Below are 57,671 nucleotides of genomic sequence, written 5' to 3'. Positions count from 1 at the left end.
GGCGTCGGCTCGACCACCGCCGACCGGATCGAGTCGTTCATCGCCGAGGCGCTGACCCGCCTCGACGACGGCGACGCCGCCTACTTCGACCGCGCCTTCCCCAGCGGGGAACGCTGGCGGCTCTACGAGAACTTCCGCGAAGAGACCTGTTTCTTCGACATCGAGACGACCGGGCTCGACGAGCACCGCGACCGGGTGACGACCGTGAGCTTCCATCGAGCCGGCGAGACGACGACGCTCGTCGCCGGCGAGGACCTCACCGCGGAGCGCCTCCGCGAGGAGTTCGCCGGCGCCAGCCTGCTCGCGACGTTCAACGGCGCCCGGTTCGACGTGCCGTTCCTCGAGACCTCCTTCGATATCGACGTCAACACGCCTCACCTCGATCTCATGTATCCCTGCAAGCGAATCGGGCTCTCCGGGGGGCTGAAGCCGATCGAGAAGGAGATCGGGATCGAGCGCGACCGCCCGGACATCTCGGGACGGGACGCGGTCCGGCTCTGGCGCGAGTACGAACGCGGCGACGACGACGCGCTCGACACGCTCGTCTCGTACAACCGCGAGGACACAGAGAACCTCCGGACCCTCGCGGACACCGTCACGGAGGCGCTTCACGAGGACGTGTTCGTCGGCGAAACCGACGAGCGGTAGTCGCGGTCGGACCGCTTGAGAGCGCTTCTCGGCTACTTCGCTTCCGCGTCGGCGTCCGGTTTTTCGGTGTCGGACTCGTCGGTGTCGGACTCGTCGGTGTCGGACTCGTCGGTGTCGGACTCGTCGGTGTCTGGCCCCCCGTCGTCGACCTCCGCCTCGCTATCGACTGCGTCTTCCTCGTTCGATTCGATCGCCGCGTCCGACTCTCGCGCCTCGCCGGCAACCGCCTCGGAGTCCGACTCTCCGTCACTCGTGGGGGCGTCGTCTCCGGAATCGTCGTCCTCGGACCCGTTCGCGTCGGAGTCGTCGCCTCCGGACGCCCCGCCGTCGGCGGACGGCTCGTCGATGTTCGTCTCGTCGGACTCACCGGGCCCGTCGGACTCACCGGACTCGTTCCGCTCCTCGTCCTTCTCACCGCCGCCGGCATCGGTCTCGGTCTCCTCTTCGTTCTCATCGCTGCGGGTCTCCTGAACGAGTTTCATCTCGCCGCGGGCGCGGAGGGTCCCGTCGATCTCGGCGCCGTCGTGGACGACGAGATCGCCGGCGGAGACGTCGCCGAGCACGCGCGCGCCGGCCTCCACGGTGACGGTTCCGCCCCGAGTGGTGACGTCGCCGTGGATCGTCGTGTCCGCGCCGACCGTGATGTCCTCGCGGGCGCGTAGAGAGCCGAACACCTCGTTGCGCTCGCCGACGCGGATCGATTCCGCGCGGAGGTTACCGTGGAGCCGGCAGTCGTCGCCGACGGTCGCGGGCGTCGAGACGCGCCACGCGTCGTCGGAGATCTCGGCGCCGCGCGGGACCAGCAGGGGGTCGCGCACCTCTTCGCCGTCGGCGAGCGCCTCCGCCAGGTCGTCGGCCGCGTCGGTCTCGCCGAGCCGTAAGAGCTGGGAGAGGACGATGAAGTAGAAGACGAGGGTGGGGACGGGATTCCGGATGACGATCCAGCCGTTCGCCTCGAACCCCTCCTCGATCGTCACGTCGTCGCCGATATCGAGATCGCCGGAGACCATCAGGCGACCGGTGACGGTCACCCGTTCGCCGAGGTACGCGTCCTCGCCGACGAGGACGTTGCCGTCGACTGAACACCACGTGTCCAGCCGGCAGTCGCCCTCGGCCTCGATGTCGTTCTCGACGTTCACGCGCTCTCCGAGCGCGACGTTGCGCCCGCGGAGCCCGAACTCCACGGTCGACTGGCCGCCGACGAGCACGTCGCCGTCGATGACGAGGTCGTGCTCCTCGACGGTCGTCCCGGCCGGGACGGCGAGCTCCTCTATCGGACCGCCTCCCCTCAGCGACACACCGGGAGAACTCCCTCCGCCCGTATAAACCGTGTGGGGTCGTCCGACGGGCGTCGGACGCAGACGGGCGGTCACCCCGGAACCATGTGTGGGCCGTTGTCGAACCGCGGCGGTGTCACTACTCTTTTCCCGCCAGCCCGGGAGCATCTGATATGGGATTCGGATCGTACGACGAGAGCGAGCAGAAAGACCAGGACGTGGACACCGACGACGACAGTGCCGTAAACGTCCACGAAAACGACCACGACGGCGAGGTCTCCATCGAGGGCGGCGCGTCGACCGACGACCTCGTCGGGCGGCTCTCGGAGATGAAAGACGACGAGAACGACGAGTAGGTACCCCCGTCGACTGCGGCAGCTCCGGCTCGTGAGCCGACCGCCGGCGTGTCACGCTCCTTTTATCGGGTCGCGGCCTACCCACACCTATGAGCACCGACCTGACGTTCACCGACGACGGCGTCGACGTCGTCTACGAGGGCACCGAGTTCGAACTCGAAAAGGACTTGATCGAGGATGCGACGGGGAAGGGGTACCGCGATGTCACCGACCACGAGGTGTTGCAGATCGTCGCCGAGGACCCCGATCTCGACGGCGAACCGGTGCGGATCGGAGACGTGTTATAGGATCCGAACGACCGGGCCGGGCGCGCGCCGGTGAGACCTGTAACCAAGCCGAACAGTGTGCGACTCGATGCCAATGCGGTACGATTTTACGATCCCGCGAGGGTGAGCGAGTATGAACCCGAGCGACGTCCTCTCCGCGCTCGTCAGCTCGAAACTCAGGATCGCGCTCGTCGGGGTGCTCGTCGTCGTCGGAGCCGTCGGCGGGGCCTTCGTATTGGGGATTCTCGGCGTACCGAGCGTGGCCGCCGTCGACAACACCTTCGGCGACGTGACCAACGAGACCACGGAGATCGAGACCGACCTGGTCGTTTCGAACCCGAACCCCGTCGGGATCGGCCTCGACGGCGTCTCGGTGAACTACACCGTCTCGATGAACGGCATCGAGATGGCGCAGGGCGGTCGAGAGGGCGTGAGCGTCGGCACCGGGAACTCCACGCTGGAGTTGGAAACGCGGCTTCGGAACGACGGGATCCCACCGTGGTGGGTGAGCCACGTCCGCAACGGCGAGCGGACGACCCTCGACATCGACGCGACCGCGACCTCGGACCGACTCGGCCGGGGCGTCGACTTCTCGCGGAGCCGCGAGATCCAGACGGATCTCCTCGGCGCGTTCAACTCCGACGAGACGCGCCCGGTGAACGCCGACAGCCCCTTCGTGAGCGACCCCGTCCTCTACGTCAACGAGACGCGGGGCGAGTGGGGAACCGTCAGCGAGTCGGAGACGCCGATCGAGATGGCGTTTACCGTGTACAACCCGAACTTCGAGCCGTACGCGGTCACGGAGATCGGCTACGACATCACCATGAACGGGGTGGCGATGGGGTCGGGACAGACCGATGAAGGGTACGTGATCCCCTCCGAGAGCACCGAAACGGTCGAGTTCACCACGGCGCTCCAGAACCGCCACCTCGACGACTGGTGGGTCACCCATCTCGACGAGGACGTCCGGGGGCATCAGGTGACGGACCTCCGGATCGAGTTCTACGCCGTGATCGAGTTCCCGACCGGCGAGGAGACGACTATCCCGCTCGACGCGCTCACCTACGAGGAGAGGATCGAGACGGACATCTTCGGCGAGGGCGACGACGTGCGGAACGGGACCGATTCGTCGGGGAACGGCTCTGACTCCGACGCCGGAAACGAGACCGATGGGGACTCGTCCGACGGTGACGCGACCGATGACGGGAACCAGGCCGACGACAGCGACGGCGGCACCACTGACGGGACCGATGATGGGTCCGACGACGGAACTGAGAACGGAACCGACGACGGGTCCGGCGACGATGACGACGGCGTGCTGCCGGTGTGACGGGTTCGTTGTAGACGCTCGCACCGCTTGGCGTGTGGAGACTGAGATAGTGGGGCCGGAGGGACGAACCAAATTCAAAAAATTCCCTATGTCGGTCCCCTGAGACATCCGCGTTCGGTGTCGTCGATCGGGAGCCCGCGATCGCAGTGCCACGTGAGCGAGCCCGTCCGGATGTGGTGAGGCGCCCGCGACGAGGGCACTTCGAGGCGTGCGAGCGCTCCGTGAACTTACAGTTCCGGCGCCGGTCCTGGACCAGTTGGAGGAGGAGCGCGTTCTGGAGTTCGAGGGCGTCCGCGACGCGGGCGAGGTTGTCATCCGGGTTGCGACCGCCGTCGGTAATCAGCCGAGAATTTCCAGCAAACTTTTCTTCATCTAACCCTTCCAATATCTTGGTGTGGCCGGCACACCACGTCAGAGGCACGCACCTGCGTGCTCCGCCTTTCCTACCACTCGAACCACGTCCGGTTTCATCGTCACCGTTTGCACGCTGATCGACACCGCCATCGGTTACGAGCTTGCGCTCGCCGGCGTGGTAGCGGAGGTCCTCGACGAGCGAGATCGCGCGGTCGGCCTCGAGGTCGCGCCGGAACCGGTCCCGGAGGTCGAGTTCGTCGACGACCCGGGAGTCTTCGCGAACGGCGAGGCGCGCGACGGTCTCGCCGTCGGCACCGTGACGCCGGTCGACGAGGTCGTAGAGCGACTGGAGCACGGCGCGGTGACCTCACAACCTCTTCCGGATCGAAGCTAATCACGAGCCACTCTTTCGCGTCTTTCGACGATCTCTGCTTCCCATTATTGATGAACCGCTTCTCGTAGCGATCGAGCACGTACACGTCCTCGAAGCCCGCCGACAGGTCTCGTAGGAGCAGATCCAGTCGTCCTCCAACCCCGCGAGCCCGTCGACGAGCGCCTCGTGGTCGATCGTGTTCACGAGGTAGTAGTCTTCCTACCCTATGGCGACTCTTCCCGCCGGGAAAGGGGAAGACGGCGTCTGCCATCATCGATCCCCGTCTAGGCGCTCACCCACGACACCAGCCACACGCTCGACCCAGGCCGGCACGTCGGCGTCGTGGACGGTGTCCCCCTCGCAGAAGGTGCGGACGATCTCGATCGACCCGGCGACGATTCGCACGTCGAGCTGCCAGTCGTACTGGTTCGCCGCCTCGATCTCGACGCGGAGCGTCCCGTTCGCGTCGACGCTGACGACGGCGCGGGCGTGATTCGGGCTGCGACCGCGGATCCGCTCACCGACGAGGTCGATGTCGAACTCCGTCGTCTGTGCGCTACTGCCGTGGACCGGTTGCGTCGAGGCCATACCGAGGGCTGGTCGTCGACTGCGGTTTAGCCTGACTCGGAGGGTTCCGGACGGTTCCGGACGGTCGGGATTCCGGTACCGTCTCCGAGTTAGGCGCGTTCCGAACGGTGTTCCGAATGGTCGAACCGTCGGAACACTCGTGCAGGGAGTGAAGGGGGTTCGCGGAACGCGGGCCGCGTCCCGGTCACTCCGGTTGATACGGGTCGGTGGCGACGTCGAGGCGATACACGTCATCGGCGGCGTCGAAGTCGTCGTCGAACGCGTAGAGATAGCCGAGTCCCTCCATCTGCATGTACGCGACGATACAGGCGTCGACGAACGAGAACCGCTCGTGCTGCCGGAAGAGGCCCTTCGCCGTCGCGAACGCGTCCGTCGTCAACGATTCGACGTGGAATCGCGTGTTCTCCTCCACCCGGTCGAGAAAGTCGACGGCGGCGTCGTGACCCGCGTGCGTCGTCAAGCCGTTGAGCGTTTCCGCGAGCACGTAATCGACGATCACCGCTTCCGGGAGGTCCGCGGTGTCGATCCCCCTGAGGATCGGGAGCGCGTCATCGTGCGCGCTGTCGCGGCGGTACGCCGCCGCGAAGAGAACCGTCGTGTCGACGAGCGCCCGGGGCATCTACTCGGGATCGACGCCCCACGCGTCGTGTTCGCTCTCGACGTCGGTCTCCCGGTCGCCGTCGTACCCGTCGAAATCGCTGAACGTCCCGCTGCGCTGTTGAACGACCTGCACGCGGATCGTCCCGTCGTCCTCGATCTGCCAGCGGAGTTTGTCGCCGTCGTCGATCTCCAGTTCTCGGCGGATGTGGGCGGGGATGTTCGCCTGGTTCCCCGAGACCTTGCTCTCGGAATCGACGCTCTCGCCGCTCATACGCTAGCGTATGAGGACGCCGCCAATAAATATAGTGTGTCATCACACTACTGCATGGACTCTTCGAATCAGAGCTGTTCGGGAGTCGACTCGGAATGGTCGACCCCGACGAGACTGTACCGCTTCGACCCGCGGTGTGGCTCGACCTCGACGAGGTTGTAGTGCTCCAACTTCGGCAAGTGGTTCTCGCGGAGGTACCGCAGCGTCACCGGATCGTCGTGGGTCTCCCGGTAGTGCGCGTAGAGTTCCTTCTGGATGAGTTCGCCCTCCTCCTCAAGGACCTCGTAGAGCACACGCTTGGTGGGCGTTCAGCTTCGAGATGGTCTTCTGTCTGACCTCCCGTTCCGCGTCGGCGACCGCGTCCTCGACGAGCCGCCCCGGAATCGCTGACAGTCCCTCACGGGAGGCCATGCGTGCGGCGACCCACAGCGCCGCGATCGCCTGTCGCGCGTCTCCTTCGGAGAGCCGCGCGATACGCGCGAGCACGTCTTCGCCGACGGCGTTCGGACCGAGCCCCTCGCGAGCCCGCCGGGAGAGGATCTCCGTGATCGCGTCCTCGCCGTAGGTGTCGAAGTTCACGCGGTAGGCGACGCTAATGCGTGAGGTAACTCGCTCGTCGAGGTCCGCGAGGAGGTCGACCTCGCGGTTCGCGATGCCGATCCACGAGAGTCCGCGAATCTCGTGGAGGTCGTAGAGCACCTCGGTCCCGCGCAGCTGGTCCACCTCGTCGAGGATGACGACGCCCGGACCGTGGAGGTTGCTCGTGATCAGGTCGATCAGCCGGTCGGTGGAGGACGATCGCGGGAGCGCCGCACCCACCAGCTCCCGGGCGAGCTGTTCGAGCACCGCGTTCCGGGTGTAATCCTGCCAGCAGTTCACGTAGGCGTGCGGGACGTCGAGGACCTCCTGCCGAAGCTCGCGAACGGCGGCCTTCGCGACGGTCGTCTTTCCGACCCCGGAGGGACCGAACAGGAAGCAGTTCTCGGCACGAAAGCCGTCCTGAATGGGTGCGAGCGCGTCCGTTACCTCGTTCATGTGGCGGTTCCGTCCGACAATTGAGGAGGGGAGGTGGTCGTCGTCGAACACCGTTCCGTCGCGTATCACGTTTTGGTCGGTCACGACGTGGGGATATAAGCCGACCCCCGAGTGTTCCGGACGGTTCCGGATGTTTTCGATAATCCAGATTTGCTACTCAGTCACCAGAAATTTGCCTGAGCTAGGCTCCTCCGTTCTTATCCTCGTTATTAAAGAGACGTTCGACGAGGAGCAGGACCAATCCGACAAGTATCCCTTGGTCCAATTCCAGAAACATTTGAACTCCTTGCCAGAACGTTATGTGGCCCGCGTACACTCCAAACGATACACCAATAGTGAAAATCGAGAATAGGACGACCAAAAATATGTATAATATTTGGTAAGAAGAAAGCGCAAGCCCTGGGCAACTATCTGGTAATATGCCTCGGTTGCCCATACCAAATACAGGCAACCGAGCTAACCGCCGACAAGCGGGCCAATTTGATGTCGGCAGTTTGCTCCATCTGTACCAGATATATTGATCCACTATCACTTATGTTTTACTCGGTGGCTGTCGACTTCTCATACTTGTCGAGTCGTGTTCGACAGAACGCTTATTCGAGCGGTCCGCGAAAGAGGGGATATGGCAAGTGCGACACGCGACCCGTCCAACGGAGAGGGGGTCGAGTTCATTCACGGGGATGACGGCTCGATCACCGCCAAGGACATCGAGACCGGTGTCGCGTCCTTCGGCGAAACGAAGGCGGAAGCCCTCCGGATGCTCGCGGAGGCGATCGAGCTTCACGAAGGCGGCGGCGAGCCCGTGACGGAAGAGGACCTCGAAGAGTGGGGCCTCGAAGACACGGAACCCGGCGACAAGGAGCTTCCCGACTTCATGCAGTGAATGGTCCGGACGAACTTCTCCGGACGTGAGATCGCGTCTGTCCTCCACGACTTCGGCTACAAGCGCGTCGGTCGCGTCGGAAGCCACCTGAAGATGCGGTACGAGTCACCGGACACGGACGAGGTTCGGATCGTGACTGTTCCGATGGCATCGGAAGACGAGATCCCGACCGGAACGCTACAGTCGATCGCCGATCAGTGCGGTGCAGACGACTTCCACGCGTGGTGCGAGTGGATCGACGAGCATCGCTGATTCCCGACTTCACGACTTGTTATACATCTGGCCTTGGTGATCCCCTAATGTGGGACAAAAGTTGACGGCTTAATTTATAACTTGTTAGCTTGATGAATAACTCAATGAGATTACCGGCTGGAAATCCTCCGTCTGAATCGACTTTAGAGATGGATATTACCCACGACATGGTTAATGAATATCGCCAGATCTATCCAGACACTATAGCGCTATCTCCATCAAGAAAGATGGAGGGAGGTGACGATGGGTTGGGATACGACGTTGCTCAGGCGCACCCGTGGGGCCGTGCTGTCGTATTTCAGTACAAAAGTCCGAATTACAGCGACTACTATCTCGCCGCGGAGGTCGGGAGATTTAGGCACCTTGTCGATCAGAGTCATCCTGATGACGGTCAATTCATAAAATTCCAAGTAAATCTTGAACAGCTTGACATTCTCCAGCAGAACTTTGATCCAGATGAGGCTTTCTACGCCATACCCGCAATCATAAGACGGCTATCCCTACCTCATGCGATCGAATTCACATTATTCGTTGACGTCCACGATTTCCCTAATCCGAACCAGTGGAATTCGAATAATAAAATCAGGATGGGAATACCTGCGCTCTTTTCTCCTAGTTGGGGGGCGGAAAGACAGCGACGTGGAGAGGATCCCCGTCAAAACTCCGGGAGAAATATTCACTTCATCCCACCAGATCACATGACAAATCAAACGGTTTCGATTTCTACCAATGACATCTACCTGTGGAGAAACCTTCGAGCGGGAATTTTTGACGAGAATTTTGGCTCTATGCCGACGGATATCCGTACTCGAAAAACGGTTTCAGACGGCGGACAAATTGAGAGTTCGAAGGTCCATTCAACTACATATTTCCTAGTTCTTGGCGAAGAAGAACCGGAAGCTAAAAATATGAAACCGGAAGACTTCGCTAAATCATATGAGTATCCGGAACCATCGAAATACGAATTCGATCCCAACGACTATTCTGAGTAGACCCGCGACTTCTTACACAAGTCGTCAACGAACCCCCCGAATCCACCCTGATCGGGCCGAGGACCTCGTCGGTTCTGCCGTACTAAGTGCTATCTTCTTTTGGAAGTTCACATGCGCTTAGAGGCAACCGGAAAGCCGGACCAGTACAAGTGCTGGCTCACCGACGGCGAGATCGAGGAGCTCCGCCGCGCCGCCGGGAGTCACCGCGACGACCTCGTGATACAGCTCGGCGCGAGCGTCGGGCTCCGCACCTTCGAGATCCCGCAGGTCGCGCCGAAACACGTCAAACGCACCCCGGACGGCGACCACTTCCGCCTCCGCGTCCCCGAGGGGAAGGACACGACCGGGAGCGGCGGGAAGCCTCGCGACGCCTACCTCCCGCGAGAGGTCGAGGGCGACATCCACCGGTTCGTTCGATCGGAAGACGTCGGCCGGCATGAGCCGATCGTCAACCTCTCCGAGAGCGGTGTCCGGGCGGTCGTCAAACGCACGGCCGAGCGCGCGGCCGAGGTGACGGGCGACGAGGACTATCTCCACGTCTCAAGCCACGATCTCCGGCGCCGATTCGCGCAGCGCCTCCTCGTCGATAAGCAGGTGAACCCCCGCGTCGTCATGCAGGTCGGCGGCTGGGACTCCTTCCAGGCGATCGAACCGTACCTGAACGCGCCGACGCCCGAGGTCGTGAACGAGGCCTTCGAGGAGGCGGGGTTCGCGTAAGACCCGTACGAAATCTGGTGGATATCGAAACACCTCAGAGCCTGCCAGCGCCAACCGACCACCATACTGAGTAGAGATGTACTGACACGCTTCGGACTTGACTGGGTGCTAGCTAACCGTAGGGATTGAAATACCTTCCAGCCGACATGATGGTATGGACGGAGATGCGGCGACAGATATCTGTGAGAACGTTATCGAGACAATTTCAGATGTGGTCGTCGTCGATCGGGAGATTCTCGAGACAGTACTCACTGGCGTGCTTTCTCGCGGACACGTGCTCGTGGAGGATGTCCCTGGAACCGGAAAGACGCTGATGGCACGGAGTTTTGCGTCAGCGCTTGGGTTGTCGTTCAACCGGATCCAGTTTACGCCTGACCTCCTCCCGAGTGACATCACGGGATCACACGTATACCGCGAACAGCAGGGAGAGTTTGACTTCGCAGAAGGGCCAATCTTTGCAAACGTCGTCTTGGCGGACGAGATCAACCGTGCACCACCAAAAACACAGGCCGCGCTGTTGGAGGCGATGTCGGAGGGGCAGGTCTCCGCCGATGGCACAACCTACCAGCTACCAGACCCATTCTTCGTTATCGCCACGCAGAATCCGGTCGAACAAGAGGGAACGTTCGCGCTCCCGGAGGCACAGCGTGACCGATTCATTCTGAAGACGACGCTCGGCTATCCCGACACAGACGGGATGCAGACCATTCTTGACCGGCGGGCCGATCGGACCGCTCGGACACCCAATCCACAACGCGTCGTCGACGGTGAGGTCGTGTCTGAACTGCAGACCGTCCCTGAACAGGTTACCGTGGAGGACGGCATCCGCGATTACATCATCGCTCTCGGAGAGGCAACCCGCGCGGACGATCGGGTCGAGGTCGGTGTCTCACCACGCGGGATCCAGCGGCTGTTTGAGGCGAGCCGGTCCCATGCGCTCATCCAAGGACGTGAGTACGTCGCCCCAGATGACATCAAGGCAATCGTCGCGGAGACGTTCGTCCACCGATTGGTGTTGACCGCGGATGCGACGGTGCGGGATGTGTCGCCCCACACCGTTGTCGACGATGTCGTCGAGCGGGTCGAGGTCCCCGCTGTCGCGGTTAAGTGACTCACTCGTAGGCGCTCAGAGCACCGCTATCGCGTCGCAAGGAACAACAGGATGGTGCCGACTGCCGCCGCGACGACGGCGACCGCAGTTGGGGGTGCAGGGAGCTGTGGCAGGCTGCTGATCACTGCAAGCGTCCCAACGCCGAGCCCAACAGTCCCGAGGGCGATCACTGCGCCGCCGGCACCGTGGACGATTTCCGCCCGCCGAGAGGTGCCTGCTCGTCCGATCTCTTGGCCGAGCGTCATGCTGAATTCGCCGAGATCCAACACGTAGAGGCTCGCTGCGATGCCTACAAGGACAATTGGGATCGATACGTCGGAGATTCCCGCAGCGATGGCGGCGAGAAAGACCCCACTGCCGGCGAGCTGGGTGCCAGAATGCCGGTTCAGCAGTCCGATACCGTGGACAAAGCTCACGACAAGTGCCGCAACCGCCGCGGTTGCAAGGCTACTGAGGATGATCCCCGAGAGCAACGCGAACGACCCGACCGTCTCGAAGAGGTCCCGGAGCACTCGTTGGGCTGTGTCGCTTGTGCTCTGCTCGAGCGCAACTGTCGCGGCAGGGTCATGAGCGATCACGACCACAGCGGTGAGGAGGCTGCCGACAGCGAGTGGAGCGACAGGGAGGTATGTGGGGCGAAACTGCCGGGAAGCCAGCATCCGCGCTGCCCGTATCGCGAGGAGGCTGCTCACCCCGACCGCGATCCCGGCGACCAGGAGGCGTCGAGGCAGCGACGCGTAGGAGACTGTAATGAGTCCGTCGACCACGGCTGGCGGCAGCTCTTCGGCTCTGATCACCGACGAACTAATCATGACGAGCGCACAGAACTCGGTGACCAGCGCGACACCCATTCCCAGCCGTAACCAGCCCAGAACGGTGTCTCGCGCGTTTGTGACGGATTGGCGGTTGGATTCGTGTGTGAGCTCGACCACGGGAAGCCGGCTCACCGCCATGTAGAGGACGATCATCGTGACGAACCACAGCGCGACGACCCCGACAAACTGCGGCAGCACTGCGCCAGCGTCTGACGCGGGTTGCGTTGGGCGAAGCAGCTGATCGAAGCGGGCCGCGACCAGCTTGGTCCCGGCGGAGTTCAGTGGCTGCCACCAATCGACAGCGACGGCCACAACCGGAACAAACCCGACGGTCAGCAGCCGGAGCGCGGTGTACCCCGCATCACGTGCCGGTGAGAGATTCCGAAATACGGTGACTACCCCGAAGCCGGTGGACAGCCCAGCGCCCACGATCAGAAACGGGGCCGCGGCGAGCGTGTCGTACGGCGGTGTTGGCGGCCACGCGACCTGGACAATGAGGGCCGCTGCAACGGAACCGAGCAACCCAACTCCGGTCAGCGTGGCGAGCAGCCCACCTGCTACGACAGTGAGTCGATGATCTCCAGTTCCGACGGCGGCGACCGTCACTGCCAGTGTGATCCCGGTGATGACTCCAAGCAGCGCCACGAGTGCGTCGCCTGTGAGCGTTGCCAGCCCGAGCGTGCTGCCAACTGCAACGATGGCTGCCGTCGTCGTGGTTGGACGCGTCGGTTGCCAGTTTGTCGGGGGAAGCTCACCGCCACCCGGCGAGGCGGTCATGTGGCGACCTCCATCGCGCTTGCCAGCGGGAACCGCGTGTCCCAGTCACACACCGTGGCGCCCGCGCTCCGGAGCCGCGCGAGGGTGAGGCGACGCTCAACCCGCGCGACGGTCTTTCCGACCGTCTCACGGTCGGTGACATCGGGCGTTACCACGGCGACATGGCGATCAGCGGCACACAGCGTTTCGACCAGTTCACCCGTCGATTCATCAAGCGCCGGTGTCACTAACACGACATCAGCGTTCGAAGGGAGTCGCTCGTGGAGCCCACGTGAGTGGGTCGTACTGTTTCCGTCGCCATCGTGTGTGGCCTCACCGAGACTGTCAAACGTCGCCTCGATCTGGCGCCGCGTTGCCTCGTCTGCACCGGGTGCGATCCACGGGTGGCCATCCGCATTCGTTGGCACTGGAACTCCGATCTCGGCAGCCGTGATACTGCCCGTTCGGAGCCCAACCTCATTGCCCTCGGCGAATAGGCGTGTCACGACACGGTCTGCAGCGTAGACTGTCAGCTCACTCGCCGTTGGGTAGCCCGCTCCACGGGCGATCTGACCGGCATCGAGTCCATCGACGAGAACAACCGTCTCTGTTGCGCTCGTCTCGGTGAATTGGATGGTGGCCAGGGTGCCGGTCTTCGCAAATCCGCGCCAGTCAACGCGCCGGACGTCATCGCCCGGGCGATACTCTCTGGTCGAATGGAACTCGATCCCCTCGCCGCCGCGATCGACCGGTTGGGTGCCGACACGCCGAAGCGAGCCCTGTAGTTGGGGTACGTCGCCGACGTCACGCCGGCAGATCAGCGTTGTCGTTCCGGTAACGCTGGGGCGAGTCGTGGTGACGGCGGCCGAGGAAAGCGGCCGGGCCCGCACAACCGGCGACCGAAAGTCGTACGCGCCCTGGCTCGCGACGACATCGTACGTCACCGACGCCGTTTCACCTGGCCGGATCGACAGACATGCACGCGGAGAGCCCGCCTCAACAGGGAGGTCCGGGGGAACGCCATCGACAACCCGAATGTCGGTGAGGGCTGCGTCGCCGACGTTTGTGAGACGCAGCGTGACTGTCGCTCGTTCGCCGGGTGCCGCCGGCGCCGGATCGATGTCCCGTTCAACACTCACATCGATGGCAGGCGGGGTGGCGATCCACCCGACGAGCAGGTAGCCGAGCGGCACCGTCGCCCCCACAAACAGCGCCGGTTCTCCGAACACGGTGCCGGTAGTCACGAGAATAACCGCAACGAGGGTCGCGCCGTCGAACCGACCCGTGAGCGCGGTTTCTGTCACGACGGCTCACCCGTGGCGAGTTGATCGCTGCCGGTGTCGAACCGGGCCGCAATGGCGTTCGTTGTCCGCTCGATCCGGCGGCGTTTGGTTCGCGATGGCCGAAGCCACGCGACCAGACGCTGCCGGCGTGAAAGCGTCGCCTCACGGTCAGCGAGATAGGCGGCGGCGACGGTATCGTCTGTCCAAGTGCCCTCATCAAGACGGGTTTGCGCCTCTTGCTGGGAGAGCCCGTCAACCGTCACGAGCGCGTCGGCCGTGAGTGACCGTAACTGCGTCCGGATGGAATCCGTCTGGTCGCTCCCAGTGGCCGCCACCAGGGTTTCAACATTGTTATCGAAGGAGGCACCGACGACGGGCGTGGTGTCTGCTACCTCTGGTGGGTTCGACCGTAACGCCTCGAACCGTGGGAGCTCCTCGTCATCTGGCGAGGACGGCGCCGACTGGCGATCGGCCCACGCGGGCCTCGTCAGGAGAACCCACAACGCACACCCCACACCAAGTGCGGCGAACAGGCCTCCACGCACCATCTCGTCTGCGATCGCTGGACTCTGAGCGATCGCGGTGATCGACACGACCGACTCGACTTCTTGTGGCGCAAACAGCAGCACCGCCGCGAACCCGATGAGAGCCGTCCCGGCGAGGCTCGCGACCACGCGAACCACCCATGAAAATACACCGCTCCCATCTGAGCGGGGCGGGTCGGTGGAGTCACTCGGAGAGTCGCTGTCCGTGGACGGAGCGTCTGCGGTTGCAAGCCCGTGTCGGTCGTCGGTGCTGTTTGCGGTCGCCGACTCGATACCCTGCCCCGTCACGAATTTGCCTCCGTCTCATCCTCATCGGTGCGGATCTGTTCAAGCGCGTCCCGGGCGGCCGGCGCACACTCATCCGGCGCTGTATTCCCGTACTCAACGTCCCGAAATGCGTCGGTTAGGGTCCGAACGGACTCGGGAGGGAGTCCATCTCGCCGGATCGCCCAGCGGGCGATTTCTCCCGGAGTCGAGGTCCGCCACGACCGAATTGAGACGTGGCCACGGAACTCCGCCCACGCCTCTCGGATCGAGAGCAGCTCATCATCGACTTCCTCTGTCCCTGTTCCGCCCGACTGGCGGCCGTGAGTCGCGGTGTCAGATGCTCCGCCGCCTCCGATGCTGGTCCGAAGTGACCGGACGAACTGGCGAAGGGCAGCGAGGAGTGTCAGGGGGTGGAGTCGGTGGGGAAGCGTCCGGATGATGGCTATCCCGCGACGAGCGAATTGACCGGCGTGCCTGCTGAGCGCGCGCAGGAGCTGGATCGCTCCACTAATCCCCTCCCGGAGTAGCGTAGCAGCTCTCATCACGCCCCGACGACCCGCCGACACCATCTGGTCGAAGGTGGCCGCGATCCCGACGAGTCCCGCGATCGCAGAACGACCCAGCCCGACGGCAATCTGCACTACTGAGCGGGAGGCCGACCGCACGGATATCCCGCTCCGGTAGACGCGTCGACCCACCATACCAACGCCAACGGCGCCGATTCCAAGCACAAGCGCAAGGTTCCGGTAGAGGTTGGCGACGGCCGTTGTCGCCGTCGCGCTGGTGCCGTCCACGTCTGCGGTGGTCTCAATCATGGCCGTGTCAGTCAGTGGCAGTGTCACCGCTGCCGTTCCCGCTGGTCCGGTCGTTGCGGCTGATTCACCAGCAACTGCGACCGTCGCGTTCTCGACTGGCTCGCCGTCGATCCGAGCGGTGACCTCAGTTGCTGTCAGCGGCAACGGAATGATCGTTGATGCGGTGGTCGTCATGTCGAACGTGGCCACCGATATGGTTCGGTTCCCGAACGCCTCGCCGCGTGAGACGGTCACCTCAGTGGCGTTGATCGCGGGCAGTTCAACGCGTGCCTCGCCGTGTGGCCCGGTTTGTGAAACTGTGGTTCCATTGACCCGGACGGTTCCATTGCGCACCGGTGTACCGTCGATCGTTGCGTGAAGTGTGACTGATTCGCCAGCGATCGGCTTGGTTTGCGGCTCAATATCGATGTCAACTGGGACAGCCACTGTGACGTTGCTATCAGTCTGTGCGATCGTGTCGTCGCTGGTGGCAGGAGTTCTGAGACCGCTCGTGACGATGCCCACTGGGGCTGTCGACACGCGCTGGCTACTCGCTTTGAAGCCTGGCGGTGCTCCGGCCAGCCCACCTCTCACTCGTGGCTGCGTGTGGCCCGCGAGTGATTCTGACTGGCCCTCCGAGTTGTCGTCTCGGGCAACAATCTCGAGTGACGCGACATATGGTACCTCGCCGGTCACGTTCCCGTCGCCGTCCGTCTCACCGATCGACTCGCCGTTGAACAACACCTCGATGTCGGAGACCGGATCGCCGCTCCGTGTCACCGTCACCGTCAGATCATTCCCCGGGACAGGATCGTCAGCAGGGTCTATCTCGAGAGGTTCCAGCTCGTCTTCTTCGTCTGTTTCGTTTTGGCTATCTTCCTGATCTGTCTCCGTGTCGCTGTCTTCCTCTTCGTTTCCGTTGTTGTCTTCCTCCTCTTCTTCTTCGTCTTCCTCGTCGGCATCTTCTTCTGATTCGGTCTGGGAGTCGTCCTCTGATTCGGTTTCGGTGTCCTCCTGTTCTGAGTCGGTTTGTGTGTCGCCTTCGTTCGAGTCATCAGCTTGGTCACTCGAGCCGTCTTGCTCCGACTCGCTTGTCCTCTCGTTGTCACCCGAGTCCGACTGTCCCCTATCACTCGAGCCGGAACCGGGCCCGGATTGCAAGGATTCAGGAGTGGGACCTGCGTACCCCGAGTTCGCACTGTCACGGCCCGCGTCCGAACGCCCGCTAGGCGGCGTCGGATCAAAGGGTACCCAACCGACATCGTCGATGTACACTTCAACCCACGCATGCGCATTCTGACCGCGAACAACGTACTCGCCGTCAGCGACTTCCTCACCGGCCGTGTAGCCGGTCACATAGCGTGCGGGGACATCTTGTGTCCGGAGCATCGCGACCATTGATGTCGCGAAGTACTGACAGTACCCGGCCTCCATGTCGAAGACGAATGCGGTCGCGACATCCGTGTCGCGATCATGCGTCGCATCCAGCGAATACGCCTTATTCTCCATCAGCCACAGTTGGACCGCTGCGGCCGTCTCATAGTGCGTCTCCGCGTCAGCCGTGATGTCTGCGGTCCGGTCGCCAAGTCGTGCTGGCGTCTCTTCCGGAAGTTGGGTGTATCGGGTGGCGATATCGGGAGGAATCGGTCCACTCCCACTGGCCGACGCAGCCGTCCCGTGTGACGGTGGGCCGTATGTGGTTGTGGTGTACGTCTCGCCAGCTTCGATGGAGTCTGAGACAGTCAGCCCACGCTCTTCAGTAACGAAAACTTGCGTATTCGGCGCCTCAGCCGAAAATGGCCGCCATGCCGTCGCCAACGTGTCAAAGGACCGATTTGCGGTCACACGGATCGTATGCGACGGCGCTGGGTTCCCCTCGGTCACCGGGAGCGGGCCATCGAGTGGTTGCTGTTCTCCTGATTGCCGATCCCAGCCGGAACCGGTGTACGTTGTATACGCACCGAGCCGCCAACGTGACGGCTCTGGACTCTCAACCCGTAGCTCTACATGGTCCGAGAGTGACAGCGGTCCGCCCACCGTGTTTTGCTCCGGATATCCGCCTCCAGAGACGCCGCCGTAGCTTTCGGCACCCGACTCCGCCGGCGAGCCATCCTCGGTGAGTTTGGTGGTGTCTCCGGACGATCCGCGCTCTTGATCGGTCGTGTCACCGGGGGCTCCACTCCCTTGCCCACTTCCCGTTTCTTCGCCAGATTCACTACGTTCGCCGCTAGTGTCACCGCCGCTCGCCTCGCCGCTTTCACCGGTGCTGTCACCTCCGGCTCCTGGCTCCCCACTGGGTTCACCGCCGCTCGCCTCGCCGCCCTCACCAGTGCCGTCAGCTCCGCCTCCCGGATTGTCACTTCCGGATGCGCTACTCGCGTCTGAGCTACTGCCTGAATCGCTATCGACGAGCAGTTCTTCGGTGGCCGGCCCGTCACTTTCTTCCACACCGAGATCCGAGATTGGCGTCTCGATCCCGATTGCCGGAGCGAGCGACCCGCCAAGAACGATCCCGAATAAACAGATTAACGCGACTCCAAGGCGGAAGATCGTTCCCTTCACACCGACACCTGTTGATTTCGGTACATATTAACTTATCCCTAATACACGATTTCTAGGTCGCCCCGTCGTTGATCAAGCGCAACCCCGAGAGCATTCACGTTCTGCTCGGTGACAAAGGCTACGAGGACCAGAAGATCAGACGACTTACCCATCAACACGAGATTCGTCCACTGATCAAGCATCGTGACGTGGGGCTCGGATAGCAACCTCGGCGTCGGCGAGACGCCACAGGGATCGCTCGTCTACCACGCTGATAACGAGAGCTACTCCGCTGAGAGCGACTATGTCGAGATATACGGCACCGGCGACCAGCGCCTCTACGCGCCGAACGCATCGTCGGGATCAGAGGTGACGTTGAACACGCTCTCCGCCCGCGTGTCGCCCGAGCAGAACAGCATGCGCGTCCGGGTGCCGGAGAGCGCCAACCAGACGAACACGGAGTTCGTCGTCGAGCCGGCGAGCGTCGTCGGGGACTCGTGGACCGTGGAGTACGTCGCCGGCACGGACGGCCAGTGGTACGCGGTCGTCGACTCGACGGGCGAGGACCTCGGCGCCGCGGAGAAGCCGGACCCGATCGAAGTGAGCCGCGACGACGTGGGGCTCGTGTCGATCGTGCCGACCGACCCACCGAGCACGTCGACGGACTCGGTCGGCGGTGGCATCTTCGCAGTCACGACAACCGGGAACCTTCCGAGCCTCCTCGCGTTGTTCGGCAGCGTCGCGATGCTGTTCGTCGCCGGGACGCGTCCGGCAAGCTCGCGCGACGCCGTCGACGCGGTCGCCTCCAGCATCGATAGCGTGGTCTCCCGTATCCCGCGGGTCGGTGGACCGCTCGGCTCGGCAGTAGAGTCAGCCGTCTCGGTGGTTGGCAGCGGCCTGGTGAGCGTCGGAGAGAACCGGCTCCTCACCGGCGCCGTCGGCGCCGCGATCGCCGTGGCGGCGGCGCAGGCCGGGCTGTTCAGCATCGGAGCCGAGACCGGCGCGATCATCGCCGTCGCCGGGATCGCCGTGGGGTCGCTGTTCCTCCTCCGAGAGGCGGAGGCGTTCACGACGGCACGGTGGATCGCAGTCGTCGACGTCGCCGTCCTCGTCGCGCTCGCGGAGCGTGAGGTCGTACTTGTAGTACGCCGAGTAGTCGTCTCCTGTCCCCGTGCCGGCCTTCCAGCGCGACGAGGTGAGCTTCACGACCCACTCGCGGCCGGGCGTCGGCGCGTCGAGCCACGGGAGCACATCGTGATCGACTTCGGCGGCGATTCCGGGCTCGTCGTCGCGGTCGCCGACGACATCGTACCACAGCTGGTGGACCGCCGAGTAGAGCGCGAGGTCGCGACCCGCGTCGTTGAACACGGCCTGAGCGGCGGCGCCGTGGGCGGCCGGCTCGGGAGCGACGCGGTCCTCGAGGCGCGGATCGGGGAGCGTCCCGAGCGTCGCGTCCGCCGTCGAGGGCATATCGACGCTCACGCCGGAACCCCTCCGGTTGTGGACCTGTTTTTAGTCGAATACCTATTACTGAGAAGTAATACGTTAGAGTGAAGACCGCTATGGGGCCGGAGGGATTTGAACCCCCGATCGACTGATATCTCCGGTGCGCCTCGGAACTCCAGAGGGTCGTCAACACGACCGATGATCAGTCGGCCGCTCGGTATATCAGTCTGGAGTGTCGTCCCGGGCGCAAGCCTCTGGAGTCAGTCGCCATGCCTGGCTTGGCCACAGCCCCGCGTGATCTCGCATCAGTTGATTGCCGAAACGCAGATAAAGGGGTTTCGATCGCGAGCGATCGGGCGACGGAACGGCCGATCGAGGTGGGATGTAGTGGAGCGAAGACGGCGACGCCGCTCAGTCACTCCTCTCGGTCGTCGGCGCTCCACTCGCACTCCTGGCACTTGTAGCCGTTCACGAACTCGGTGACGCTCGGCATGTACCCGACGGTGATGACGTCGCCGCCGCACTCCGGACAGTCGCGGTCGGCGTCCGCGATCGATTCGGCTTCGAGCACCGACTCGCCCTCGACCAGCTCCGCGAGCTTCTCTGGCGTCACCATCCGCCCCTGCACGACGCGATTGGACATACCTGCCGTTCACCGCCGAGCACCTAAACACCGGCGACACGCGGGGCGGAGAATGGCTCCGGCCCGTTCGTACCGTCCCGGGGTTCCAGTGTCTACAGCCAGGGCGCCCGGGAATCGTCGTCCGCGAAAGGGTCCGTCCCGTCTCCGTCGTCGCTCGCGGTCGAGGGATCGCCGCCGTTGGCGATCACCGCCACGTCGTCGTCGACGATGGGGCCGGGCGCGGTCGGCGCGTCGAGCGGGGGTTCGGACTGCTCCGCGTCTCCCTCGCCGTCCGCACCGCCGTCGGCGTCCGCGTCGTCGTCGACTTCGTCGTCCGCCGTGGTCGCGCCGCCGTCTCCGGCACCGCCGTCGGGGTCGTCACTGGCGCTTTCGCCAGCGGAAGCGCCGGCCGGTCCGGCGTTCGGATCGTAGGCGAACAGGGTGGTCACGCCGAGCACCGCCAGCGCGATGGGCGCGTCGGTCTGCATGAGGTCGAAGGGGCCGAGCAGGATCGGCAGCGCGAGCACGCCCAGCGCGACGGCCGAGCCGAACCGGAACCGGTCGATGTCGACGCGTCCGCGGAGATGCGGGGACAGCAGCGCGATCGCTAACGCGAACCCGACGCCGACGCCCGCTGCGGCGGCGCCGTTGAGGACGTACTCCGGCGAGGTCCGGAGGACGAACCCGGACGGGTCGAAGCTGGCGACGAGCCCGAGCGAGATGATGACGCCGGGGCTCGGTAGGTACTCGCCGATCTCCGAGCTCGCGGTCTTGGCGGCGATCGTGAGGATCACCAGGCCGGCGAAGCGCTCGAAGACGGGGAGGTTCAGGAACCCTCTGAACGTGGGTGCGAAGGCGGCCTCAAGCGCGGCGAGCGGGATGATGACCGCGCCGATCAGCAGCACGGATCCGGCCATCTGTCGGCGACTGCCGTCCATCTCCGCGAGGATCACGGCGGCGGTCGCTGAGCCACCGAAGATGAGGATGCCCGTCTCGATCACGCCCGTCGCAGTCGTCAGGACGCCGGCGACGACTAAGGCGGGGAAGATCCCGTCGACGAGCGGCAACACCATCACGGTCGCGAGCAGCTTCGTCGCGCTCCCGACCTGCTGTTCGAGTCGGAGCGCGATCGGGTGGCGTGAGACGCTCATTCAGGGGCGATGTCCCTGACCGACGGGTACACGGTGGGAAGCGGACGACCCGCGATAGCCGAGGGCCCGGCGTACGGAGTCGAAGCCGCGAGCGGCCCGACGAGCCCATGTAAAGCGTTTGCGCGGATTGCCGGCTGTAAAGCGGGCGCCGAGGTGGAGGATCGGCTGGCCGGCGATGCGCGCATTCACGGGACTGTCGGAGTCCATACCTCATATATCCGTTTCGGTTGCGTTAAAGGTTGTGTGAGACGTGCCCGCACGGAACGAGAGATCGGAACATCTCGTTTTTAAGTACGTCGTGGATGTGACGACGGAACCGCGAATCGGCTGATAATTTCTCGGACATCGGTCGGTATCGATAGCCGATACGTGTACGATCGCTGCGTTATCGTACTACTGGAGCGAGAAGATCGATCGTATCGACGGATTTCGAGGATTTTCTGTACATATTGTCTGTTTTCATCGAATTAGGTGGTTGTCCGTCGGACGGAACTGAGAGCGCCGGATCGACGGCAGTTCCGAACGCCAGTTGGGACGCGGAGACGACGTCGATGTCGACGCGGTAACGACTCAGACGCATTCGATCCACAAACTTGTATAGTAGATGAACTTGGATGACAACGACGTACACGTCCGTGCTGACTCGCAACGTTTTTTATCAGCGACTCACGACGATTTATATGGCGACAGACTCCGGTCGATTCTCATCGAAACTCGATGTCCCGGAAGCGTTGACGTTCGACGACGTGCTCTTACGGCCCAAGGAGAGCCGCGTCGAGCCCGACGACGCGGACCTCTCCGCGCGCGTCTCGAAGAACGTCGAACTCACCGTTCCGATCCTCTCGGCGGCGATGGACACGGTGACCGAGAGCGACCTCGCGATCGCGATGGCACGAGAGGGCGGGCTCGGCGTGCTCCACCGCAACATGACCGTCGAGGAGACGGCCGAAGAGGTCGAGCGCGTCAAGCGCGCGCACGAACTCGTCATCCGACGCGAGAACGTCGTGACCGTCTCGCCCGACGACACGGTTCGCGAGGCCGACGCCGTGATGGAGCGTCAGGGCGTCTCCGGAGCCCCGGTCGTCGACGGGGACGACGCGGTCTTGGGGATCATCTCGGGAACGGACATCCGTCCGTACCTGGAAGTGGGCGAGGACGACGCCGTCAGCGAGGCGATGACCGACGAGGTCATCACCGCGCCCGAAGACGTCGACGCCCGCGAGGCGCTGGAACTGATGTACGACCACAAGATCGAGCGCGTCCCGATCGTCGACGACGCCGACGGGCTGGTCGGGCTCGTCACGATGCAGGGGATCCTCCAGCGCCGCGAACACGAGGAGGCCGCCCGCGACGAGGACGGTCGCCTGCTCGCCGGCGTCGCGGTCGGCCCCTTCGAGGAGGAGCGAGCCATCGCGGCGGACGAGGCCGACGTCGACGTGATCTTCATCGACTGCGCGCACGCCCACAACCTCAACGTGCTCGACTCGGCGCGGGCGATCAAGGAGACGGTCGACGCCGACGTGGTCGTCGGCAACGTCGGGACGCGCGAGGCCGCAGAGGCCGCCGTCGACTTCGCGGACGGGCTGAAGGTCGGAATCGGACCGGGCTCGATCTGCACCACCCGCGTGGTGAGCGGCGCGGGGATGCCCCAGATGACCGCCGTCTCGCAGGTGGCCGACGTGGCCTCCGAACACGGGGTTCCGGTGATCGCCGACGGCGGGATTCGGTACTCCGGCGACGCGATCAAGGCGCTCGCCGCGGGCGCGAACGCGGTCATGCTCGGCTCGTACTTCGCCGGCACCGACGAGGCCCCCGGCCGCGTCATCACGATGCAGGGGAAGAAGTACAAACAGTACCGCGGGATGGGGTCGGTCGGCGCGATGAAGTCCGGCGGCGGCGACCGCTACCTCAAGGAAGAGAACGAAGACGAGGAGTTCGTCCCGGAGGGCGTCGAGGCCGCGACCCCGTACAAGGGGAGCCTCGCCTCCGAACTCCACCAGCTCACGGGCGGCATCTGCTCCGGGATGGGGTACGTCGGCGCCGAGACCGTCCCGGAGCTCCACGAGCGCGCGGAGTTCGTCCGCGTCTCCAGCGCCGGTCAGACCGAGGGCCACCCGCACGACGTGATGATCACCGACGAGGCGCCCAACTACAGCCCGAACGAGTGACGCGGCGATAGCGGCATCACATTCCGGATTCGAGGCGATCCCGGAACCGGTGACGCGGGCCCGAAGAGGTATTTTAATATAGTCCGCGGAGAGACGAAACGTGTGAGCGAACACGTCGTCGCTCCGGTCATCCATGAGTGAGCAACCGTCGCTGGTCCTCGTGGTTGAGGACGAACCAGACTTGGCCGACCTGTACGCCGCGTGGCTCGGCGACGAGTATCGCGTCCGGACTGCGTACGGCGGCCAGGAGGCGCTGGACGAACTCGACGAGGCCGACAACAAGGTCGACGCGATCCTGTTAGACCGACGGATGCCGGGGCTCTCCGGAGACGAAGTCCTCTCCGCGGTCCGTGAGCGCGGCATCGACTGTCGCGTCGCGATGGTGACCGCGGTCGAACCCGACTTCGACATCCTGAAGATGGGATTCGACGACTATCTCGTGAAGCCGGTCACCAGCGACACCCTCCGAGAGACGGTCGAGGGACTGCTTCGACGCGGAGAGTACGACACCGAGATGCAGGAGCTGTTCTCGCTGACCTCGAAGAAGGCGATGCTGGAGACCGAGAAGAGCGCCACCGAGCTCGCGGACAACGAAGAGTACCAGCGGCTCACCGACCGGATCGACGAGCTCCGGTCGCAGGCCGACCAGTCGCTTGAGGCGGTGACCGACGACGACGACGACTTCGAGAAGCTGTTTCAGGAGTTCGACGCCGACCCCGGGGAGTGATGCCGGCGCCGACGGACGACGACGCCGAGTGACGCTGGCCGCGCGACTTTTTAAATACGATCCGACCGAACCCGCGATCGAATGCGCGTTCGCGATCTCCCGCTCTCGGAGCGGTTCGTCGATCACTTCACCGATGGGGGGATCAGCGAGCTGTATCCGCCCCAAGTGGCCGCGGCCGACGCCGGCGTCTGTGAGGGCGAGAACGTCGTCGCCGCGGTGCCGACTGCCTCCGGAAAGACGTTTATCGCCGAGTTGGCGCTGCTGACCGCGGACGGCCCCGGGCTGTACGTCTGCCCGCTTCGCGCGCTCGCCCGCGAGAAGTACGAGGCGTTCGCGGCGCTACCGGGCGTCGACGCCGCCATCTCGACCGGTGACTTCGACGCGTCGGGCGAGGCGCTCGCGGGGAACGACGTGGTCGTCGCCACGAGCGAGAAGGTCGACTCCGCGATCCGCAACGGCGCGTCGTGGGTCGACGACCTCGCCTGCGTCGCGGTCGACGAGGTCCACCTCCTCGGCGCGGAGCGCCGCGGCCCGACCCTCGAAGTGACTCTCGCGACGCTCCGTCGGCGGAACCCCGAGCTACAGGTCGTCGCGCTGTCCGCGACCGTCGACAACCCGGAGGCGATCGCGGAGTGGCTGGACGCGACCCTCGTGGAGTCCGAGTGGCGACCCGTCAGCCTGCGCACCGGGGTCGCCGTCGGCGGGGAGGTGACGTTCGACGACGGGACGGCGATAACGGTCGAGGACGGCGCCGCCGACGAGGACGGGAGTGGAGGCGGAAACGACGACGGGACCGGTGACGACGATCCCCCTGACGACACCGACATCACCGCCGCCCTCGTCGCCGACGCGGTCGATCAGGGGGGGCAGTGTCTCGCGTTCGTCCGGTCGCGGACCGAGGCGGCCGCGCTGGCCGAGCGGCTCGCGGACGACGGGCTCGCCGAGCGATTGGGCGTCGAAGCGGCCGCCGCGGCCGCGGGCGACGAGGCTGCCGACGTGGACGGCACCGCCACCGGCCGGCGGCTGGCAGACTGCCTGCGGTCCGGCGTTGCCTTCCACCACGCCGGCCTGCGGGCCGGCCACCGGGCGGTCGTCGAGGAGGCCTTCCGCGACCGCGAGGTCGCCTGTATCTGCGCGACGCCGACGCTGGCCGCCGGCGTCAACGTGCCCGCGCGTCGAGTCGTGGTCCGCGACCAGAAGCGGTACGCGGGGTCGGCGATGGAGTGGCTCCCCACGCTCGAGGTCCACCAGATGTGCGGACGCGCCGGCCGACCGGGATTGGACCCGTACGGCGAGGCCGTCCTCGTCGGCGATCGGGACACCGAGGCCGAACTCGTCGAGCGGTACGTCGAGGGGGAGCCGGAGGCGGTCGAGTCGACGCTCGCCGACCCGGCGTCGCTGCGGACGCACGTCCTCTCGGCGATCGCGACCGGGTTCGCCGAGACGGAGGCCGAGATCCTCGACGTGTTCGAGGGGACGTTTTACGCCCGGGAGACCGGCGCCGGCGGGCTGGCCGACGCCGTCGCCGTCGCGGTCGACGACCTCGTCTCCGGCGGCCTGGTCCGCCGCGAGACCGGCGAGGGCGGCGTCGAGGCGTACCGGCTGATCGCCACCCCGGTCGGAGAGACGGCTTCGAAGCAGTACGTCAGACCGGAGACCGCCGAGCGGATCGTCTCCGGACTCCGGACGGCGGCAGGCATGTCGAACCCGACGACGCTCACCGTCTTCGAGGTGATCTGCGACACGCCCGACATGCAGGACACCTACCTCGGCAACGCTGAGCGCGCCGAGATATACCGGTTCGCGCGGGCGAACGCGGGGACGCTGACGACGGCGATGGACGAGACGGACGACTTCGAGGAGTGGCTGGAGTCGGTGAAGACGGCGCGTATCCTCGACGAGTGGATCGGCGGCGCGACCGTCGAGGAGCTGGTGGAGTCGTACCGGATCGGGCCGGGCGACCTCGACTCGCGCGTCGAGCGCGCCGAGTGGCTGTTGAGCGCGGCCGAGGCGCTCGCCGAGACGATCGGCGTGCGCGTGCCGGCGGTGGCGAGGGCGCGCTCGCGGCTGTGACGTGGTGAACGGAGAAAGCGGAAAGCGGGACGCCGGTCAGTCGGCGGGCTCGACGGCCCGGTGGAAGGGCGTCCGAGCGATCGTCTGTCGGAGCTCCGCGAGGGAGTCGCGCCCGGCGTCGCCGGCGACGGACATCACCGCGAACACCTCCTGCCGAGAGATCTTCACGCCGGCCTCGGTGAGTGCGTCCTCGGGGCGGGAGCTGAGCTCGCGGAGGGTGCCGACCGCGAGCAGGTACGGGACGGTCCACGCCTCCATCGTGTTTCCGTTCGAGAGCGGCATCGTCTCCAGGTACGCCTGCGCGTCGTCGAGGAACGAGCGGGCGTACTCCGCTGTCCGGTCGACGACGCGGGCGGACGACTCGCGGTTCTCCGGGTGGACGACGCGCTCTTGATCCACTCCCTCGTCGGCGAGCCACTCGGCGGGGAGGTAGACGTTGTTCTCCTCGGTGTAGTCGTCGTACACGTCCTTCGAGACGTTCACGAGCTGGAGGAGGAGCCCGAACTCCTCGGCGGTGTCGCGGAGCCGGCGCGCGCGGTCCTCAGTGATGTCGCCGCGGGTGAGCAGGTTCGTGATGAGGTTCCCGACGGTGCCGGCGGCGTAGTAGCAGTACTGCTCCAGCTCGTCTCGGTCGTCGATGCGGAGCCCGCCCTCGGTGGCGTGCCGATCGACGAACATCGCCATGCCGTCGACCATCTCCACCACAGGCGGGACGATCGCGTCGCGGGCCTCGGGATCGAACTCCGCGAACGTCGCCACGATCGTCGGCGCCTCGGCGACGACCTCCCAGTCGTCGTTGCGCTCCGCGGGCGCCGGGAGCCACTCGTCGACCGCCTCGCGGAACGCCGCGATATCGGTGTCGTCGTCGGGGTCGATCGCTCGCCGGTACGTCCGCAACACGTCGCTTTGGGCTTCCGGAGGAATGTGCCCGGCGTCCTCGACGGTATCGGCGACTCGACAGAGGAGGTACCCCACACAGATGTGCGAGGCCATCGGTTCCTCCAACACGTCGACCGTTAGCGCGAAGGTCCGGGAGACGCCCTGCACCGCCTCGTAACACCACTCGAGGTCGGGCTCGACGGGACCGTGTGCTCGTCCGCTCATTCGGTTACCGACTCTTACGGCACAACGCATAAAAAGCCTCGTGGAACGACGGGAGCGCTCCCGGAAGCGGTCGCGGCTCCGCGGTGTCCGGTTTCTGTCCGCAGTGCGATCCGCCCAACACCGGACCCGTGTACAATCGTGTGGAAACGGCTAAGTTGCCGTGCGGACACCCACGATCATGGACTTCACGCTCTCCGGAGAGCAGCGCCAGATCCGCGACACGGTCGCGGAGTTCGTCGACGAGGAGGTCGTCCCTCGGGCCGCCGAGATCGACGAGACGGACGAGTTCCCGGCCGACTTGATCGACGAGATGGCAGATCTCGGGCTCATGGGGATGCCGTTCCCGGTGGAGTACGAGGGCGCCGGGCTCGACTACCACAGCTACGCGATCGGGCTCGCGGAGATCGCCCGCGGCTCCGGCGGGCTCGGGACGGTCGTCGCCGCCCACACGTCGCTCGCGGGCAACATGCTGTACGAGTTCGGCGACGAGGACCAGAAGGAGGCGTACCTCACCGCCCTCAACACCGGGGAGGACATCGGCGCCTTCGCGCTCTCGGAGGCCGAGGCGGGCTCGGACGTGCCGGCGATGTCGACCACTGCGGAGCGCGACGGCGACGGCTACACGGTGAACGGCGGGAAGCTCTGGATCTCGAACGGCTCCGTCGCGGACACGGTCACGCTGTTCGCGAAGACCGACCCCGACGCGGGACGGAAGGGCATCTCCTCGTTCCTCGTCCGTCCCGAGGAGGACGACGGGTTCGTCGTGGAGGGGACCGAAGACAAGCTCGGCGACAAGGGGTGTCCGACGGCCGAGCTCCGCTTCGACGACATGTGGATCCCCGAGGAGCGCCGGCTCGGCGAGGAGGGCGAGGGGTTCGTGCAGGCGCTGAAGACGCTGAACGGCGGCCGGATCACCATCGCGGCGCGCTCGGTCGGGATCGCCCGGGCCGCCCTCGACGAGGCGAAGTCGTACGCGCAAGAGCGCGAGCAGTTCGATCGCGCCATCGCGGACTTCCAGGCCATCCAGCACAAGCTCGCCGACATGGACACGAAGGTCCGGGCCGCGGAGCTGTTGATGCACGAGGCGGCCGATCTGAAGATGCGCGGCGAGGACTACATCAAGGAGGCCGCACAGGCGAAGCTGTACGCCTCTGAAATCTCCCGTGAGGTCGCCAACGAGGGGATCCAGATCCACGGCGGCTACGGCTACACGAAGGACTTCCCCGCCGAGCGGTTCTACCGCGACGCGAAGCTGTCTGAGATCTACGAGGGGACCAGCGAGGTCCTTCGGAACACGATCGCCCAACAGCTCCTCGACGAGTAGGGCGACACGAGCGAGCCGAACGCCCCGAGCGACCCGCTATCTCTCATCGTCGCTCGCGTCGTCGACATCGTTGGCCTCGCCGCCGACGTCGTCAGTCTCGTCGTCGACACTGTCCGTACCGCCCTCGTCATCTTCGTTTCTCCCGTCACCGCCCATGTCCGAGGGGTTGCGGTCCACCGCGTACTCGCCGGTGTCGATGCGCTCGGCCGGCTCGGAGTAGTCGCGACCGCTTCCCGAGAAATCGGGGCGGATCACGCCGTCGTCCGGAACGTCCGACCGTCTCTCGTCGTCCCCCTCAGAGGAAGCTTCGTCGTCGGCATCGGGGATCAGTTCGTCGCCGTCAGGAGCCGATCCGGCTGTGTCGGGGACCGGCTCGTCGCCCTCACCGGCCGGCTCCCCGTCATCACCGGCCCCCTCCGCGTCGCCGGCGAACCACTCGAACCGGTCCCGTCGATCGCGGTGCTCCGCGACGGAAGCTCGGAGGCGCTCCCGGAGGGTTTCGCGGAGGTCGACCGCCTCGTCGGTCGCGAAGTCGACGGCGGCGGCGTCGTTGCCGGCGATGGAACTGCTGCCGGCGGTGTCGGCCACGATCGTCGCCACGTCCCAGCGGCGCTGGAAGACGGTCCGAGTGTCGATCACGTTCTGGATCCGGTAGTACGGCACGACGGTGACCGTGCGGCTCCAGAATCCGTTCCGAGTGAGGAGGTGGTCGTCGCCGAGCCAGTAGCCGCGATGTTTCCACTTCAGGTGGGCCGCCGGCGGCACGGCGAGCAGGAGCGCGACCGGGGCGTACCACGGGGCTCCGGCGCCGAAGTACCAGTTGACCCCGTACGCGACCGCCACGAAGGCGCCCACGACGAGCGCGTACCGGAACGCGTACCGCCAGCGGATCCGCTTGGGCGGGCGGTGAAAGCTCGGCTCGCCGAACGACTCGACCTCGCGCGCCAGCCGGTACACCCGGTCGGTCGAGGCGATCGGGACGGCGGCTTGGCTCCCCTGGTCGCCGCCCTGGCCGGGGGCGTAGCCGGCGGTCTCGATCGAGAGGCTCGCGTAGCCGAGCGCTCGCTTCGCCGGGTTGTCGGCGATCCGGAGCGCCTGCACCTTCTCGGTCGGAATCGAGCCGCTGTACCGCCGGAACAGCCCGCGCTCGTACCGGAGTTCGTCTCCGGCGCGGGAGAGCCGGAACCCGTAGTAGTTCGAGAAGGCGATCCCCGCGCCGAGCACCCACGACACGAGGAACAGCCCGCCGACGCCGACGATCGCGGTCGCGGTGAGCGCGACCGCCGACGCGTCCGGAATGAAACTGGAGAGCACCGGAACCGACCCGGAACTTAAGAAGGCCAACAGCCCGATGAGCCGACCGTCGAACGATAGCGCCCCCACCAGGGCGAGCTCGCCCGGCGAGATCGCGAACAGCTCCTCCTCGTCGGGACCGACAGCGCCCGGCCCGGCGTCCGTTCGCCCGCTCGCCTCGCTTCCGGGTCGATCCGCGCTTTCGCCGTCCGTTTTCGTGTCGGAACCGGTCGATTTGCGGCGCTGAACCTCCCGCTGGAGCCGGGTCGCCTCGTCGGGGACGACGAATCGGATCGACCCCTCAGTACTGGATCCGCCGGCCGTCTCTAGGTCCACCGCGGCGACGCCGATCGCGCGCTGGATCACGCTCCGGCTCACGTCGACGTTCTGGATCCGGCGGTAGGGGATCTCCCGCTCGCGCCGGGAGATCACGCCGGAGGAGATGTCGAGCGTGTCCTCGGTCAGCTCGTAGTCGAACCGTCGGTAGTACGCGACCTCGTACGCGAACGCGGCGAGGACGACCGCGCCGGCGACGGCGGCCGCGGGTGCGAGCCCCCACTCCGGGTTGTTGTTGACGACGAAGAAGAGGACCACGACGATCCCGGACACCTTCTGGAGCGCGCGGTACGGGACCGACTGGGGCGCGAGCTTCACACCGCGTCCTCCCCGTCCGCGCGGATGGCCAGTCGCTTCAGCTCCTCGCGGAGATCGCTCGCCCCGTCGGGCGTGAGTCCCGGAATCCGAACGTCCGCGCCGCGGGAGCCGGCCGTGTACACCACGCACGAGGCGAGTCCGACGCCGCGTTCGACGGGGCCGCGCCGGGAGTCGACGTGCTGGATCCGCACCAGCGGCACCGTCGTCCGGACCTGCGTGACCACGCCGCGGTCGAGGTACAGCGCGTCTTCCCGGATCTCGTAGCTCCAGCGGCGGTACCGGAGGAGCGCGTGGCCGACGCCGAGCACCAGGAAGACCGCGCCGGCGGCGATCGGCGCCCACTCCGGGAGCCGATCGAGGTAGACGCCGCCGACGAACGGCGCCGTCAACACCGCGGCGATGAGAACCGCACGGAGGACCCACACGACCTGAACGCGGGGGTGGAGCGTCTGCGTCGTCATCGACGCACCCCCGACGCGCGTCCGAGTGTCATGCGCCGTGGTTGTCGGTCCCGACGTATAAGTCCGGGCGGAAATCATCGAGCGCGTCACGGAGCGCAGCTCGATCGGACCGGCCAGCGGTCGGACCGGTCGAACCGGCTCGAGACGGGACGGTGTGGTTCCGATTCGATGAGATAACCGGTGATACAAACAGTCCTATTTTAATATCGGTCTACCGACCGGACAGGCGGGGTCGCAGATGATCGCCGCTTCCGTCATCATGGTCGCCGGGCTGACGCTAGTCGCGCTCCTCTCGCAGTCCGAAGGCTACCGACTTGGCGGCGTGATGGTTCTCCCGCTACTCGCCATCTACACGTTTCGTGAGCCGCTCTCCCCGGTGATATTCGGTATCGGAGCGATCGCCGCGTGGATCGCCCTCTGGCTGCTCCGAGAGTACACGCTCAACCACGGCCGCCGCCTCTTTCTGGCGTCCGTCACCGTCGGTGCGATCGCTACGATACTCGCCGGATACGCCTTCTCGCTGCTCTTTCCGGGGCAACTCTCGTTCGAGAACGCCGAGGTGATCGCGAGCATCTTCCCCGGCGTTACCGCGTACAACGTCATGCGTCTCAATCCCGACGACCGTCGCGGCGATCTGATCGCGATGGGTGTGGGATATCTCTTCCTCGTGGGTGTCGGAGCGGCGTCGTTGCTGGTTCTCGCCGAGATCGGGTCCCCGACGCCGGCCATTCTCGCCCTGCCGACGAGCGACGCCATTCACTGGATCGGGATCGAACCGCACGGGAGCGTCTATCCGACGATCATCCCGGATCGGATCACCATCGCGCTCCTCTTCACGGATATCGTCATCTACGAGGGGGTTCGCAAACGCTACGATCACCGCCTCGCTGGGATCATCATCATCCCGCTGTTGGCGGTGTTCAGCGTCCGGTACGCCCCCGCGATCGTCATCTACGCCATCGGCGCGACCGCGGTGTATTTCCTCCTCTCGTACGTCCACTGGACGACGCTCATCTACGGGAGGGTGCTCCTCGCGATTTCGCTCGCCCTCGGCACGGCGTACGTCCTGGTCATCGGCGTTCTCCAATCGATCTCAGCACCCGGGATCATCCTCTTTTTCATCGGCCTGTTCGTCGGCATCGGCGCGTACAACCTGCATCGCGTGGCGCCGAAAAACCGGTCCGCGCACATTCGGATCTCCGCCGGGCTGTTCGCCCTCTTCTACGGGATCCTCTTCGTGCTCGTCGACATCCCCTCCGAGGGCCTCCTTCACTCGGGTTACAGTCCCGCCGCCTTCCTCGGGATCGTCGCCGTCGGGCTTGCCCTGATCGAGATGTACCGGTTCGAGCGGTCGATCCCCGACTCCGCGGCGTTCGCCCGCGAGTCGGTGTTCGCCAACGTCTCGCTCGACGACGGGGACCTTGACGGCTCGCCCCTGGTCGCGGACACGGAGGAGGAGGACCGATGAGCGACCGAGACGGCGTTCTCTCGCGGCTGCGACGCGCGCTGTCCCGCTCCGCACGGACCGTTCGGCACGTCGCGGGGCGCGGCCGGTCGCACTTCGAGCGCGTCGAGCAGACGCCGTATCGCGTGACCGTCTCGGGCGTGCGCGGTAAGTCGACGGTCGTTCGCTGGCTCAACGAGGCCCTCGTCGCGCGCGACCTCGAAACGTACGCGAAGGTCACCGGCAATCAGGCCTTCTCGTACCGGAACCGCAGCGAGCACGAGATCTCCCGCAGCGGGCCGACGCGGCTCTACGAGAACGAGCGCGAACTCCGGACGTACGCGCCCGTCGACGCGATCGTCGCCGAGAACCAGGGCATCCGAGAGTACACGACTCGGCTCGCCAACGAGCTGTTCGATCCGCAGGTGGTCCTCCTGCTCAACGTCCGCCGCGACCACCAGTCGACGCTCGGCGCGGAACTCACCGATATCGCCCGGTTGTTCACGCGGACGATCCCGGAGGACGCACACGTCATCAGCGGCGATCGGAACGACGCCATCAACGAGTACCTCGGGCGGGAGTTCGAGAAGACGGGCCACACGTTCACCGTCGCCAAACCGCGTCCGGACTCCCCGTTCGAAGACGTGTTCGGCGCCCGGTCGGCGCTCCTCGTCGACGAGGCGCTCCGCGCGCTCGACCTGGAGCCGCTCCCGCCGTCTCGGATCGAGTCGCTCGTCACCGAACTCCGGAGCGAGTGGGGGTGGCAGCGACTCGACGGCGGCGGCCTGGTCTCGAACGGGGCGATGATGAACGACATCGAGTCGACCGAACTGCTCAGACAGTTCCTCGTCAACCGTCTCGACGGCACCACGATCACGCCGTTCATGTACACGCGCCGGGACCGCGCCGGACGGACCGCGGCGTTCGTCCATTACCTCACGTGGCTCGCGGAGAACGGTCTGATCGGCCCGGTCCACGTTGCGGGATCGCACGCCGAGCTGTTGGAACGGCGCGTGGACGCCGAGTTCGTCCATCACCCGGAGTCGGAACCGCCGGAGCGGGTCCTCGACGCGTGTCTCGCTGAGGGATATCCGGTCTACCTGATGGGGAACACCGTCGCGGAGTTCATGCGCGAACTGACCGCGGAGATCGATCGGCGGACGGTCGGGTGACCGAGCGACGGTCGAATGGAAAGGGTGAGAGGGCGAACCGGTGAGAGGGTAGACCGGCGAGAGGGTAGACCGGCGAGGCGCCGCCGTTGCGGATGTGCGTGATTGACACTCTCTCACGCACGCGATAATTGCCGAAACCGATATGACCCGGGGACGAGTCGGGCCGACCATGGCCGACGACCCGTTCGCGAACATGCTCGCACAGATGGACCGCGCGGAGGAGTACGCCGACGTGGATCACGGCATCTTCGAACGGCTCAAACACCCGGAGCGCACGCTCAAGGTCACGCTCCCGGTGGAGCTCGACTCCGGGGAGGTCGAGGTGTTCGAGGGGTATCGCTGCCAGTTCGACAGCTCCCGCGGTCCGTTTAAAGGCGGCGTCAGGTTCCACCCGTCGGTCACTCAGCGCGAGGTCGAGGCGCTCGCCGGGTGGATGTCCTGGAAAACGGCGTTGGTCGACCTCCCGTACGGGGGGGCGAAGGGCGGCGTCGTCTGCGAGCCGAAGGACCTCACCCAGAACGACTTGGAGAGCCTCACCCGACGGTACACCGAGGGGATCCGCCGGATGATCGGCCCCAATACCGACGTGCCCGCGCCGGACATGAACACGAACCCGCAGACGATGGCGTGGATGATGGACACCTACTCGATGTACGAGGGGCACTCCGTCCCGCAGGTGGTCACCGGGAAACCGCTGGAGATCGGCGGGACGCCGGGGCGCGTCGCCGCGACCGGCCGCGGCGTCTCCATCGTCACCGAACGGCTCTTCGAGTACCTCGACCGCGACCTCTCCGACGCCAGCGTGGCGATCCAAGGGTTCGGCAACGTCGGGTCGCATGCGGCTCGGCTCCTCGACGAGTCCGGTGCGCGGATCGTCGCCGCCTCCGACGTGAGCGCCGCCGCCTACGACCCCGACGGACTCGACGTGGCGGCGCTGGGCGCTCACGTCGACGCCGGCGGGCTGATCGAGGAGTACGTGACGGGGGACCCCCGAGCGTTGCCCGAGGACCGGCGAACCGGCGGGGGGAACCAGTGGGACGACCCGGACGCGATCCCGAACGAGGAGCTGTTGACGCTGGACGTGGACGTGTTGATCCCCGCTGCGATCGAGGGCGTCATCACCGAGGACAACGTCGACGACCTGCGGGCCTCCGCGATCGTCGAGGCGGCCAACGGCCCGACGACCGTCGCCGCCGACGAGGTGCTCACCGAGCGGGACATCCAGGTCGTCCCCGACATCCTCGCGAACGCCGGCGGCGTCATCGTCTCGTACCTCGAGTGGGTCCAGAACGCGCAGGAGTTCTCCTGGCCGCTTGAGACCGTCAACGCCGAACTGGAGCGCCGCATCGGTACGGCTTTCGATCAGACGATCGACCAGTACGACCAGAAGGGGCTTCCGGACCTCCGGACCGCCGCGTACACGCTCGCGCTCGAACGCACCGCGAGCGCCCACGAGTACCGCGGGCTGTTCCCGTGAACGGCGACTCGCCCCTACCTCACGCCGAGCGGATCCGGTCCGCACCCACCTCGACCGGCTCCGCGTAGCGAACGATCGGGTCGCCGTCGGGCCGCTCGAAGCCACTCGCCTCGAACAGGGTGTTCGCCCGGATGTCGGCGGTCGCCTCGCGCAGCGTCCACGGCTCGTGCGCGATCTCCCCGCGGTACAGCCGGTTCCCGGCCGCGTAGAACCGGTAGTTCTCGGCGAGGAAGGCGTCGAGCGACCCCGGCTCGGCGGCGAACGCCTCGCCCGTCGGCTCGTAGGTGGCGTCGAACCGGGCGTGCGGAACGCCGGGGTGGGACCGGCGACTTGTGAACCGTATCGGGTCGCCTGCGCCTCCGGGGCGGTCGGCAGTCGGGGGGCGGGACACGTCCATCTCCGCGCGGTAGTACGGGAGCGCGAACAGCCGACGCGCGACCGCGACGCCGATCCGGTCGTCCGCGTCGAGGTTGTAGAAGTAGATCCCCGGACCGTCGGGCCCCTCGACGTACGTTCGGAGGTTGAGCTCCGGGAACGAGAGTCCGACGGGCGCTCCGCGCGGGCGGATGTCGTCCATCACGAAGGCGACGACGCTCAGATACGCGTCACCCTCGTGAGCGGCGACCGAGAGCCGGTCGGGCAGCGTCTCGGAGACGACGGCGGGATCGATCGGCCAGTGACAGAACAGCCCGTCACGCCACGTCATCTCCAGCCAGCGCCGTTCGAGCATACGATCGGTAGGGGCGCCGGCGGGATAACCCGCACGCTGGGGTGGGCTGGCACGGGCCGAAACGGGTCGCCCCAACGCGCTAGTCCTGGTCACCGCCGCCGTCGATTCTCCCGCCGCTGTTCCTCTCGTCGCCGCTTCTCCCGCCGTCGCTTCTCCCGTCGCCGCCGTCAGCGGCGTCCTTCCACTCCCCGACGCCCGAGGGGTCGAGGTGGACGTGAACGTCGCCCACGTCCTCCAAGTTCCGGAGCCCCGTGACCAGTTCCGTCTCGATGTCGTGGGCCTCCCGAAGCGTCATCTCCCCGTCGACCTCGACGTGGACCTCGACCTCGAGGTCGGTTCCGTCGTAGTACACCGTCAGGTCGTGGATCCCCTCGACGGCGGGGTTCTCGCGGAGCGCGGCGATGACGCGCTCGCGGTCGGACGCGGGCGGCGCCGCGCCGACGAGATACGTGACGTTCTCGCGGGCGATCTCGACCCCCTGGTAGACGACGAGCACGCTGACGAGCGCCCCCGCGATCGGATCGAGGATCGGGACGTTCAGGAACACGCCGAACACGCCGACCAGGGCGGCGATCGTGGTGTAGATGTCGTTGAGACAGTCCACGGCCAGCGCGTCGAGCGCGGTCGATCCGAGGTCGGCGTTCACCCGCTCGGTGTACCAGTACAACAGGTACATGTCGGCCATCGCGAACAGCAGGGCCCCGATGAGGAGGAGGCTCTGCCGCGGCGGGCTGTGGGCGCCGATCACGCCGCGGACCGACTCGCGGAGCAGTAAGAGCCCGAGAATGACGATCGTCGCGCCGACGAGTAGCGCGGTCAGCGGCTCGATCCGCTGGTGGCCGTGTGGGTGGGTCTCGTCGGCGGCGTCGTACCGGGACCCGCCCCAGACGAACACGACCGCGCTGGCGACCAGATCGGCGACGGAGTGGGCGGCGTCGGCCACCAGCGCGACGCTCCCGAAGTAGACGCCGACCGCGCCCTCGACGGCGATCTTCACCGCGTTGCCGACGACGTTCACTCCCGCGGCCCGCTGGAACCGCGCCTTCTCGCCGTTCCCCCAGGGCCCCAACATACGTGTCGGTCGTCACCGCCCGACCTTAAGAACCTCGTCGTCCGGAGCGCGCCGATCGGGCCGTGGTGGCACGGCGGCGATCCGAGCGTCGCCTCGGCCGTGGGGTATCAGAACTGATTGTCGGCGGTCGGAGCTTAAATATCTCGGCGACCAATGGAATCACATGAATCGCGACGAGCGCGGCCAAAGCGAGGTGATCGGGGTCGTGCTCCTGTTGGCGATCACGATCGGCGCCGTGGCGGTGACGGTGACGACCGGGAGCGCGGCGCTCGGGCTGGTCACCGACGAGGCCCGCTCGGCGAGCGTGGAGAACGGGATGTCGCAGCTCAGCTCCCAGTCGAGCCTCGTCGCGCTCGGCGAGACGGACGCGCGCCGGTTCGACCTCGGCTCCGTCGACGGCGGCCAGCTCCGCCTCAACGAGAGCGCGGGGCGCGTCGAGGTGCGGATCGAGAACGGGACCGACACCACCACCCCGTACAACGGGTCGATCGGGGCGCTGGAGTACGTCGGCGACCAGCGGACCATCGCGATGCAGGGCGGCGGCGTCTGGGCGACAGAGGGCGGTCGCGGGCGGATGATCTCGCCGCCGGAGTACCACTACCGCGATGAGACGCTCACCTTCCCGATCGTTCGCCTGACCAGAGACGGGTCGTCGCCCGCGAGCGGGACCGGAGTGGTCCGCCAGAACGCGAGCGCTTCCAACGCCATCGAGACCGCGAACCCGCTCCGGAACGGGACGGTCGTCGTCGAGGTCCAGAGCGACTACTACGAGGGGTGGTACGACTTCTTCACCCGACGCGCCGACGGCACCGTGACGAAGGACGACGCGAACCGGACGGTGACCGCCAGACTGGTCGTGCCGGACGAGGTGAGCTTCGACCGGACGCTCACGGTGGGCCAGCCCGACGGCTACTCACATAAGGGGAGCTGGAAGGGTGAACTGAGCGAGTCGGAGTACGTTGAAGGTGTCTCCAGCCCCTCGCCCGGTCCGCTCATCGAGAGTTCGATAGAGTCGGCGGCCGACGACAACGACAACACGTCGTGTGTGACCTCATCCGGGTTCGATAACTGCGGCACCCTCCGTGCGGGCACCTACTTTATCAACGGAGACGCGACGGTCGACGGCGACCTGGACTTCAACGCGACCGACGGAAATATTACGGTCGTCGTCGACGGCGACTTCGACGTTGGAAACAGCGAACTCACTGTCGTCGACGGCAGTGACAACGGCGTCAAATACTACGTCAACGGGTCGCTCGACTTCCAAGGGGACGGATACGTCGGAACGGCGAACGGCGATATCGAAGCCAAGCGGAACCAGTTCTACGTCAACGAAGGCTTCCTTGACGGCAGTCAAGGGGACGGGACTCCGACGATCGAGGCGATCGTCTACGCGCCGAACGCCGATGTCGTCACGAAGGGGAACCCGGCACTTCGGGGAGCGTTCGTGACGAGAACGCTGGAGACCGGCGGGAGTGCGAGTGTCGAGTACGACCCGGACCTCGCCGAGGTGGAGATCCGGATCGCCGGCGGCGCCGGCCAGAACTCGATCACCTACCTCCACGTGAGCGAGAACGTCGTCGAGGTCGACTTCGACCGGTGAGATCGGGTGTGACCGCCGAGGTCGGACTCGATCGCTCGCCGGCGAGATCGACGTGATCGGCGACCGATCCGGACGATCGACGGCCAACGGCCCCGTCGTAACGACTAAGAACGAAACGCTCCTCGGTTACGGTAATGAACGACGAGTTTTTCGCCCGAGGTGGTTCCCGTGGGCGTCGAGATTAAGGAAACGGAGGTGAGCGACGAGGACTTCGAGGAGATGAAGGGCTTTGTGAGAGATTACCTCGCGGCCAGCGTCGAGAGCGAGGAGGACGGCGGTCGGATGCGGTGGTACCCGTGGCACTCCGCGGACTACCGGTTCAACCACATTCTCAACGTCGTCGATCTGGCGACCGATATCGCCGAAAACGAGGGCGCCGACCTGGACGTGGTCCGCGTGGCCGCGGTGTTCCACGACGTGGCGAAGTTGGAGGCCGAACAGGACGTTCACGCCGAGGCCGGCGCGCGGGTCGCTCGCGAGTACTTGCAGAGCCGCGGCAACTACCCGGAGTCGTTTATCGATGAGGTGTGCAGCGTGGTCGTCGAACACTCGTACACCGGCGATCTCGCGGATGTCCCCTTGGAGAGCCGGTGTCTGATCGAGGCCGACGTGCTCGACAAGGTCGGCGCGAACGGCGCCGTCCTCATGTTGCTCCGGATGGGGTACGAGTCGCGGACCCACATGGACTCCGCGAAGATGGTCGACCGGGTGCTCCAGCGCGCTCACGACCACACCGATCGCGTCGTCTCCGACACCGCCGAGAGCATCGCGCACCAGCGCATCAAGCGGGTGAAGTGGCTCCGCGAGTGGCTCGAAGAGGAGGTCTCGCGGATGGACGCCGAGGGCGTTACCGACCGCTGATCGTCTTCCTTCGGTTCGGGTGTTTTCGGGTTTTTCGGGCTCTTCAGTGCGTCTTCCGTGCGTTTTCCGTGCGTCTTCCGGGACTGTCAGCGTCTCCACTCAGCCGTCGGTATCGACCCTCGGGAGCACCAGCTCTAGGTGCCGACGGATCCCCCTCCGGGTGTCGTCGGCCCACTCGTCGTCGGTCGTGGTCGTCCAGCGAAACATGCCGCCGACCGCGAGCGTTTGGAGCGCCGACGCGACCTCGGCGGGCGGGACAGGGTCGGCGGTCGCGTCGGCTCGCTCTTCGCCCCGCGCCCCCTCTTGGACTTCGGTCGCCGCCTCCCGAACCGTGCGTTCGAGGAACGATCCGAACACTCGGTCGCTGCGGTCGAAGTGGTCCCGGTAGGCGTCGTCGGTCGCGGCCTGCGCGCGGAGTTCGACGATGGCGGTCATGAACCGACCGTCGGGACCGTACTCGCCGGGTATCGAGTTCGGGTCGGTCGTCGCCGCGACGTAGGTGTCGAGGCGCTCTCGGGGCGCCATGTCGAACGCGCCCTCGGAGACCGACGCCTCGAAGCCGTCGAGCAGGAAGCCGAGCAGGTCGACTAACAACTCGTCTTTCCCGTCGTAGTGGTGGTAGACGAGCGAGGGACTCTTGTCGAACTCCTCGCCGATGCGCTTTATCGTGAGATCGGCGTACCCGTGCTCGCAGAGCGCGCGGAACGCCGCGCCGAGGATGGCCTGCCGAGTGTCGGCCGGCTCTGCGAACGGGTCCTTCATACGCGACCTATCCCGGCCGTGGTTATAGCTCTCTTGATTGAACGTTCATTCAGCACGCTTATGTTGAATGCGTCCGACACGAACGTATGACTCGACTCGACGCGGTCGGCGGACGGGCCGGTGGTCGCCGCGGCGCGGATCACGGGAGCCACCGTCGCCCCGGTGTCGGGGTGCGGAGATGAGCCGGCCGAAGATGGGCCGGCCGACGCGGATCGCGACGCTGACGCTCGCGTTCGTCGCGGCCGGAGCGCTCGTCGCGGGCGTCGCGCTCTCCGGTGCTGCCGCACCCGGGTCCGGGGACGCGCTCGACCGCGGACAGGCGACGCTGGTCGGAAGCGATGCGGCCGGCAGTAGCGCGATCGGCGGCGATGCGGTCGGGGGCGACGCCGTCGCACAGGCCGACGGACGGCAGGTCCGCGGCTCACCGGTGCTCGACCTGTTCCTCTCTCAGGGGACCGTTCCGAGCGGGGCCGAGTCCACCGTCACGGTCGACATCCTCAACACGGGCGAGATGGAGATGGGCAACGACCTCGACCCGCGCGTGACGACCGCCCGGGGGCTCACGCTGGAGGTCGACGACGGCGACGTGCCCATCGAGGTGGGCGACGGCACGACGGTGGTGGGCGACGTGCGGACCGACGCGAGTCCCGTTCAGGTCCCGCTCGACGTCACGGTCCCCGACGACGTGCCCGACGGGCGGTACGAGGTCGAGGTGACCGCCCGTTACCGGTACACCTTCGAGGTGGTCCCGCAGTTCAACAACCACAAGGACACCCGCGGGAGCGACGAGTTCGACCTGACGGTCGTCGTCGACGACGGCGCCCGGTTCGCGATCCTCGACACCGAGACGGACGCGCAGGTCGGCGGGAGCGGCGACGTGACCGCGACGCTTCAGAACGTCGGGGACGAGGTCGCCCGCGACGCGGTCGTCACCGGGACCACGACCGGGAGCGGCGCCGTGCTCGGCAGCGACGGCAGCGGGGAGACGTTCGTCGGGAACTGGGAGCCCGGCGAGAACCGGACCGTGACGTTCGACTCCACCGTCTCTCCGGACTTCGGCGGCGGGGCGTACGCGTTCGTCTCGACGGTTGACTACCGCGACCGCGACGGGATCGAGGAGACGGCGGCCCCCTCGCGGGCGGGCGTCGTCCCCGCCCCCGAGCAGTCCTTCTCGGTCGAGGACGTGGAGGGCACCCTCGAAGTCGGCTACTCGGGCACCGTCTCGGGGACGCTCGCGAACGAGGGCCCGCTCGACGTCGACGACGCGGTGCTGGTCGCGGACCCCCAGAGCCAGCGGGTGAGCCTGGGTGAGAGCCGGTACGCGCTCCCGGATATCGAGGCCGGCGAGTCGGTCGAGTTCTCCTTCGACGCGGACGTGAACGGGAACGCCGACCCCGGCCCGCGGCAGTTCCGGTTCACGACCGAGTACGAGAGCGGCGACTCGACGATCGCGATCGACGAGACCCGCCGGATCGAGGTCGCGCCGCGCCAGCCCGAGTTCGACCTCGTCGCCGACAACACGACGGTGCCGGCCGGCGAGACGCGGCGGATATCCTTCGAGATCACGAACCAACGCCCGGAGACGCTCTCGTCGATCAACGCGGGGCTGTACGCCGACAGCCCGCTTTCGGCCCCCAACGACGAGGCGTTCGTCGACGAGCTCGAACCCGGCGAGTCGACGGAGATCTGGTTCGAGGTGTCGGCCGCCCCCGGCGCCAGCGTCGAGACGCACCCGATCGAGCTCGACTTCCGGTACGACGACGAGCGGGGCAACGACCGGATCTCGGACGTGACCCAGTACCCGGTCGAGGTGACCGAGGCCGCCGACGACGGCGGGCTCCCGATCGGCACGCTCGTCGTCGGCCTGCTCGTCGTGGTCGCCGGCGCGGGCGCGGTCGTCTGGTACCGGCGGCGGTAACCCGATGACGGACCGCACACCCGGCCGACCGCGCGAGCGGCGGCATCCGATTTCTGACCGACCACGGCTCGACCGCCGGAGGCGACCGTGACCGCCGCCGACCGAGCCGTCGAGCGCGTCGACGAGTTCGTCACGGAGCGGCCGGTGACGGTGATCGCCGTCTTCCTCCTGATCAGCGTCGTCGCCGTCGGCGGGATCGGCGGGATCGAGACGAGCGCCGGCGCCGACCAGTTCACGCAGGACATCCCGGCCCAGCAGGCGTTAGACGACATCGACGAGGAGTTCGAGACCTCTATCGGCGGGTCGGCCACCGCCGCGCAGGTGATCGTCACCGACGACAACGTGCTCTCTCGGCCGACGCTGATACGGATCCTGGAGACCCAAGACCGGTTGGAGTCGCGGTCGACGCTCAGAGTGGGATCGACGTCGAGCCACGCCGACGCGATCGCCCGCCGGCTCGACCCGACCGCTGAGACCGCCGCACAGCGCCGCGACGCAGTCGAAGAGGCGACGCCACAGGAGCTGCGAACGGCCATCAACGACGCCGACGCCGCGGGCGCGGTCGCGGCGCAGGTGTCGGTCGACTACAACCCGACCGCCCAGACCGCCGACGCCGCGATCGTCGGGATCACCTACGACGTGCCCGAGGCGGCGACGACCGCCCGGGTGACGGGGCTCCAGACGCGCAGCGTCGAGGTCGTCGACTCGGTGCCGGGCAACGACGCCGGCGACAACGCGATCCTCTTCGGCGACGGGGTGTTGCAGTCGGAGATCACCGCGCTGCTCGGCGACACCGCGATCATCGTGTTCCCCGCGGCGCTGCTTCTCATCCTCGGGTTCCTCGTGTTCGCCTACCGCGACCCGATCGACATGGGTATCGGGCTCGCGGCGCTGCTGCTGTCGCTGCTGTGGACGTTCGGGTTCATGGGGTACGCTGGGATTCCGTTCTCCGACTCCCTCGTCACCGTCTTCCCGCTGTTGCTCGCGGTCGGGATCGACTTCGGGATCCACATCGTCAACCGGTACCGCGAGGAGCGGGGCGAGGGGCTCTCGATCGCGGCCGCGATGCGAACGACGACCGACCAGCTGCTCATCGCGTTCCTGCTCGTGACGATCACCACCGTGTTCGGGCTCGTCTCGAACGTGGCCAGCCCCTTCGAGCCCAACCGGGACTTCGGGATCGTCGCCGCCGCCGGGATCACGTTCACGCTCGTCATCTTCGGGATCTTCCTCCCCGCCGCGAAGGTGCTCGCGGACCGCTGGCGCGATCGGCTCCCGATCCCAGCGTTCGGGACGACCCCGCTCGGCTCGGGCGGGTCGCGGCTCGGGCGCGCGCTGCGCGTCGGCGTCGACCTCTCGCGGGTCGCACCGGTCGCGGTCGTCGTCCTGCTCCTCGTCGGCGGCGCGATCGGGGGCGCGTACGGTACCGGGGTGAACACGGAGTTCTCCGAGGAGGCGTTCTTCCCGAACGAGGACCGGCTGGAGACGTACTCGAACCTCCCGGAGCCGTTCGCGCCGACCGACTACACGTTCCTGCGGGTGCTCACGCTGTTCGAGGAGGAGTTCGAGCAGGGGTTCGTCGGGAGCGTGACGCTGTACGTCGACCAGTCGGTGAGAGACGACGACGCCCTGGAGCTGATCGACCGGACCACGCGCAACCCGCCAGACACCTTCGAGACGACCGAGGAGCGGCGGGCGGCCTCGACCAGCGTCGTCACCGTCATCGAGGATCGGGCGGCGCGAGACCCCGAGTTCGCCGCCGTCGTCAACCGCAACGACCGGCTCGGGACCGGGGTGCCCGACCGCAACGTCGACGAGGTGTACGAGGCGCTGCTCGACTCGCCGGCCAGAGGCCAGGCCCGCGGCTACCTCGCGGACGACCGCGGGAGCGCGCGGATCGACTACACGATCCGCCCCGGCGTCGACAACTCCGAGGCGGTCGCGGACGTGCGCGAGCTCGCCGAACGCACTCCCCTCGAAGCGGTGCCGACCGGGAGCCTCGTCGTCAACGAGGCCGTGATCGACCGGCTCACCGAGTCCGCGATCCGGAGCCTGATCGCCGCGTTCGCGCTCACGGCGATCTTCCTCGCCCTCTCGTACGCCTACCTGGAGGGGAGGGCCGTGTACGGTCTGCTCAACCTCGTGCCCGTGCTCGTCACGGTCGGGCTGTTAGTGGGGTCGATGCGGCTGTTCTCGATCCCGTTGACGCCGATCAACGCGCCGATCCTCTCGGTGTCGATCGGGCTCGGCGTGGACTACACCGTCCACTTCGTCCACCGGTTCGTCGACGAGTACAAGGCGGGACACGCGGTCGACGAGGCGTTAGACATCACCATCGCCGGCACCGGCGGCGCGCTCACCGGGAGCATGCTCACGACCGTCTGCGGGCTCGGCGTCCTCTGGCTCGCCGTGATCCCCCTCCTGCAGGACTTCGGCCTGCTGCTCGCGTTGGGCGTGTTGTACGCGTACCTCTGCTCGATCCTGCTCGTCCCCTCGCTCGTCGTCGTCTGGGACCGGTACGGGGATCGGGTCGGGCTCGGACTCGACGGCGGCCTCCGCGAGTCGACGGGCGAACGGGCGGACTAGTCGCTCGTCGACTTCTCAGTCGCGTCGGCGCGCTCGGGGATCTCGTCCCCGGCTCGCCGCGACTGCGCCTTCCCGGCGAGCACCGCTAGGATGTAGACCGCGACCGCGACGAGGACGATGGTGCCGCCGGCGGTCGTGTTGTAGTGGAACGACATCGTGATCCCGGCGAGCACGGCGATCTGCGCGAGCACGACGGAGGCGAGCAGCGCCTCGCGGAACCCGCGGGCGAGCTGGGCGGCGGCCGCGACGGGGACGACGAGCATCGCCGCGACGAGGATGACGCCCATGATCTGCATCGCGCCGACGACGACGAGCGCGGTCAGCGTCGTCATCAGGCGGTTGTACCACGGGACGTTGACGCCGGCGACGCGGGCGGCCGTCTCGTCGAACGTCACGTACAGCAGCTGTTTGTAGGTGACCGTGACGACCAGCGCGACGACGGCGAAGAGGACGACCAACAGGACGGCGTTCTCCCGCGAGACCGTCGAGAGGTTCCCGAAGAGGTACTGGTTGATGCCGACCGCGAGCCCGCCGGTGTTCAGGCTGATGAGGACCGCCCCGAGCGCGAACCCCGTCGAGAGCACGATCGCCATCGATACGTCGTTGTACGCGTCGGTGGCCTCGGAGATCAGCTCGATCGCCAGCGCCGCGATCACGGCGACGACGATCGCCGTGACGTACGGGGAGATCCCGGTGCCGAGCAGCGAGTTGACGAACAGCCCGACGGCGACGCCCGCGAACGCGGTGTGCGCGAGCGCGTCCCCGATCAGCGCGAGCTGGCGGTGAACGAGGAACGTGCCGATCAGCGGCGCCATCACCGCGATGAGCGCGCCCACGAGGAACGCGTGGTGCATGAACACGTACTCCAACATCGCGATCCCCAGCCGCTCGCCGAGCCAGCCGAGCCCGTCGCTCCACAGTCCGACGAGCCGGGCGAGGAGTCCGTAGGGGGCGGAGAGGAGGGAGATCAGCGCGACCGAAACAGACACCAGCGGCGTCACGTGACGATCCCTCCCTCCTCGCGCCGGACGTTCGTCCCGTACGCCCGATCGAGCGCGTCGCTGTCGGCGAACGCCGTCGGGTCGCCGTCGAAGTACACCTCGCGGTTGAGACAGACCACCCGGGAGGCGTGCTCGATGACGGCGCCGATGTCGTGTTCGACCAGCAGGACGGTCATCCCGTCGTCGACGAGCCCGTCGAGGAGCTCGAAGAACGCCTCGACCGACTCGGCGTCGACGCCAACCGTCGGCTCGTCGAGCACGAGCAGCTCCGCCTCGCCCGCGAGCGCCCGGGCGATGTAGGTCCGCTGGCGCTGGCCGCCCGAGAGCGCGGTGATCTTGCGGTCGGCGAGGTGCTCGATCCCGACCGTCCGAAGCGCCTCGCGAGTGCGCTCGCGGTCGTCCGCCGTCACCCGGCCGAACCCGGCGTGCGGGAACCGACCCATCAGGACGACCTCGCTCACCGTGATCGGCATCCGCTTCTCGTCTTCCGTCACGTCCTGTGCGACGTAGCCGACGCGCTCGCGCTCCGCGAACGCCCGGGCCGGGTGACCGAGCAGTTCGGCGGACCCCGAATCGGGTTCGTGAAGTCCCAAGAGAAGCCGGAGCAGCGTGCTCTTTCCGGAGCCGTTCGGTCCCACGATCCCGACGTACTCGCCGCGCTCGACCCGGAGGTCCACGTCCTCGACCACCGGGACGGCGGCGTATCCGAACGTGAGGTCTCGGGCCTCGACGAGGGGGGTCCGGGCGGCGTCGGTCGGCGCGGGCTCCCCGCTCATGGCTGGAAGTTCCGGCCGTAGTCGGCGAACGTCACGTCCTCGGGGTCGTCGATGCCGAGCAGGATCCGGAACGTCGGGAGGTTCACCTCGCGAGCGATGTCGAAGTACCCCCACCCCCGCTCGACCCACGACTCCGCGGTCCCCGCGTACGGCGTCACGGGGAAGTAGGCCGTCACGTCGGTCTGCTCTAAGAGCTGGCGCGCCGGCCGTATCGGCTCGAAGACGGCGGCGCCGATGTGGCGGATGCCGTTCGCGGCGATCGTGTCCTGCGCTCGCTGCATGTCGGCCGGCCGAACGTCGTTGCTGGCCGCGAGGTTCACCACCAGCGGCTCGATCGTCGCGCCGTAGCGTTCCGAGACGTAGCCGAAGGCGTTGTGCGCGGCGAGGAACGCCACGTCGCGCTCGGCCGCGTCGAAGACGGCGTTCCACTCCTCGTCGAGGGCGTCGAGCTCCTCGTCGAGGGCGGCGGCGTTCTCACGGATCGTCGCCTCGTGGTCGGGAGAGACGCCAGCGAGCCCGTCGGCGAGGTTCGCGACCGCGACCTTCGCGCGCCGCGGGTCGAGCCAGAAGTGCGGGTCCTTCGCGTCCTCGACCGCCTCCTCTTCCGTGAGCGAATCGGCCAGGTCGATGAGGTCGACGCCCTCGCGGGCGTTGATCAGTTCGGTCTCGGTCGTCTCGGCCGCGAGCGCGTCGATGGCGCGGTCGACCCACGGCTGGAAGTCCGGCCCGACGTGGACGAGGGCGTCGGCGTCGGTGATCCGACGCTGAATCGAGGGGTCCGGCTCCCAGCCGTGGCCGTGGAGCCCGGTCGGGACCAGGTTCTCGACCGCGATGTCGGTCCCCTCGGCGAGCGAGTCGGCGAAGTCGTAGAACGTGAAAAACGAGGCGACGACGGTGTAGCCGTCGCCGGTGCTGTCGCCGTCGCCGTCGCCGGTACCGTATCCGTCACCCGCCGAGCCCGTGTCGGCCGCGTTCCCGGTGCAGCCGGCGAGTCCTCCCGCGAGAGCGCCGGCGCCGATCGAGGCGAACCGACGCCGAGAGACGGTCGACGAACCGTTCGCGTCTGTGTGCATACCGTTATTTAGATCGGGAGTGTATAATATACTTCTGGTCAAAGAAAAAGATTAGACTAGTCTAATTATCGGGGTCGACCGCCCGGACCTCATCTCCACGCGCCGACACGACTTTGGCACTCGGCGCGGACCGGTACGTCGATGACGGACACCTCCACGCGCGAACGGTTCCGACGGAACGCGAGCGGCATCGCCGCCACGGCGGTGACGGGGACGTGGCTCGCGGCGCTGCTGCTCGATTTCGGCTGGTGGCTCCCGCTGATGCTGTTCGGCTACATCGTGATCGTCCCGGTTGTCTCGATGTTGTTCGACGAGGAGGAGTCGGCGTGGGGCGGCGCCGACCGGACAGCGGGGCGGGAGACAGACCCGGAGAGTGAGCGCGACCGAGAGCGGGAGCTGAGCCGGCACGCGGGACGCGATCGAAGCGGGGACCGCAACCGCGACGATGTCGGACGCGGCGACACGACCGACGCGCTCGACCGGCTCCGCACCCGGTACGCGAACGGCGACCTCACCGACGAGCAGTTCGAGCGAAAGCTCGACCGGCTGTTGGAGACCGAGACGCCCGAGGACGCCGCCGAGTACGTCGAACGGAGCCGCCGGAGCGAGTCGGAGTCCGACCGCGGCGTCGAGCGCGAACGCTGAGGCGTCGACTGCCGCTGTGAGAGCGCCCGCGACCCCTCTTGACCGGCCAGCAAACCTCAAGCTTCAATGCGCGCGGTCGACTCTACCGCGTATGAGCGACCAACAGCTTCGCAAGGAGGCGCACGACCTGGACGTCACCGTCTGGGTCGGGAAACACGGCATCGATTCGGTCGTCGACGAGCTCGACGACCAGCTCGACGACCGCAAGCTCGTGAAGGTGAAGTTCCTCCGAGCCGCGCGGGGCGGGACCACGACCGACGAGCTCGCCGCGGAACTGGCCGACGCTGTCGGCGCCGACCTGATCGAGACCCGTGGGAACACGGCGGTGCTGCACTGATGAGCGGCGCGGGCGGCGCGGGCGGAACGGCCGACGCGGGCGGAGTCGTCGCGATCGCGGGGACGCTGGAGCCGTACCTCGGCCCGCTGACCGGGCTCGTCGTCGACGCCGCGATCTTCCTCGCCGTCGTCGTCGCCACGTACGTCCTTTATAAGGTTCTCATCGGCCCGCTCCTCCGTCGGGTCTTCGACAGACAGGGCCTCGACGAGCACGCGCGGCGCCCGCTCCAGAAGATCGTCGCGTTCCTCGTGCTGTTCGCGGGCGTCACCGTCGCGTTCGGCGCAGCGGGCTATCAGGGGTTCCTGCGCTCGCTGGCGACGATCGCCGCCGCGGCGACGCTCGCGATCGGCTTCGCGCTCCAGGACGTGATCAAGAACTTCGTCGCGGGCGTGTTCATCTACACTGACAAGCCGTTCCGCATCGGCGACTGGATCGAGTGGCAGGGGAACTCGGGCGTCGTCGAGGACATCTCCTTCCGCGTCACCCGCGTGCGCACCTTCGACAACGAACTGCTCACGGTGCCGAACCACACGCTGACGAGCGACGTGGTGAAGAACCCGGTCGCGAAGAAGACGCTGCGGCTGAAGTTCGTCTTCGGGATCGACTACGAGGACGACGTGGACAAAGCGACCGACATCATCGTCGAGGAGGCCGAGCGGAGCGACGCCATCCTCGACGACCCCGCGCCCTCGGTGCGGCTGACCGAACTCGCCGACTCGTACGTCGGCCTGCAGTCGCGGATCTGGATCGACGACCCCTCACGCGCCGACTTCGTGAAGGCGCGTGCCGACTACGTGAAGGCCGTCAAGCAGCGGTTCGACGAGGAGGACATCTCGATCCCGTTCCCGCAACGCACGGTCTCGGGGCGCAACGAGTGGACGGATCCCTCGTCGTTCGGCGGGGAGTCGTAGGCGCCCGTCGAACGCGGTCTCTCGCGGCGGCCCGCCCGGCTCCCGATAGTAACGAACTTGAGGGTCGGGTATCTGGTTGTGCCCATGCATGTGGTCGTCATCGGGGCCGGCGAGGTCGGGACGAGCATCGCTGCGAGTCTCGCGTCGGACCACGAGGTCGTCGTCGTCGACGTCGATCCGGACCGAGCGGACCAGCTCAAGTACGAACTCGACGTGCTCACCATCGCCGGCGACGGGACCACCTCGGAGATACAGACGGCCGCCGACGTCGGACGGGCCGACATGGTCATCGCCTGCACCGACAACGACCAGACGAATCTCGTCGCCTGCGGGGCCGCGAAGACGCTCGGCGACGCGTTCACCATCGCCCGCGTGAAGAGCACCGAGTACCTCCGGACGTGGGAGGGCGACGAGGGCGCGTTCGGCGTCGACTTCATGGTGTGTACCGACCTGCTCACCGCCGAGAACATCGTCCGCGTCATCGGGCTCCCGGCGGCGATCGACGTCGACCCCTTCGCCAGCGGCCTGGTCCAGATGGCCGAGTTCGAGATCGCGGAGGGGAGCCCCGTCGCCGGACAGACCGTCTCGGAGGCCGACCGCTTCGAGTCGCTCACCTTCGTGGGGCTGTTCCGCGACGGCGAGATGACCATCCCGCGCGGCGACACGGACATCGCCGTCGGAGACCGCGCCGTCGTCATCGGGAGCCCGGAGAGCGTCCAGTCGTTCGCGACCGACGTGGCCCCGGAGGCGACACCCGGTCGCGCCGACGAGATCGTCGTCGTCGGGGGGAGCGAGATCGGCTACCAGACCGCCCGGCTCCTCGAAGAGCGCGACTTCAAGCCGCGGCTGATCGAGCGGGACGCCGACCGGGCGCGGTGGCTCGCGGAGAACCTCCCGAACACGGTCGTGATGGAGCACGACGCCACCGACACCGAGTTCCTCTCCCGCGAGCACGTCGACGACGCCGACATCCTCGTCACCGCGCTCCGCTCCGACGAGAAGAACCTGCTCGTCTCCGTCCTCGCCAAGCGACTGGGGGTCAACCGAGTGATCGCGGTGGTCGACAGCCCGGACTACGTCACCGTCTTCGAGGAGATCGGGATCGACATCGCGATCAACCCCCGCACGGTGACCGCGGAGGAGATCACGCGGTTCACCTACGAGAGCGTCGCGGAGAACATCGCTGTCCTCGAAAACGACCAGGCCGAGGTCCTCGAACTCGAACTCACCGAGGGGTGCGGGCTCACCGGCCGGCCGATCTCCGATATCGTCGCCGAGAGCGACGCGCGGTTCGTCATCGGCGCGATCACGCGCGATCACAAGCTGGTCACCCCCCGCGGGGACACCGTGCTCCAGGCCGGAGACCACGTGATCCTGCTCGTGGACTCGGACTCCGTGGGGAAGATCGCCTCGATGGCGTAACCCGCCCGTGAGGACCACAATCCGGGTCGGCTGGCGCGCGAGCGTGGGGCTCACCGGCGACGTCCTCGCGGCCCTGCCCGTCCCGCTGGCGTTCCCGCTACTCGTCGCGCTGTACTACGGCGAGTCTCCCCTCCCCTTCCTCGCGGCGATAGCGGTCTCGCTCGCGCTCGGAGCGGCCTTCCGATCGGTGCAGGACCCGGAGGTCGACCTCGGCCCCCGCGAGGCGTTCCTCGCGGTCGCGATGATCTGGTTCCTCGTCGCCGCGGTCGGCGCGATCCCGTTCGTCGTCGCGGACGTCGGGACGGTCGCCCACCCGGTGAACGCGATGTTCGAGGCGATGAGCGGGCTGACGACCACCGGGGCGACCGTCCTTCGGGACTTCTCGCTCCACTCCCGCTCGGTCCTGATGTGGCGGCAGGTGATCCAGTGGCTCGGGGGGCTCGGGATCCTGATCTTAGCGACCGCGGTGCTCTCCGAGATCGGCGTCGGTGGGGCGCAGCTGATGGAGTCGGAGTCGCAGACCCAAGACGTCAACAAGCTCACGCCGAAGATCTCGCGGACCGCACAGCTCATCTGGGGCATCTACTTCGGGCTCACCGGGCTCGCGATCGCCGTCTACTTCCTGCTCGGCCTCGCCGTCGACCCGCAGATGGACCTGTACAACGCGGTCGCGCACGCGTTCACGTCGGTCGCGACCGCCGGGTTCTCGCCGGAGCCGGATTCCATCGGCGCGTTCCACCCCCTCATCCAGTGGGCGGTCGTCCCGTTCATGGTGATCGGCTCGACCAGCTTCGTGCTCATCTACTTCGCGATCAACGGCGAGCCGATGCGCCTCTTAAAAAACGAGGAGTTCCACTTCTACCTCGGCGCGATGGGGACGCTCGCGTCGATCGTCGCCCTCGGGCTGTTCCTCGATCCGAGTACCACCTTCGGCGCCGAGGGGACGATCCGCCACGCCGTCTTCAACGTCGCGTCGATCGTGACGACGACGGGGTACGCGAGCACCGACTACGTGCTGTGGGCGCCCGCGGCCAAGCACATGCTGTTCATGGGGATGTTCATCGGGGGGATGGTCGGCTCGACCACCTGCTCGATCAAGTCGCTCCGGTGGCTCGTCGCGCTGAAGTCGTTCAAGCGGAACCTCTATACCGCGATCCACCCGGAGGCGGTGCGGCCGGTCCGGATCTCGGAGAAGCCGATCGACGAGGGGGCGATCCGCGACATCTACGCGTACCTCCTCTTGAGCGTCGTCATCTTCTTTCTGCTCACCGTGGTCATCGTCGTCGACGCCGAGCGGGCGAACCTCCGCGTGGACGAGTTCGAGGCGCTCGGCGCGGCGGCGACGACGTTCCTCAACATCGGTCCGGCGTTCGGGGACGCGGGGCCGTACGGGACGTTCGCGACCTTCCCGCTGAGCACCCGAGCCGTGATGATCGTCCTCATGTGGATCGGTCGGATCGAGATCATCCCCGTGCTCGTGCTGTTCACGAAGGCGTTCTGGACGTCGTGNCCCGAGCCGTGATGATCGTCCTCATGTGGATCGGTCGGATCGAGATCATCCCCGTGCTCGTGCTGTTCACGAAGGCGTTCTGGACGTCGTGACCCCGACTCGGCCGCCGATCGTCCCCCCTTCGACAGTTTAATACAGCGAACGGGCTACTGCCATATCGATCGAGTAATTATGTCGTGGGGCGTCAACTGGAAGGCGAGCGTGGGGCTTCTCGGGGTCGGGATCAAGTACCTCGCCGTCACGATGCTGGTGCCGCTTGTCGTGGCGCTCGTGTACGGCGAGGACATCTGGGTGTTCCTCGTCTCGATGGCGATCGTCGCCGCGATCGGGTTCGCCGTCGAGCGGGTCGACCCTGATCCGGATCTCGGACCCCGCGAGGCGCTGCTTTTCGTCTCGCTCGCGTGGATCGCGGCCGCGGCGATCGGCACCGTTCCGTACCTGCTTGCCGGCTACGGGACGGAGTCGACGATCGGGCTCCAGACCGGGTCGATCGGCGCGCTCACGGGGTCAATCGTCAACGCCCTCTTCGAGTCGATGAGCGGGTTCACCACCACGGGCGCGACCGTCCTCGGCGAGATCAGCACCGACCGCCACTCACACGCCGTACTGATGTGGCGCCAGCTCACGCAGTGGCTCGGCGGGATGGGGATCATCGTCCTGATGATCGCCATCCTGCCCGAGGTCGCGGTCAACGGCGCCCAGCTGATGGAGTCGGAGGCGCCCGGGCCGGAGCTCCAGAAGCTCACGCCGAAGATCGCGGAGACGGCGCGCGCGCTCTGGCTCATCTACTTCGGCTTCACCGTCGTCTACATCGTCATCCTGTACGGGCTCCACGTCTTTGGGATGGCGCCGAACATGGGCCTGTACAACGCGGTGGCTCACGGCTTCACTACCCTCCCGACGGGCGGATTTTCACCAGAGGCCGACAGCATCGCGGCGTTCTCGGCCGCCGTCCAGTGGGTCGTCATTCCGTTCATGGTCGTCGCCGGCGTCAACTTCGCCCTGTTCTGGCACGTGCTGCGCGGCGAGGCCAAGGTGATGCTGAAGAACGCGGAGTTCCGCGCGTACGCCGGCGCGCTCGCAGTCGTGACCGCCGTTCTCGCGGTGCTCCTGTTTCGCGGCGCGGCGCCGGCCATCGAGCTGGGCGGCGCGACGCAGGGCGTCGCCGAGAACTCGCTCCGACAGGCCGCGTTCCAGATCGGGTCGCTGCTGAACTCCACGGGGTACGCGACCGCCGACTTCGCGCAGTGGGACACCGACGCGCAGATATTCCTCATGTTCGCGATGTTCATCGGAGGCTCCGCCGGGTCGACCGGCGGCGGCGTCAAGATCGTCCGGTGGCTCATCGTCGGGAAGGCGATCCGGAGAGAGCTGTTCACCTCTGCACATCCGGACGTCGTGCAGCCGATCCGGCTCAGCGGGAGCGTCGTGGACGAGGACGCGATCCGGGGCATCATGGCGTTCACCATCTTGTACCTCGTCTTATTCGGCGTCTCGGCGGTGTTCCTCTCGCTCGACGCCGCGCGGATCGGGACCCAGCTGACGATGCTGGAGTCAACGAGCGCGTCGCTCGCGACGATCGGGAACATCGGGCCGGGCTTCGGCCGGCTCGGGCCCTTCGGGAGCTACCTCTTCTTCCCCGACACGTCGAAGCTCCTGATGGTGTTCCTGATGTGGATCGGACGGCTAGAGATCGTTCCGGTGCTCGCGGTGTTCATCTCTGCGATCGACACCCGCTAACGCCAGCTGAAGTCTCGTTTAACGGGTTTTAACTCTATTAGACGCGTTTTCCAACGCGCTACTTATCGGAGCCGAGAGAGCGTATCTTCTTAACTGACGGGCGAATAATGGCGGACATGACGAGCACCGACGAGACCGGCGGTCAGGACCTGCTCGGCCACGTGCTCCTCCCGGTCGCTCACGAGGAGGACGCGCTGGCGACGGCGAGAGCGCTCGAACCCTACGATCCCGAGCGCGTGACCGCGTTGCACGTCGTCGAGAAAGGCGGGGGTGTCCCGGACAAGACGCCCGTCGAGCAGTCCGAGGAGCTCGCCGCGGAGTCCTACGCCGCGGTCCGGACGGTGTTCCCGGACGCCGACGAACACACCGCGTACGCTCGCGACATCGTCGGTGCGATATTCGACGCCGCCGAGAAGGTCGACGCGAGCGCCGTCGCCTACCGTTCTCGCGGCGGGAACCGTCTCATGCAGTTCCTCTCCGGCGACATCTCGCTGAAGCTCGTAACGAACGCACCCCTTCCTGTCGTTGCGCTCCCCCGGGTGGACGACGAAGAATGAGCGACGAGGAACTCGCAAAGGACCTGGGGCTGGTCTCCGCGATGACGATCGGGATCGGAACGATGATCGGGGCGGGGATCTTCGTCCTCCCGGGCGTCGCCGTCAACGCCGACGGCGGTGCCGGTCCCATCGTCGTCGTGTCGTTCGTCGTCGGCGGCGTGATCGCGATGGTGAATGCGCTCTCAGTCTCTGAGCTCGGCACTGCCATGCCGAAGGCCGGCGGCGGCTACTACTACATCAACAAGTCGCTCGGTCCGATGTTCGGATCGATCGCCGGGATGGGCGACTGGATGGGGCTCGCGTTCGCCTCCGCGTTCTACTCCATCGGGTTCGGCCAGTACCTCGCGGTGTTCGTCGACCTCCCGACGATCCCGGGGCTCAACGCGATACAGGTGGGCGCGCTCGTCGCCGGCGCGGTCTTCATCGGCGTGAACTACGTCGGCGCGAAGGAGACCGGCGGGGTCCAGACGGTGATCGTCGGCCTTCTGCTCTCGATCCTCGCGGTCTTCTCGGTCGCCGGCTTCTTCTCCTTCGACTACGCGACGCTCGCGGGCAACGAGGGCGGGCTCGCGCCGGGCGGCTACGGGGCGATCCTCCCCGGGACCGCGCTCGTGTTCGTTTCCTTCCTCGGGTACGCGAAGATCGCGACGGTCGCCGAGGAGCTGAAGAACCCCGGTCGGAACCTCCCGATCGCGATCATCGGGAGCGTCGGCATCGTCACCGTGATCTACGCGATCCTCGTGACGACGATGCTCGGCGTCGTCCCGTGGCCGGAGCTCAGTCAGGACGCGCCGGTGGCGCAGGCGGCCCGCGTGGCCTTCCCCGAGTCGATCGGTCCCGTCACCGGCGTCGCAGGCGGTGCGGCCGCGGTGATGACCGTCGGCGCACTGCTGGCGACCGCCTCGTCGGCGAACGCCTCGATCCTCGCGTCGGCCCGGATCAACTTCGCGATGGGGCGCGACAAGATCGTCACCAACTGGCTCAACCAGATCCACCCCAACTACGCGACGCCGTACCGGTCGATCCTCGTGACGGGCGGGCTCATCGTGGTCTTCATCGCGCTCCTGGGCCGCGACATCGAGATCCTCTCGAAGGCCGCCAGCGTGCTCCACCTCATCGTGTACGCGCTGATGAACGTGGGGCTCATCGTCTTCCGCGAGGCCGACGTGCCGGAGTACGACCCGGACTTCACCGTCCCGTTCTACCCGCTGACCCCGATACTCGGGGCGGTGTTGTCGCTCGGGCTCGTCGCGTTCATGGACGGGATCGAGATCGCGCTGTCGGGCGCGTTCGTCGTCGCCGCCGTGGCGTGGTACTTCGTCTACGCCCGCAACAAGACAGACAAGCAGGGCCTACTCTCCGAGCACATCCGGAGCCGCGAGAGCGAACTGCCGGACCAGGTCGTGGGCGCCGCCGACGCGGTCGCCCCGAACGGAACCGGAGACGAGGGGCCGACGATCATGGTCGCGGTGTCGAACCCGCGGACCGAGAGCGCGCTCATCACGCTGGCCGGGGCGATCGCGCAACACGAGGGCGGCCGCGTGCTCGCGACGCACATCGTCACCGTCCCCGACCAGACCTCGCTCGAGACGGCCGCCGAGAACCGGAGCGGGCTCGACCAGTCCTCGGAGGAGCTGCTCGCCGCGGCCGCCGCCGACGCCGAGGCGTTCGACGTGCCGATCGAGACGAAGACGATCCTCTCGCACCGGGGGATCGAGGAGGTGTTCGACGCCGCGCGCACGAACGCCGCCGACACCGTCGTGATGGGCTACGGCGGGACGCGGTTCGCGGGCGGGCGCGTCGAGGGCTCCCTCGACGAGCTCACCCACGACCTCCCGTGCGACTTCCTCGTCTTAGACGGCCAGCGGTTGGACTTATCGGACGTGCTCGTGCCGACCGCCGGCGGTCCCTCCTCCGACCTCTCCGCGGAGGTCGCGAGGGCGCTCCGAGAGACGGTCGGTGTGGACGTCTCGCTGCTGTACGTCGCCGATTCGGGCGAGGAAGAGTCCGGCCGCGAGTTCCTCTCGGGCTGGGCCGACGGCCACGGACTGGGCGACGCGACCCTCCGTATCGAGACCGGCGACGTCGAACGGACGATCGGTCGGCTCGGGGAGGAGTACGACCTCGTGATCGTCGGCGCGACCGAGCGCGGCCTGCTGTCGCGGATCGTCCGCGGCTCGCTGGCGTTCGAGACGATCGAGAGCCTCGACACGCCGGTACTGCTCTCTGAGCGCCCCTCCTCGCGGTCGCTCCGCGAGCGACTGTTCGGCGAGCGCTGAGAACGTCCGACGCACTGAGTTTCGTACAGAGCGGTAGCCTTTCGGTGGTCGCTTCAGAAACGCAGTCACATGTATCTGATCGTCGTGGGCGCGGGCGACATCGGAACGCCGCTCGTCGAACTCGCGACCGAAAGCGGGAACGAGGTTGTCGTCATCGAGCGCGACGAAGACCGTGCCGAGCGGGCGTCGAGGCAGTACGACTGTCTCGTTCTCAACGACGACGCGACGTCGAAGGAGACCCTGCAGGACGCCGGGGCCGACCGCGCAGACGCCCTCATCTCGACGACGGATCAGGACGCGACGAACATCATGGTCTGTCTGCTGGCACAGGAGCTGTCGGTCCCGAACATCGTCTCCGTCGTTCACAACCCCGAACACATGAGCGTGTTCGAACAGATCGGCGTCAACACGATGCAGAATCCGCAAAGCCTGATCGCGGAGTACCTGTATCGCGCGGTGAGTCGACCCTCCGTCGTCGACTTCATGCACATCGGCGAGGAGGCGGAGGTGTTCGAGATCACCGTCGGAGCCGACGCGCCGATCGCCGGCAAGACGCTACGCGAGGCGGATGAGGCGGACCTCATGGGCGGACAGACGCTGATCGTCGCCGTCGAGCGCGACGGCGCGGACACGCCGATAACGCCGCGGGGGAACACGCGTATCGAGGCCGGCGACCTGCTCACGGTGTACTCGGGGAGCGGCGTGACGCCCGAGGTGA

51 protein-coding genes, 1 tRNA gene and 3 pseudogenes (2 of these 55 running past the window's edge) are annotated in these 57,671 nt (G+C 66.6%); 33 read left to right on the top strand and 22 right to left on the bottom strand.

What is annotated here, in order from left to right; translation table 11 throughout:
• A protein-coding gene (locus tag C471_RS15715) for a ribonuclease H-like domain-containing protein (RefSeq protein ID WP_004050698.1) crosses the window boundary here: on the top strand, window positions 1-648 show its 3' portion. 117 nt of this gene lie to the left of the window's left edge; 648 of the gene's 765 nt are visible here — the last part of the coding sequence; the start codon falls outside the window, past its left edge; its stop codon occupies window positions 646-648.
• A 32-nt stretch (window positions 649-680) separates the two neighbouring features.
• Here the strand turns inward: C471_RS15715 and C471_RS15710 are convergent, their stop codons facing one another.
• Complete coding sequence (locus C471_RS15710) at window positions 681-1,946, bottom strand: polymer-forming cytoskeletal protein (RefSeq protein WP_004050696.1); 1,266 nt, start codon at window positions 1,944-1,946, stop codon at window positions 681-683.
• A gap of 152 nt (window positions 1,947-2,098) precedes the next feature.
• Between C471_RS15710 and C471_RS15705 the strand changes: the two genes are divergently transcribed.
• The 3 genes from C471_RS15705 (at window position 2,099) to C471_RS15695 (ending at window position 3,877) form a co-directional block, all read left to right on the top strand.
• The gene (locus tag C471_RS15705; RefSeq protein WP_004050695.1) at window positions 2,099-2,281 is read left to right on the top strand and encodes a DUF5786 family protein; all 183 of its coding nucleotides are present in this window, start codon (window positions 2,099-2,101) and stop codon (window positions 2,279-2,281) included.
• An 89-nt stretch (window positions 2,282-2,370) separates the two neighbouring features.
• On the top strand, window positions 2,371-2,568 hold the full coding sequence (locus tag C471_RS15700) for a DUF5800 family protein (RefSeq protein WP_004050693.1): 198 nt from the start codon (window positions 2,371-2,373) through the stop codon (window positions 2,566-2,568).
• Window positions 2,569-2,680: 112 nt separating this feature from the next.
• The gene (locus C471_RS15695) at window positions 2,681-3,877 is read left to right on the top strand and encodes an LEA type 2 family protein (RefSeq protein WP_004050691.1); all 1,197 of its coding nucleotides are present in this window, start codon (window positions 2,681-2,683) and stop codon (window positions 3,875-3,877) included.
• 122 nt (window positions 3,878-3,999) lie between these two features.
• Here the strand turns inward: C471_RS15695 and C471_RS18400 are convergent.
• Window positions 4,000-4,118 (bottom strand): annotated as a pseudogene (locus tag C471_RS18400) (tyrosine-type recombinase/integrase); the annotation flags it as partial.
• Here C471_RS18400 and C471_RS18395 point away from each other — a divergent pair.
• Both C471_RS18395 and C471_RS18390 read left to right on the top strand, forming a co-directional pair.
• Window positions 4,086-4,253, top strand: a complete 168-nt coding sequence (locus C471_RS18395; RefSeq protein WP_169332434.1) for a hypothetical protein — start codon at window positions 4,086-4,088, stop codon at window positions 4,251-4,253. The pseudogene C471_RS18400 and the gene C471_RS18395 sit on opposite strands and share 33 nt — an antisense overlap.
• Window positions 4,254-4,406: 153 nt before the next feature.
• Window positions 4,407-4,625 (top strand): hypothetical protein, encoded by a 219-nt coding sequence (locus C471_RS18390; RefSeq protein WP_004050689.1) that lies wholly within the window; start codon window positions 4,407-4,409, stop codon window positions 4,623-4,625.
• A 249-nt stretch (window positions 4,626-4,874) separates the two neighbouring features.
• On the opposite strand, the gene C471_RS15685 is transcribed toward C471_RS18390, so the two are convergent.
• From C471_RS15685 to C471_RS15670, 4 genes and pseudogenes are all read right to left on the bottom strand, one after another.
• Window positions 4,875-5,192, bottom strand: a complete 318-nt coding sequence (locus C471_RS15685) for a hypothetical protein (protein WP_004050687.1) — start codon at window positions 5,190-5,192, stop codon at window positions 4,875-4,877.
• A gap of 184 nt (window positions 5,193-5,376) precedes the next feature.
• Window positions 5,377-5,811, bottom strand: coding sequence for a PIN domain-containing protein (locus C471_RS15680; protein WP_004050684.1), 435 nt, complete (start codon window positions 5,809-5,811; stop codon window positions 5,377-5,379).
• Window positions 5,812-6,063, bottom strand: a complete 252-nt coding sequence (locus C471_RS15675; protein ID WP_004050682.1) for an AbrB/MazE/SpoVT family DNA-binding domain-containing protein — start codon at window positions 6,061-6,063, stop codon at window positions 5,812-5,814. It abuts the gene before it with no gap.
• A gap of 68 nt (window positions 6,064-6,131) precedes the next feature.
• Window positions 6,132-7,098: pseudogene (locus C471_RS15670) on the bottom strand (Cdc6/Cdc18 family protein).
• A 622-nt stretch (window positions 7,099-7,720) separates the two neighbouring features.
• Between C471_RS15670 and C471_RS15665 the strand changes: the two are divergent.
• From C471_RS15665 to C471_RS15650, 5 genes are all read left to right on the top strand, one after another.
• Window positions 7,721-7,981, top strand: a complete 261-nt coding sequence (locus C471_RS15665; RefSeq protein WP_004050681.1) for a type II toxin-antitoxin system HicB family antitoxin — start codon at window positions 7,721-7,723, stop codon at window positions 7,979-7,981.
• On the top strand, window positions 7,982-8,233 hold the full coding sequence (locus C471_RS15660; protein ID WP_004050680.1) for a type II toxin-antitoxin system HicA family toxin: 252 nt from the start codon (window positions 7,982-7,984) through the stop codon (window positions 8,231-8,233).
• A 92-nt stretch (window positions 8,234-8,325) separates the two neighbouring features.
• Window positions 8,326-9,225, top strand: a complete 900-nt coding sequence (locus tag C471_RS17265; RefSeq protein ID WP_152421922.1) for a hypothetical protein — start codon at window positions 8,326-8,328, stop codon at window positions 9,223-9,225.
• A gap of 111 nt (window positions 9,226-9,336) precedes the next feature.
• The gene (locus C471_RS15655; protein ID WP_004050678.1) at window positions 9,337-9,942 is read left to right on the top strand and encodes a site-specific integrase; all 606 of its coding nucleotides are present in this window, start codon (window positions 9,337-9,339) and stop codon (window positions 9,940-9,942) included.
• A gap of 154 nt (window positions 9,943-10,096) precedes the next feature.
• On the top strand, window positions 10,097-11,053 hold the full coding sequence (locus C471_RS15650; protein WP_004050677.1) for an AAA family ATPase: 957 nt from the start codon (window positions 10,097-10,099) through the stop codon (window positions 11,051-11,053).
• A 26-nt stretch (window positions 11,054-11,079) separates the two neighbouring features.
• On the opposite strand, the gene C471_RS15645 is transcribed toward C471_RS15650, so the two are convergent.
• From C471_RS15645 to C471_RS15630, 4 genes are read right to left on the bottom strand one after another with little or no spacing between them, the layout of a single operon-like run.
• Complete coding sequence (locus tag C471_RS15645) at window positions 11,080-12,645, bottom strand: DUF7519 family protein (protein ID WP_004050675.1); 1,566 nt, start codon at window positions 12,643-12,645, stop codon at window positions 11,080-11,082.
• Window positions 12,642-13,928, bottom strand: a complete 1,287-nt coding sequence (locus C471_RS15640) for a DUF58 domain-containing protein (protein WP_004050672.1) — start codon at window positions 13,926-13,928, stop codon at window positions 12,642-12,644. The genes C471_RS15645 and C471_RS15640 overlap by 4 nt, the downstream gene beginning before the upstream one ends.
• Complete coding sequence (locus tag C471_RS15635) at window positions 13,925-14,740, bottom strand: DUF7269 family protein (RefSeq protein WP_152421921.1); 816 nt, start codon at window positions 14,738-14,740, stop codon at window positions 13,925-13,927. Before C471_RS15635 ends, C471_RS15640 begins: the two co-directional genes overlap by 4 nt.
• Complete coding sequence (locus C471_RS15630) at window positions 14,737-18,075, bottom strand: transglutaminase TgpA family protein (RefSeq protein ID WP_080505621.1); 3,339 nt, start codon at window positions 18,073-18,075, stop codon at window positions 14,737-14,739. Before C471_RS15630 ends, C471_RS15635 begins: the two co-directional genes overlap by 4 nt.
• A 56-nt stretch (window positions 18,076-18,131) precedes the next feature.
• Here C471_RS15630 and C471_RS18155 point away from each other — a divergent pair.
• A pseudogene (locus C471_RS18155) lies at window positions 18,132-18,263 on the top strand (IS5/IS1182 family transposase); the annotation flags it as partial.
• On the top strand, window positions 18,259-19,608 hold the full coding sequence (locus C471_RS15625) for a hypothetical protein (RefSeq protein WP_239638669.1): 1,350 nt from the start codon (window positions 18,259-18,261) through the stop codon (window positions 19,606-19,608). The pseudogene C471_RS18155 and the gene C471_RS15625, both read left to right, overlap by 5 nt.
• A 9-nt stretch (window positions 19,609-19,617) precedes the next feature.
• Here C471_RS15625 and C471_RS15620 read toward each other — a convergent pair.
• The 3 genes from C471_RS15620 to C471_RS15610 all read right to left on the bottom strand — a co-directional run bounded on the left by C471_RS15620 (window position 19,618) and on the right by C471_RS15610 (window position 21,273).
• A tRNA-Trp gene (locus C471_RS15620) sits at window positions 19,618-19,792 on the bottom strand.
• A 123-nt stretch (window positions 19,793-19,915) separates the two neighbouring features.
• On the bottom strand, window positions 19,916-20,143 hold the full coding sequence (locus C471_RS15615) for a DUF5795 family protein (RefSeq protein WP_004050664.1): 228 nt from the start codon (window positions 20,141-20,143) through the stop codon (window positions 19,916-19,918).
• Between the two features lie 92 nt (window positions 20,144-20,235).
• A complete protein-coding gene (locus C471_RS15610) occupies window positions 20,236-21,273 on the bottom strand; it encodes a DUF5794 domain-containing protein (protein ID WP_004050662.1) in 1,038 nt (345 codons plus the stop codon).
• Between the two features lie 680 nt (window positions 21,274-21,953).
• On the opposite strand from C471_RS15610, the gene guaB reads away from it, so the two are divergent.
• The 3 genes from guaB to C471_RS15595 all read left to right on the top strand — a co-directional run bounded on the left by guaB (window position 21,954) and on the right by C471_RS15595 (window position 26,241).
• On the top strand, window positions 21,954-23,441 hold the full coding sequence (gene guaB / locus C471_RS15605; RefSeq protein ID WP_004050660.1) for an IMP dehydrogenase: 1,488 nt from the start codon (window positions 21,954-21,956) through the stop codon (window positions 23,439-23,441).
• A 133-nt stretch (window positions 23,442-23,574) separates the two neighbouring features.
• Complete coding sequence (locus C471_RS15600) at window positions 23,575-24,168, top strand: HalX domain-containing protein (protein ID WP_004050657.1); 594 nt, start codon at window positions 23,575-23,577, stop codon at window positions 24,166-24,168.
• 81 nt (window positions 24,169-24,249) lie between these two features.
• Complete coding sequence (locus tag C471_RS15595; protein WP_004050655.1) at window positions 24,250-26,241, top strand: DEAD/DEAH box helicase; 1,992 nt, start codon at window positions 24,250-24,252, stop codon at window positions 26,239-26,241.
• A 36-nt stretch (window positions 26,242-26,277) separates the two neighbouring features.
• Here C471_RS15595 and C471_RS15590 read toward each other — a convergent pair whose 3' ends face one another.
• Complete coding sequence (locus C471_RS15590) at window positions 26,278-27,345, bottom strand: phytoene/squalene synthase family protein (protein WP_004050654.1); 1,068 nt, start codon at window positions 27,343-27,345, stop codon at window positions 26,278-26,280.
• A 178-nt stretch (window positions 27,346-27,523) separates the two neighbouring features.
• On the opposite strand from C471_RS15590, the gene C471_RS15585 reads away from it, so the two are divergent.
• A complete protein-coding gene (locus C471_RS15585; RefSeq protein ID WP_004050652.1) occupies window positions 27,524-28,669 on the top strand; it encodes an acyl-CoA dehydrogenase family protein in 1,146 nt (381 codons plus the stop codon).
• 36 nt (window positions 28,670-28,705) lie between these two features.
• On the opposite strand, the gene C471_RS15580 is transcribed toward C471_RS15585, so the two are convergent.
• Together C471_RS15580 and C471_RS15575 are read right to left on the bottom strand one after the other, a co-directional pair.
• Window positions 28,706-30,616 carry a PH domain-containing protein gene (locus C471_RS15580; RefSeq protein ID WP_004050650.1) on the bottom strand — a complete coding sequence of 637 codons (1,911 nt, stop codon included), beginning with the start codon at window positions 30,614-30,616 and terminating at the stop codon, window positions 28,706-28,708.
• The gene (locus C471_RS15575; RefSeq protein WP_004050648.1) at window positions 30,613-31,077 is read right to left on the bottom strand and encodes a PH domain-containing protein; all 465 of its coding nucleotides are present in this window, start codon (window positions 31,075-31,077) and stop codon (window positions 30,613-30,615) included. The genes C471_RS15580 and C471_RS15575 overlap by 4 nt, the downstream gene beginning before the upstream one ends.
• Window positions 31,078-31,315: 238 nt before the next feature.
• On the opposite strand from C471_RS15575, the gene C471_RS15570 reads away from it, so the two are divergent.
• From C471_RS15570 to C471_RS15560, 3 genes are all read left to right on the top strand, one after another.
• The gene (locus C471_RS15570; protein WP_004050646.1) at window positions 31,316-32,545 is read left to right on the top strand and encodes a capsule polysaccharide biosynthesis protein; all 1,230 of its coding nucleotides are present in this window, start codon (window positions 31,316-31,318) and stop codon (window positions 32,543-32,545) included.
• The gene (locus tag C471_RS15565) at window positions 32,542-33,693 is read left to right on the top strand and encodes a hypothetical protein (RefSeq protein ID WP_004050644.1); all 1,152 of its coding nucleotides are present in this window, start codon (window positions 32,542-32,544) and stop codon (window positions 33,691-33,693) included. The genes C471_RS15570 and C471_RS15565 overlap by 4 nt, the downstream gene beginning before the upstream one ends.
• A gap of 169 nt (window positions 33,694-33,862) precedes the next feature.
• Window positions 33,863-35,170, top strand: coding sequence for a Glu/Leu/Phe/Val family dehydrogenase (locus C471_RS15560; RefSeq protein WP_004050641.1), 1,308 nt, complete (start codon window positions 33,863-33,865; stop codon window positions 35,168-35,170).
• Window positions 35,171-35,189: 19 nt separating this feature from the next.
• Here the strand turns inward: C471_RS15560 and C471_RS15555 are convergent, their stop codons facing one another.
• Window positions 35,190-35,900 (bottom strand): YqjF family protein, encoded by a 711-nt coding sequence (locus C471_RS15555; RefSeq protein WP_004050639.1) that lies wholly within the window; start codon window positions 35,898-35,900, stop codon window positions 35,190-35,192.
• 79 nt (window positions 35,901-35,979) lie between these two features.
• Entirely contained in the window at window positions 35,980-36,972 is a 993-nt protein-coding gene (locus C471_RS15550; protein WP_004050637.1) for a cation diffusion facilitator family transporter, read from the bottom strand.
• A 163-nt stretch (window positions 36,973-37,135) separates the two neighbouring features.
• On the opposite strand from C471_RS15550, the gene C471_RS15545 reads away from it, so the two are divergent.
• Window positions 37,136-38,575 (top strand): DUF7289 family protein, encoded by a 1,440-nt coding sequence (locus C471_RS15545; RefSeq protein WP_004050635.1) that lies wholly within the window; start codon window positions 37,136-37,138, stop codon window positions 38,573-38,575.
• Window positions 38,576-38,734: 159 nt separating this feature from the next.
• Complete coding sequence (locus tag C471_RS15540) at window positions 38,735-39,436, top strand: HD domain-containing protein (RefSeq protein ID WP_004050633.1); 702 nt, start codon at window positions 38,735-38,737, stop codon at window positions 39,434-39,436.
• A gap of 99 nt (window positions 39,437-39,535) precedes the next feature.
• On the opposite strand, the gene C471_RS15535 is transcribed toward C471_RS15540, so the two are convergent.
• The gene (locus C471_RS15535; protein WP_004050631.1) at window positions 39,536-40,198 is read right to left on the bottom strand and encodes a TetR/AcrR family transcriptional regulator; all 663 of its coding nucleotides are present in this window, start codon (window positions 40,196-40,198) and stop codon (window positions 39,536-39,538) included.
• Between the two features lie 193 nt (window positions 40,199-40,391).
• Between C471_RS15535 and C471_RS15530 the strand changes: the two genes are divergently transcribed.
• The gene (locus C471_RS15530; RefSeq protein ID WP_004050630.1) at window positions 40,392-42,116 is read left to right on the top strand and encodes a COG1361 S-layer family protein; all 1,725 of its coding nucleotides are present in this window, start codon (window positions 40,392-40,394) and stop codon (window positions 42,114-42,116) included.
• Window positions 42,117-42,203: 87 nt separating this feature from the next.
• Complete coding sequence (locus C471_RS15525) at window positions 42,204-44,702, top strand: efflux RND transporter permease subunit (protein WP_004050628.1); 2,499 nt, start codon at window positions 42,204-42,206, stop codon at window positions 44,700-44,702.
• On the opposite strand, the gene C471_RS15520 is transcribed toward C471_RS15525, so the two are convergent.
• From C471_RS15520 to C471_RS15510, 3 genes are read right to left on the bottom strand one after another with little or no spacing between them, the layout of a single operon-like run.
• Complete coding sequence (locus tag C471_RS15520) at window positions 44,699-45,703, bottom strand: metal ABC transporter permease (RefSeq protein ID WP_004050626.1); 1,005 nt, start codon at window positions 45,701-45,703, stop codon at window positions 44,699-44,701. The two genes, C471_RS15525 and C471_RS15520, sit on opposite strands and share 4 nt — an antisense overlap.
• Window positions 45,700-46,479, bottom strand: a complete 780-nt coding sequence (locus C471_RS15515) for a metal ABC transporter ATP-binding protein (protein ID WP_004050624.1) — start codon at window positions 46,477-46,479, stop codon at window positions 45,700-45,702. Before C471_RS15515 ends, C471_RS15520 begins: the two co-directional genes overlap by 4 nt.
• Entirely contained in the window at window positions 46,476-47,552 is a 1,077-nt protein-coding gene (locus C471_RS15510) for a metal ABC transporter substrate-binding protein (RefSeq protein WP_004050622.1), read from the bottom strand. The genes C471_RS15515 and C471_RS15510 overlap by 4 nt, the downstream gene beginning before the upstream one ends.
• A gap of 141 nt (window positions 47,553-47,693) precedes the next feature.
• On the opposite strand from C471_RS15510, the gene C471_RS15505 reads away from it, so the two are divergent.
• The 9 genes from C471_RS15505 to C471_RS15465 all read left to right on the top strand — a co-directional run.
• Window positions 47,694-48,197, top strand: a complete 504-nt coding sequence (locus tag C471_RS15505; RefSeq protein ID WP_004050619.1) for an SHOCT domain-containing protein — start codon at window positions 47,694-47,696, stop codon at window positions 48,195-48,197.
• A 91-nt stretch (window positions 48,198-48,288) separates the two neighbouring features.
• Window positions 48,289-48,534 (top strand): YhbY family RNA-binding protein, encoded by a 246-nt coding sequence (locus C471_RS15500; protein ID WP_004050617.1) that lies wholly within the window; start codon window positions 48,289-48,291, stop codon window positions 48,532-48,534.
• Window positions 48,534-49,445 (top strand): mechanosensitive ion channel family protein, encoded by a 912-nt coding sequence (locus tag C471_RS15495; protein WP_004050615.1) that lies wholly within the window; start codon window positions 48,534-48,536, stop codon window positions 49,443-49,445. Before C471_RS15500 ends, C471_RS15495 begins: the two co-directional genes overlap by 1 nt.
• Before the next feature lie 84 nt (window positions 49,446-49,529).
• Window positions 49,530-50,867, top strand: a complete 1,338-nt coding sequence (trkA, locus tag C471_RS15490; protein ID WP_004050613.1) for a Trk system potassium transporter TrkA — start codon at window positions 49,530-49,532, stop codon at window positions 50,865-50,867.
• 7 nt (window positions 50,868-50,874) lie between these two features.
• A complete protein-coding gene (locus C471_RS15485; protein ID WP_152421920.1) occupies window positions 50,875-52,389 on the top strand; it encodes a TrkH family potassium uptake protein in 1,515 nt (504 codons plus the stop codon).
• 159 nt (window positions 52,390-52,548) lie between these two features.
• A complete protein-coding gene (locus tag C471_RS15480) occupies window positions 52,549-54,117 on the top strand; it encodes a TrkH family potassium uptake protein (RefSeq protein ID WP_004050606.1) in 1,569 nt (522 codons plus the stop codon).
• A 116-nt stretch (window positions 54,118-54,233) separates the two neighbouring features.
• Window positions 54,234-54,674: a universal stress protein gene (locus tag C471_RS15475; protein WP_049909519.1), complete on the top strand. Its 441-nt coding sequence runs from the start codon at window positions 54,234-54,236 to the stop codon at window positions 54,672-54,674.
• The gene (locus C471_RS15470) at window positions 54,671-56,953 is read left to right on the top strand and encodes an amino acid permease (protein ID WP_004050602.1); all 2,283 of its coding nucleotides are present in this window, start codon (window positions 54,671-54,673) and stop codon (window positions 56,951-56,953) included. The genes C471_RS15475 and C471_RS15470 overlap by 4 nt, the downstream gene beginning before the upstream one ends.
• A gap of 69 nt (window positions 56,954-57,022) precedes the next feature.
• Window positions 57,023-57,671, top strand: the 5' portion of a protein-coding gene (locus C471_RS15465; protein WP_004050600.1) for a potassium channel family protein. 35 nt of this gene lie beyond the right edge of the window; only the first 649 of its 684 coding nucleotides appear in the window; its start codon is at window positions 57,023-57,025; the stop codon falls past the right edge of the window.

The organism is Halorubrum saccharovorum DSM 1137 (genome assembly GCF_000337915.1).
Classification (GTDB): Archaea; Halobacteriota; Halobacteria; order Halobacteriales; family Haloferacaceae; genus Halorubrum; species Halorubrum saccharovorum.
This window is presented reverse-complemented; position numbering and strand designations above follow the sequence as displayed.

Excerpts from the sequence above, each read along its gene's own strand:
- C471_RS17265 (WP_152421922.1), top strand. The coding sequence starts at position 8,326 with ATGAATAACTCAATGAGATTACCGGCTGGAAATCCTCCGTCTGAATCG.
- C471_RS15645 (WP_004050675.1), bottom strand. The coding sequence starts at position 12,645 with ATGACCGCCTCGCCGGGTGGCGGTGAGCTTCCCCCGACAAACTGGCAA.
- C471_RS15650 (WP_004050677.1), top strand. The coding sequence starts at position 10,097 with ATGGACGGAGATGCGGCGACAGATATCTGTGAGAACGTTATCGAGACA.
- C471_RS15705 (WP_004050695.1), top strand. The coding sequence starts at position 2,099 with ATGGGATTCGGATCGTACGACGAGAGCGAGCAGAAAGACCAGGACGTG.
- C471_RS15530 (WP_004050630.1), top strand. The coding sequence starts at position 40,392 with ATGGGCCGGCCGACGCGGATCGCGACGCTGACGCTCGCGTTCGTCGCG.
- C471_RS15500 (WP_004050617.1), top strand. The coding sequence starts at position 48,289 with ATGAGCGACCAACAGCTTCGCAAGGAGGCGCACGACCTGGACGTCACC.
- C471_RS15680 (WP_004050684.1), bottom strand. The coding sequence starts at position 5,811 with ATGCCCCGGGCGCTCGTCGACACGACGGTTCTCTTCGCGGCGGCGTAC.
- C471_RS15665 (WP_004050681.1), top strand. The coding sequence starts at position 7,721 with ATGGCAAGTGCGACACGCGACCCGTCCAACGGAGAGGGGGTCGAGTTC.
- C471_RS15575 (WP_004050648.1), bottom strand. The coding sequence starts at position 31,077 with ATGACGACGCAGACGCTCCACCCCCGCGTTCAGGTCGTGTGGGTCCTC.
- C471_RS15675 (WP_004050682.1), bottom strand. The coding sequence starts at position 6,063 with ATGAGCGGCGAGAGCGTCGATTCCGAGAGCAAGGTCTCGGGGAACCAG.
- C471_RS15515 (WP_004050624.1), bottom strand. The coding sequence starts at position 46,479 with ATGAGCGGGGAGCCCGCGCCGACCGACGCCGCCCGGACCCCCCTCGTC.
- C471_RS15565 (WP_004050644.1), top strand. The coding sequence starts at position 32,542 with ATGAGCGACCGAGACGGCGTTCTCTCGCGGCTGCGACGCGCGCTGTCC.
- C471_RS15655 (WP_004050678.1), top strand. The coding sequence starts at position 9,337 with ATGCGCTTAGAGGCAACCGGAAAGCCGGACCAGTACAAGTGCTGGCTC.
- C471_RS15600 (WP_004050657.1), top strand. The coding sequence starts at position 23,575 with ATGAGTGAGCAACCGTCGCTGGTCCTCGTGGTTGAGGACGAACCAGAC.
- C471_RS15505 (WP_004050619.1), top strand. The coding sequence starts at position 47,694 with ATGACGGACACCTCCACGCGCGAACGGTTCCGACGGAACGCGAGCGGC.
- C471_RS15470 (WP_004050602.1), top strand. The coding sequence starts at position 54,671 with ATGAGCGACGAGGAACTCGCAAAGGACCTGGGGCTGGTCTCCGCGATG.
- C471_RS15545 (WP_004050635.1), top strand. The coding sequence starts at position 37,136 with ATGAATCGCGACGAGCGCGGCCAAAGCGAGGTGATCGGGGTCGTGCTC.
- C471_RS15550 (WP_004050637.1), bottom strand. The coding sequence starts at position 36,972 with ATGTTGGGGCCCTGGGGGAACGGCGAGAAGGCGCGGTTCCAGCGGGCC.
- C471_RS15535 (WP_004050631.1), bottom strand. The coding sequence starts at position 40,198 with ATGAAGGACCCGTTCGCAGAGCCGGCCGACACTCGGCAGGCCATCCTC.
- C471_RS15695 (WP_004050691.1), top strand. The coding sequence starts at position 2,681 with ATGAACCCGAGCGACGTCCTCTCCGCGCTCGTCAGCTCGAAACTCAGG.
- C471_RS15510 (WP_004050622.1), bottom strand. The coding sequence starts at position 47,552 with ATGCACACAGACGCGAACGGTTCGTCGACCGTCTCTCGGCGTCGGTTC.
- C471_RS15480 (WP_004050606.1), top strand. The coding sequence starts at position 52,549 with ATGTCGTGGGGCGTCAACTGGAAGGCGAGCGTGGGGCTTCTCGGGGTC.
- C471_RS15685 (WP_004050687.1), bottom strand. The coding sequence starts at position 5,192 with ATGGCCTCGACGCAACCGGTCCACGGCAGTAGCGCACAGACGACGGAG.
- C471_RS15615 (WP_004050664.1), bottom strand. The coding sequence starts at position 20,143 with ATGTCCAATCGCGTCGTGCAGGGGCGGATGGTGACGCCAGAGAAGCTC.
- guaB (WP_004050660.1), top strand. The coding sequence starts at position 21,954 with ATGGCGACAGACTCCGGTCGATTCTCATCGAAACTCGATGTCCCGGAA.
- C471_RS15495 (WP_004050615.1), top strand. The coding sequence starts at position 48,534 with ATGAGCGGCGCGGGCGGCGCGGGCGGAACGGCCGACGCGGGCGGAGTC.
- C471_RS15590 (WP_004050654.1), bottom strand. The coding sequence starts at position 27,345 with ATGAGCGGACGAGCACACGGTCCCGTCGAGCCCGACCTCGAGTGGTGT.
- C471_RS15560 (WP_004050641.1), top strand. The coding sequence starts at position 33,863 with ATGGCCGACGACCCGTTCGCGAACATGCTCGCACAGATGGACCGCGCG.
- C471_RS15595 (WP_004050655.1), top strand. The coding sequence starts at position 24,250 with ATGCGCGTTCGCGATCTCCCGCTCTCGGAGCGGTTCGTCGATCACTTC.
- C471_RS15570 (WP_004050646.1), top strand. The coding sequence starts at position 31,316 with ATGATCGCCGCTTCCGTCATCATGGTCGCCGGGCTGACGCTAGTCGCG.
- C471_RS15475 (WP_049909519.1), top strand. The coding sequence starts at position 54,234 with ATGACGAGCACCGACGAGACCGGCGGTCAGGACCTGCTCGGCCACGTG.
- C471_RS15585 (WP_004050652.1), top strand. The coding sequence starts at position 27,524 with ATGGACTTCACGCTCTCCGGAGAGCAGCGCCAGATCCGCGACACGGTC.
- C471_RS15555 (WP_004050639.1), bottom strand. The coding sequence starts at position 35,900 with ATGCTCGAACGGCGCTGGCTGGAGATGACGTGGCGTGACGGGCTGTTC.
- C471_RS15660 (WP_004050680.1), top strand. The coding sequence starts at position 7,982 with ATGGTCCGGACGAACTTCTCCGGACGTGAGATCGCGTCTGTCCTCCAC.
- C471_RS15700 (WP_004050693.1), top strand. The coding sequence starts at position 2,371 with ATGAGCACCGACCTGACGTTCACCGACGACGGCGTCGACGTCGTCTAC.
- C471_RS15610 (WP_004050662.1), bottom strand. The coding sequence starts at position 21,273 with ATGAGCGTCTCACGCCACCCGATCGCGCTCCGACTCGAACAGCAGGTC.
- trkA (WP_004050613.1), top strand. The coding sequence starts at position 49,530 with ATGCATGTGGTCGTCATCGGGGCCGGCGAGGTCGGGACGAGCATCGCT.